Here is a 56,611-nt window from a genome sequence, read left to right as displayed (position 1 = left end):
CTATGGGTTGCCGGAACTTTATCGCGAGGCGATTGCCCAAGCCCAACTGGTGGGCTGTCCCGGCTGTTATCCCACTGCCTCGTTGTTGGCGGTTGCCCCTCTGCTGCGGCAGGGGTTGGTGGAGCTGGACAGCCTCATTTTCGATGCCAAATCCGGCGTTTCGGGGGCAGGTCGTACCCCCAAGGTGGGATCCCTGTTTGCCGAAGTGGACGGCTCTCTGGCAGCTTATGGAGTGGCCCAGCACCGCCATACGCCCGAGATCGAGCAAGCTTGCACCGACCTGACCCACACCCCCATCACCGTGCAATTTACGCCCCATCTGGTGCCCATGGTGCGGGGGATCCACGTCACCTTGTATGCCACTCTGCGGGATCCCGGCTTTGTGGGGGAAGATTTGCTCACCATTTACAATGCTTTCTATCGCCAATCTCCTTGGGTGAAGGTGCTGCCGCGGGGGGTTTACCCGCAAACCAAATGGGTCTCCGGCACCAACACCTGCATGATCGGGGTGGAGGTGGACAGCCGCACCAACCGCGTTATTGTCCTGTCGGTGATCGACAACCTGATGAAAGGGCAAGCCGGGCAGGCAGTGCAGTGTCTCAACTTGATGATGGGATGGCCGGAAACGTTGGGTTTGCCTCGGCTGGCGTTTTACCCCTAGCTATAATGCCCGTGATCCCCTTGAAGCGGATTCTGTCCATGTCTGAACCCCTGAATCCCCCTTTCCATTCCGAGCCCCAAAATGCCTCGCCCAGCGCAAAGGTTGCCTCAGATGCCGTCAATGGCGCTGCTGAGGGCCTGAACTGGGAGGAGCTGTGGCGGCAGCTGGAAGCGGGCTGGCAGGATCTACCCCGTCGCTCCGAAGAGACGGTGCAACAGACCCTGGCTCGCCTGCAACTGGAGTGGGGCGGGCTGTGCCGAGAGGCGCGGGATCGGCTGCAAAGCGCTCTGGAACAGTCGAGAACGGCGGGATCCCCAGAGCCCATCCACCGAGAGCTGCAAGCGCTCTTGCCCCTGCTTAACCCCTGCCAATGGGAAGTGGTCATTGGCTCTTTGCGGCAGGCTGCGGATCGCGCCTGGGTGGCCAGCTTGCTGTATCACGGCTTGCAGGAAGCGGCCTATCCAGAGGCGGAAAGCCACGGGATCCCTTCTTGGGCTCGGACGCTGACCTCTGACCAACGCTCTGCTCTGGAGGCGATGAGTGCCCGTGCCTATGGCAACAGCCGCCTGCCTTTGGTGATGGACAAAAGCGGCCAGATTCAAGTAAAGGCCTCAGCCGCCTTGTTGGCCGCCTTGATCGCCATCGAGATCGGCAGTGTGGGTTCGGCAGGTGCCTTGTCCTTGCTGGGCACACCGGAGCTGCGCAAGCTCTTGAATGCCGAGGGCAAGCTGCGGCGAACCGGCTTAAAACAGGGACGAACTGCCCTCACAGAAGAAGAATGGCAAACGCTGCGCCGTTGGCTGGATCCCAAGGGATCTCCTCCCGACTGGTATCTCAATCTCACTCAAGTGGGGATCCAGACCACCCAAGTGGGGGACTATGCGGCACGGCGGCTGCGGGAGTTTTTCCAGAGTGAGTGGATTAAGCTCGTGATCCCCCCCTTGTATCACCTGGTCATCGATGCAGTGCGGCTACTGACGGGAGAAGTGTTTCTCAGCGTGGGCACCACCCTGGAATCGGCTTTGGAATCGGCAGAGGCAGAGCGGCGACTGGAGTTGGTGCTGCAAGCCTTGCCCCAAGCGCGGAATATTCCCAGCCCCGACCGGATCCAAGCTGCCATCCCCGCTGTGGTGGAAGCTGCCGAGAAACTCCTCAGACCTCTGCTGGCCCGCCAGTTGATGACCGTGGCGGACATCTTCGATCCGCCCATTCGCAACGAGAGCCTAAATGAATTGGGGCGGCAGCTCAACCTCTGGAACCCCTTCCAGTTTTTGCTCACCTGGAGCACGGCCGGCTGGCTGGAGGCCCTTCTGGATCAGATCAGCGAGTTGCAGCAGACCTACCCAGAAATGCCCCTGTGGGAGAGCTATCGCCAGGGCCTTGAAACGGCAGTGCAAGCTCCACGGGTGATGGATCAGGCGGAGGCTCTGCGTCTAACGGCCAAGAGTCTGGATCCCAAGTTGGATCCCTTGGAAGATTGAGTAGATGATGCATAGGGAAGAAAATTTCCTACAGCATCCACAAAGTGAGGCTGGCAGGCTAGGTGGAATCTTTTCTACGCCAAAGACAAATCTGCACGGGTTGTAGAGGGTGGCCGGCGGACTGGTTTCCAACCTATTCCCAAGTTAGCCATCCAGGCGGCTAGGAAAACTCCATCCACTCCACCAACTGGTTACCCCCATAAGCAAGGGGAGTGTCGAACAAAAACATGCGGGTCAAGGACGTGACCGGTAAGATCCAAGCAGGGATCCCCAAATAAAGAAACGAAGTAGAAACCAACGTGCAACATCAAGTTTTGGGGTTAGGCATTGCGGGGCTGGCGGCAGCGCGGCTGTTGCGGGCCCAGGGCTATGAAGTGCTGGTTTGGGATGAGCAAGATTCCCCTCTTCTCAGACAGCGGCAGGCTGAGCTCAATCAGGAAGGGATCCCGGTTCGGCTGGGGCAGCCTTTTCAACTGGCCGAAGGGGTGAAGCAGGTGGTGGTCAGTCCGGGCATTGCCTGGGATCACCCGCTGCTGCAGGCGGTGCGTCAACAGGGAATCCCGGTGGTGGGGGAGGCGGAGCTGGCCTGGATCTATCTTGACCACCTACCCTGGGTGGGGATCACCGGCACCAACGGCAAAAGCACCACCACAGCTCTGGTGGCGGAGATGTTCAAGGCGGCGGGGTTGCAAGGGATCCCCTGCGGCAACATTGGCCTGCCCCTGTCGCAAGTGGCTCTGGCAACGCTCCAGGGAAAGCTCAAGCCGGATTGGATCGTGGCGGAGCTGAGCAGCTACCAGTTGGAGGCCAGTAGCCGCCTCATGAGCAGTACTCCTGGAGGCCCGCCGCGCATTGGGGTGTGGACCACCTTCACTCCCGATCACCTAGAACGGCATGGGACGCTGGAGCGCTATGCCAGCTTTAAGGCTCGCCTTTTGGATCGGGCCCAGTGGCGGGTGCTCAACGGCGAGGATCCCTACCTGTGCCGCCGCCGGCAGGACTGGGAAAATACCTATTGGACTTCCCTTGTTGCTACCCAAGGCTGTTGTGACCGGGATCCCACCGCAACCCTTGACCTGCGGGAAAACCGCCTCTACATCCAGGGGGAGATGGTGGCGGAGCTGGAGGACTTTGCAGAACGCTGCCCTGGCCAACACAATCTGCAAAACCTGCTCTTGGCGGCGGCAGCAGCGCGTCTGGCCGGGATCCCCAACGCTGCCATTCAAAAAGCCATCCGATCTTTTGCCGGCATGCCCCATCGACTGGAGCGGGTGGCGCAAATCCAGGTGGGAGCCACCCCCATCCGCTTTGTCAACGACAGCAAGGCCACCAACTACGAGGCCGGCTGGGTGGCACTCAACGCCCTCTCCCCACCCATTATTCTGATTGCCGGAGGAAGGGCTAAGCAGGGGGATCCCGGCGCCTGGTTGCGGTTGATTCGGGCCAAGGTGGCCCGCGTGGTGCTGATGGGGGAGTCTGCCCCAGCCCTGGCGGAGGCCCTCCAGGGGATCCACTATACTGACGTTGAGCTGGTGCCAACCCTAGATGTAGCGGTGGAAAGAGCCTTTGCAGCGGCTTGTTCCCTTTCCCGTCAAGCTCAGAGGTTGGGGAAGCCCGCTCAGCCCATCACCGTTTTGCTGTCTCCCGCCTGTGCCAGTTTTGACCAGTACTCCAGCTTTGAACACCGTGGCAACCATTTCCGAGCCTGCTGCCAAGCCCTTCAGGGATCCCTGGAATGCTGAGGCTCGCTGGCTGCGCTGGCTCACCTTGATCTGGCTGGTGCTGGGGCTGCTGATGCTGTTTTCTGCTTCCTACCCGGTGGCTCAGCGGATCACTGGCGATGGCCTCTACTTTTTCAAGCGGCAATTGCTCTGGGCCGGGTTGGGTCTGGGTTGCTTCTGGGCTCTGGTGCGGATCCCGCTGCGGCGCTGGTTCCCCTGGGCCGGGATCCTCTGCTTGCTGGGAGTTGGCTTGGTGTGGGCCACCCAGGTGCCGGGGTTGGGGGTTTCCCGCCTGGAGGCCAGCCGCTGGCTGGATTTGAAGGTGATCCCTGTTATCCAGCCTTCAGAATTGCTCAAGCCCCTGTTGGTGTTGCAGGGATCCTGGGTCTTTGGCCGCTGGTTTCACCATCCCCTCTGGTTCCGCATCCTCTGGGTGGTTATCTTCGCCTTTGCGCTCTTGGGGATCCTCGCCCAGCCCAACCTGGGCACCACGGCCATCTGCGGCCTTACCCTCTGGGTCATGGCTTGGACTGCCGGGATCCCAGCTTTCACCCTTTTGGCCACAGCGGGGCTGGGGATTCTGGCGGCTGTGGTGAGCATTCTCAGCAAAGATTACCAACGACGGCGCATCTTGGCCTTTTTGGATCCCTGGGGTAACGCCCAAGGGGATGGCTACCAGCTGGTGCAAAGCCTGTTGGCCATTGGCTCTGGCGGCCTGTGGGGCAAGGGATATGGCCTCTCCCAGCAAAAGCTGTTCTACCTGCCCATCCAATACACCGACTTTATCTTCTCGGTGTATGCAGAAGAGTTTGGCTTGGCCGGATCCCTGTTCTTTCTGGGGTTGCTGACTTTCTACACTCTGCTGGGCTGGCGGGTGATGGGGCGCTGTCGGGAGTTGACCATTCGCTTAGTAGCCTGCGGCTGCCTGATGTTTCTGGTGGGGCAGTCGCTGATGAACATCGGCGTGGTCACCGGGGTTCTGCCCACCACAGGTGTGCCCCTGCCTTTGTTCAGTCATGGCGGCAGCTCTATTCTGGCAGGGCTGATCACAGCAGGATTGTTGGTGCGGGCAGCCCGCGAAGCAGGGTAAAGTAAGGCTGCATGTTGCCAACCCAGCAAAGGGATCCTTTCAAGCAAGCAGCAAACCCAGAGGGCCAGGGATCCCTATTGGATTGGTTAGTCTCTGCTTTAGAGCGGCTTCTTATGCAGCAAAACCAAAGCTGAAGTTGAAACCGAGCCTAGATCCAGCCCATTTCATCCAAAACGAGGGTAAACACCGTCGCGCAACAGGCCACCAACAGCGACACATAAGCCGGCTGACCGTGGGCAATGCAAACACCGGCTGCCACCGAAGCGCCCGCAGCTGCGGAAAAGGTACGACCTGCCCAATTGCCTTTGGAGGGTTTGTCAGAAGGATTGAATTTGTTAAACATTTTTACAGCAGAAAGAGGATTCAAAGGGAATCAATTCCATAGGAAACGGCCTCAGGTTATCACCCCCCGACTCGATTCCAGAGGGATCCAAGGCCATTCTCAATATTTCTTCGCTTAGGCTTCAATCTTTCGTAAAATTGCGCTGAGATGCTCATAATCATCCCGCAACAGAGAGCTCAACTGCCGACCTGCCTGTAAAAGCCAGTTGCGATCCCGGTTCAGGATTCGGTAAGTCTGGCGGATCACGGCAGCCACCAGCTCATCGGTTGGGATCCCGTTGACCCGTAGCAGGGTGCGCAAAAACTCGAAAGAGCGGCAGAACTCCCTCACTTCCGTATCGGAGCAGAGATAAACCGGCTGGTGAATCTGGGGAGGGCGTGGCGGCAAGTACTGATAGACCCGTCCCCCGCTGACAAAGCCGACAATGGCCGCGCGAAAATCGGTGCGCAACATGGCAAAAATCTGGGGCTGTTGCTCCCGCAGCTCCTGAGGGGAGAGGCCCAAAGCCCTGGCGCGATGGACGGTGTCGATGGGGGCGATGGCGGCATAGCAAACCACGCCATAGATCAGGTTGCCGGTCTCTTCGTCTTGGGAGCGCGTCCAACTGCCGAGAGCAGGCATGGGCGGGAAGGTCAGGCGTTCCGGCTCGAAGCACTGGGCCACAAAGGTTGTGGTGTCGGCCTCCACCACTTCTCCAAAAGCAGAGGCAGGCTGGGGGGCTCTCATCGGGATCTCAGACTTCTCAAGGGTTGCTGCTGCAAAGGCCGACGGAGGGAGACAGAGGAGTCAGGAGAAAATGGAATTTTTCCAGGTTTTAAGACTTGTGAAGATAGGGGCATCCCCTTGCCCAACATTTTGCCCCTTTTGCAACGTTTTGTCCGATCCCCGGACGGCAAATCGGCAACTCAACGGCCTATGAGATCCTCATTGCTAAGAAAGTTAGCCGACTCTAGGGATCCCTGCGTAATATATTTTTTCACACGCTCCCGCGCAAATTCGCCATCCTAAATATTAGCCATTCTAAGTATTGAGCAGTTGGCGAGCGGAGGGAGAAACAATGAATGCTCAGCAACGCGGCCAAATCATCGCTTCTGAGTGGATGATCGACAGCCAAAACCCAGTACACTCCATTTCTCGGCTCAAGCGTCGGGCGACCTACTCCGATGTAACCCTCTGGTGGTTGGTGGTGCAGCTAAACCTGATGGAACAAAACTCTATTCATACCGATCACCGATAGGATGGACGGCACAAGAACAATCGGCTGCACGAAAATCCCAGCCCAGGAACATCCCGGATCCTAAATCCAATCTTAAAACTTAAAAAAAACAAAAGAAGAGCTGAAAGTTGAGTCGGGTTGCACCTCGAACACCAGCTCTTCTGGACAGAGTAAGGAATAGAGATAAAGAAGAACCGAGTCTCGACCCCCCTTTAATCCTCCAGAGGCAAAGCCGCCACCTGAGCCGATTGCACTGGCGAGGGGAAGAAAGGCCGCTGAACGATTTCAGTTGCCAACACACTGCGCAACTGGGCAGCTACCGCCACCGTTGTGACATCGTAGGTTTGGGTAGCCAGGCGCGGGTAGAAGCCAATGCCGAGAATCGGCAACAGCAGACAGAGGGCCACCGCCATTTCTCGCGGGCGCATATCCCCCAGGTAATCTTCCAAAACTAGGCCGGGATCCTGAGCCCCGTAGAACACCTGCCGCAGCATGGAGAGCAAGTAAATGGGCGTCAGAATGATGCCCACTGCCGCCAGCAGGGCAATTCCCGCTTTGAAGGTCGGCGCATAGGCATCGCTGGTGGTCAAGCCCAAGAACACCGTCAGCTCACCCACAAATCCGCTCATCCCCGGCAGCGCCAGAGAGGCCAGGGATCCCGCTGTAAACAGGGCAAAAGCCTTCGGCATCTGCTTGGCCAACCCTCCCAACTTGTCGAGGGCAAGGGTGTGGGTGCGCTCGTAGGTGATCCCCGTCAGGAAGAACAAAACTGCAGCGATCAGACCGTGGGAGATCATCTGCAGCACTGCCCCATTGATGCCCAGCTCCGTGAAGGCGGAGATCCCGATCAACACAAAGCCCATGTGGGCAATGGACGAATAGGCCAAGCGCCGCTTGAGATGGTTCTGACCAAAGGCCGCCAACGCCCCGTAAATGATGTTCACCACACCCAACACCGCCAGCACCGGGGCGAAGTACACGTGGGCTTCCGACAACATGCCCACATTCATGCGGATCAGGCCATAGCCCCCCATCTTGAGCAGAACCCCCGCCAAGATCATGGAAATGGGAGCAGAGGCTTCGCTGTGGGCATCCGGCAGCCAGGTGTGCAGCGGGAAAATCGGCAGCTTCACCCCAAAGGCGATCAGCAAAGCCGCATAGGCCAACAGCTCCAAGGCCACCGGGTAAGACTTAGCGCTCAGCTCTGCCATCTCCAGGCTAAAGCCCTCGCCATAGAAGGCCATTGCCAGGGATCCCACCAAGATAAAAATGGAGGCGGCGGCGGTGTAGAGGATGAACTTGGTGGCGGCGTACTGGCGCTTCGGCCCACCCCAGATGGAGATGAGCAGATAGACCGGCACCAGCTCGATCTCCCACATCAGGAAGAATAGAAGCATGTCCTGCGCCAGAAATACGCCCACCTGGGCGCCGTACATCAGCAGCAGCAGGAAGAAAAACAAACGCGGCTTGTGGGAGAGATTCCAAGCCGCCACAATCGACAGGGTCGTGATCAAACCCGACAGCAACACCAGCGGCAAGGACAGGCCGTCCACCGCCAGCGACCAGTGGAACCCAATTTGGGGCACCCAGGCGTAGCGCTCCGCCAGTTGCAGAGAAAAGTCCTGCAGGTCATAGTGCCGCGCAAAGACATAGGCCATCAGGCCCAAATCAAAAGCCCCCACAGCGAGGGCATACCAACGCACCCAACGGCTCTGGGGGATCAAGGGGATCCCGAAGGCTGCCAGCAGAGGCAAGAGCACCAGCACCGACAGCCAGGGAAACTCAAGAGAATTGCTCATGACCGGGAATAAATACTCATGCTCGATATCTCAATGATATGAAGCTGTGTAAACAAATGGGAAGCGATATTTACAAAAAAATCTGCGCCATCGCGCAGATCTCGAGAAAGTTTCTCTGATGCCGATCCTCGAGGAGCCTCGAGGGATCCAGCAGGACAGCACTCCGCCAGGTGGATGGGCCACCCGAGTTGGCCAGAGAACCTTGTGGGGATCCCCCGGCAAGCGACTCCCCCGCTACCGGGGAAGTGGCCAGGATCTACTCGTCTTCGGCAAAGACAAAACGGTGCAGCTCGTCCAGAGTGGGCTCTGGGCTTTCCAGGGCGAAAAGAACCGCGTCCTCAATCACGGCGCTGACCTCCGCGTGGATGGCTTGGAAGTCTGCCTCGGTCATTAGGTTGTGCTCCAGGGCATAGCGTTCCAGTTGCTTGATGGGATCCCGCTGCCGCCAGAACTCTTTTTCCTCAGGACTGCGCAGCTCGTCAGGGTCGGCCAGAGAATGGCCCCGGAAACGATAGGTGATGCACTCCAGCAAGGTGGGGCCTTCTCCGGCACGGGCGCGGGCGATGGCCTGTTGGGCGGCCTCTCGCACTGCTAGCACATCCATCCCATCCACCTGGTAGCCGGGCATGCCAAAAGCCGGGCCTTTGCGGTAAATATCGGTGTCGGAAGTGGCGCGTTCATGGGCCATGCCAATAGCCCAGAAGTTATTTTCCACCACATAGATGATGGGCAACTTCCAGAGGGCAGCCATGTTGAGGCACTCGTAAAACTGGCCGTTGTTGCAGGCTCCATCCCCGAAGAAGCAGGCGGTTACCTGGTCGGTGCCCCGATATTTGGCAGAAAAAGCAGCCCCCGTCGCCACTGGGATCCCTTCGGCCACGAAGGCATAGCCCCCCAAGAAATTGTGCTCCGCCGAGAAGAGGTGCATGGAACCACCCCGACCCTTGCTGCAGCCGGTGGCCTTGCCGAACAACTCTGCCATGACCGCCCGCGGCGGGATCCCGGTGCTGAGGGCATGCACATGATCGCGGTAGGTGCTGCACACGTAGTCGGTGGGCTTGAGCGCCTTGATCACCCCCGTAGAGACGGCCTCCTGGCCGTTGTACAGATGCACAAAGCCGAACATCTTGCCCTTGTAGTACATTTCGGCGCACTTGTCTTCAAACAGGCGGCCCAGCACCATGTCTTCATAAAGAAGACGAGCCTCTTCGGCAGAAATGCGAGCAGTTGTGGAGCGCGAAGTAAGTTCTTGAACCATGCTGCGGTGCAACGAATCAGAGGTATCTTAGGCGGTCAGCAGTGAGCTTTGCGGTTTGCCCATTATCTCATGCTCCAGTCTGTCTGCCACCTTACCTGGAAATCCCATCCTGCAGGGCCGAAAGCGGTTGTTTCGAGGCCAAGGGAGTTAAACTGAAAGGCTAGGGCAAGAGGCGTTTCCATTGCAGCAGCCGCATCAGGACTCCGTCCCGCAAACGCGAATCTTGAACACCAGAGGGGGGGTTTCTTCTGCTCTCGGCTTGGACGTCGATCTGCTGGAGCCGGGGGCAAGAGGTATTTGGCCAGCCAACGTGACGGGGTGCGCCCATGGGAGCCCGTTGGGTTAGCGGTTTTGCGGCGGTGTTGTTTGCGTTGGCGGTCACCCTGCTAGGGGGCTGGTATTTTACTGCAGCCATTGGGCTAATCATTTTTTTGGCCCAGTTGGAGTTTTTTCGCTTGGTGCAAGCCAAAGGCAATGCGCCGGCCATGCGCACCACCATGTTTTCCAGCCAGGTGCTGGTGATTTTGCAGCAGGTGAGGCCGGAGTGGACCAGCCCTGCCTTTATCGTGGCGGGATCGATCATCTGTTTTTATTTGCTCTTTAAGCCCAAGGTGGCCACCATTGCCGATATTGCCACCTCAATTTTGGGACTGTTTTACTGTGCTCTGCTGCCCAGTTTTTGGATTCGGGTCAGGGCCTTGTCTTTTGCGCAAGGGCTGGGCGAAGGGCTATGGATTACGCTGCTGGCCATTGGCTGCGTGATCGCCGCAGATGTAGGGGCCTACCTGTGTGGTCGGGCCTTTGGGCGCACCAAGCTCTCCATCCTCAGCCCGAAAAAGACGGTGGAAGGGGCGGTAGCCGGGATTGCCGCCAGCATGACCCTGGCCGTGGCCGGAGCCCACGCTCTGAGCTGGCCCTGGAGCTGGCTGAGCGGCAGCGTGCTGGGGTTTTTGATTGGGTTAACTAGCCTGCTGGGGGATCTCACCGAGTCCCTCATGAAACGAGATGCGGGAGTAAAAGACTCCGGGGATCTCATTCCCGGCCACGGCGGCATTTTGGATCGGGGCGATAGCTACGTCTTTACCGGGCCGCTGGTGTTTTACTTTATGGAATGTCTGGAATGGCTCAACGCCTATTTCAGCCAATAATCGGGTTTTGTTCCTCAGCCTTCCTTTGCTGCATCTCCAAGATGACTTGTCTGACGTTTTCCAGACAGCAAAATCCCTGCGGGTTGTTCACCTGACAGCCACAGCCCCTGGCTTTGATGTGGTCGGCAATCCCCTCGAGGATAGCCTGGGGCGTTTTGGATCCCTGGAGCTCTTGCCAAATGCGCCGGCGCGTCCATCCAAAACAGTAGCAGACAGGCACGTCCTCGCCACTTTCTTTCTCGCCACTTTCTTTTTGAAAGACGGGAACCTTGAGGTCGTCAACCCCAAAGCTTTGACCTTCCTCAGAAAAATAGACGACGGGGCAAAGGGGATCCCGACAAAACGCATAGCTGGCGTTAGCATTAAGTTGCTCCAAAGCCTGACAAGACAGAAGGCTCTTCAGCGTAATCAGTTGAATCGGGATCCCTTGCTCCCCGCTCTTTGGACACAAGGGCTGCCAAGCTTTAGCAGAAAATGGGAAAAAGGGTTCTCTTGTCATGGGTTATTAAGCTGTTGCTGTTGAAAGATAGCGCAAGAGGAACTTTTCTCCTGCTCAGAAAATTTTTGTTGACACTTTTCAATGAGTGTCGATAACTCCCCTCTGAGTTCCTGTAGATGGGCGATTGACTTGTCGATTTGTCTTAGTTTTTCAGTTAGCTTTACGTACACCTGCCAACAGGGCAGGGCTTGCCCGTTCTCCTGAAGCAGGAGCAATTCTTTGATCTCGGCCAGGGTAAGTCCCAAAGCCTTAGCGCGGGCAATGAAAGCTAGCCGCTCCAGCTCAGCTTCTCCGTAGAGGCGGTAGCCCCCCTCTGTCCTACGGGGCTTGGGGATGAGCCCCAGGCGCTCGTAGAAGTAGAGGGTTTGGGGGCTGATGCCCAACTTCTCGGCTACCTGACCCACCCGCAGCAGCTCAGACATGCCGGGTTCTCTACCCTCTCTCCAGAAGCTCTCTTAGCCTAAACCCTGTAGCTAACTACAAGGTCAAGAGAGATCCCCAGCAAAGCCCACCCCCCAAAAGAAAACCCGACGGCTGGGAGTAAGCTTGCTAACCTAGTTAGGGTAGTCCTTTGAGCAACCCAGCCCCCGCATGACTGCTGCACCTTCCCTCGCCAACCTGCCCAGCCAGTACAACCCCTTCGAGACCGAGCCGAAGTGGCAGCGCTTTTGGGAGGAGAAGGGCTTTTACGTGGCGGATCCCAAGGCGCCGGGAGAGGCCTTTAGCATGGTGCTGCCCCCGCCCAATGTGACGGGCAACCTGCACATGGGCCATGCTTTTGCCTTTACCCTGCCGGATGTGGTGACGCGCTACAAGCGCATGCGCGGCTACAACGTGCTCTGGCTGCCCGGCACAGACCATGCCAGCATCGCCGTGCACACCATCCTGGAAAACCAACTGCGCCAAGAGGGCAAGACCCGCTTCGATCTGGGCCGCGAGGCTTTTCTGGAGCGAGCTTGGGCTTGGAAGGAGCAGTCGCAGGGAGCTATCAAGAGCCAATTGCGGCGGCTGGGTCTCTCGCTGGACTGGACGCGGGATCGCTTTACCCTCGACGAGGGGCTGAGCCGGGCGGTAACCGAGGCGTTTGTGCGGCTATACGAGGCGGGGTTGATTTACCGGGGGGAATATCTGGTGAACTGGTGCCCGGCCACCCAGTCGGCGGTGTCAGACATTGAGCTAGACGACAAAGAGGTCAAGGGCCACCTGTGGCATTTTCGTTATCCCTTGGCCGAGGATCCCAGCCAGTATCTGGTGGTGGCCACCACTCGGCCCGAGACCATGCTGGGGGATACGGCGGTGGCGGTGAACCCCCAAGACGAGCGCTATTGCCATCTCATCGGCCAGTTCATTCGCCTGCCCATTAAAAATCGCCTCATCCCCATCATTGCGGATGAGTATGTGGATCCCTCCTTTGGCTCCGGGTGTGTGAAGATTACCCCGGCCCACGACCCCAACGACTTTGAAATCGGCAAACGGCACCAATTGCCCTTCATCAACATCCTCAATAAAGACGGCACCCTCAACGAAAACGGGGATCCTTTCACCGGCCTAGATCGCTTTGTGGCCCGAGAAAAGGTGGTGCAGTGGTTTGCCGAACATGGCCTGCTGGAGAAGGTGGAGGACTACACCCACACCGTTCCCCACAGCGACCGCGGCGGCGTGCCCATTGAGCCTTTGCTTTCCATTCAGTGGTTTTGCGATGTCTCGGGGATGGGGGCTCGCTGTTTGGAAGAGGAATACCAACGAAATAGCCCCCGCTTTATCCCTGAGCGCTGGACCAAAGTCTACACGGGCTGGCTGGAAAAGCTGCGCCCCTGGTGCATTTCTCGGCAGTTGTGGTGGGGCCATCAGATCCCAGCTTGGTATCCAGTCCTCAATGGCCAGCTTCTCGAGGATCCCCAAGCTTTTGTGGTGGCCCGCAACGGCGAGGAAGCGCTGCTCAAGGCCCGGGAAAAGTTTGGCCCAGAAGTCGAGCGGGTGGAACAGGATCCGGATGTGTTGGATACCTGGTTTAGCTCTGCCCTGTGGCCCTTTTCAACCCTGGGTTGGCCAGAAGAAACCGAGGACTTCAAGCGCTACTATCCCAACTCCCTGATGTCCACGGGGTTTGACATCATTTTCTTCTGGGTGGCCCGCATGACGATGATGGGATCCCAATTTACCGGCCAGATCCCCTTCAAAGATGTGTACATCAACGGCCTGGTGCGGGATGAGCACGGGGCGAAAATGTCCAAAACCAAGGGAAATGGCATCGATCCCCTGGAGCTGCTGGACAAATACGGCACCGACGCCCTGCGCTATGCCCTGGTCAAAGAGGTGGTGGGGGCAGGGCAGGATATCCGCCTGGCCTACGACCGCAAGACCGGCGAGAGCGCCAGCGTGGAGGCCGCCCGCAACTTTGCCAATAAGATCTGGAACGCCTCCCGCTTTGTGTTGATGAACTTGGAGGGGCAAACCCCTGCCCAACTGGGATCCCCTGCCCCCGAAGCGCTGGAGCTGGCCGATCGCTGGATCCTGTCGCGGCTGCACTCCACGGCCACCCAAGTTATCGCCGAGCTGGAAGCCTATGGCCTGGGCGAGGGGGCGCGCCTGCTCTACTCTCTCATTTGGGATGACTTTTGCGACTGGTACATCGAGCTGGTCAAGCCCCGGCTGCGGGGAGAAGACCTGGCTTCCAAACGCGCAGCGCAGCAGGTGCTGGCCACCGTTTTGGAAACCATTCTCAAGCTGCTGCACCCCTGGATGCCCCACATCACCGAGGAGATCTGGCAGCTGCTCACCCAGGCCAACCAAACCACCTCTATCTCCGTGCAGCCCTATCCCACCCCAGATCCCAGTTGGATCGACCCTCAACTGGAGCGGGAGTTTGGCTTGGTGATCCAAACCATTACCAGCCTGCGCAACCTGCGGGCAGAAACCGGCCTCAAGCCCCAGCAGGCCGTCACCGCCCTCCTGGTTACCGACGATCCCACCCAGCAGCAAATTCTCAGGGCTGCCCAAGCCTACATCCGGGATCTAGCTAAGGCTGAGGCTTTGGAGATTACGGGATCCCTGGCCACGGAGCCCAAACAGGTGGCGGCTGCAGTGGTGGGCACGGTGCAGGTGCTGATGCCCTTGGCGGGATTGGTGGATGTGGAAGCGCTGCGGGCCAAGCTGCAAAAAGACCTGGCCAAGCTGGAAAAAGAGGCCCAAGGGATCCGCGCCCGCTTGGAGAACCCCAATTTTCTCAACCGGGCCAACCCTGAAGTGGTGCAAGCCAGTCAGGAACAACTGGCAGAGCTGGAAGCCCAGATGAGGTTACTGGGATCCAGGCTGGAGAAGCTGGGCTGAGATGGCATCAGCGCAGGCAGAGCGGCGGGGTGATGAAGGCAATCTTCCCAGGATTTGGAAAAATCGGGGTGGCGAGCCCCTACTTCTGTGTTAGGATAGGGGACGAGATCGTTGTCGGTTGTAGTGCTCGTTTCTTCTAGTCTTGACGGATTTTCACGTTTTGTATTGGCAGACGGCTCTCCGAACATCTCACCCTTTGTTACTCTCTCTTTCGGAGATCGTCTATGTCGATTTATGTTGGCAACCTTTCCTTTAAGGTGACAGAAGCGGATTTGACCGCTGTTTTTGCTGAGTACGGTTCTGTCAAGCGGGTGCAAATCCCCACTGACCGCGAGACAGGCCGCATTCGGGGCTTCGGGTTTGTGGAAATGAGCTCTGAAGCAGAGGAGCAAGCCGCCATTGCTGCGCTGGATGGGGCGGAATGGATGGGGCGCGACCTCAAGGTGAACAAAGCTCGTCCCCGGGAAGAACGCCCCACCTCAGGTTTCCGCTCTGGTAACGCGAACAGTGGCGGCGAGCGGCGGCGGAGTTTTCAATCTCGCTATTGAAACGCCTGCTGAGGCTTCCCGGTGCTGGGCAAGGGATTCTCAGTTGAGCTTGTTTTGAAGCGCAGCACCAGGATCCAGCCGTCTCTCTAGGTTGCTTCAATTTTTGTTCAAGTGGTAGCTCAGGAGGAGTTGAGAGGGGATCCCAATCAACTCCTTTTGAATCTCTCACCGCCGACCTCTCTCTCAGAGGGAGAGGGGAGCTAAGGCAAACCGTATTTGAAACTGGAATAGCTACTGGGCTGGCGGTTTGTCTGGCCAGGGATCCGTTAGATCGGCGGTCAAGGGATCCCAGTCCCATCCCCAATCGCGGGCAATGGCCTGAGTAATCCCCAGTTGCCCGTGGCCAGGGTAGCGGGCCAGGGCTACCACCAGATCAACAAGCTGCTCACCGGCAGGGATTCGACCAAAGATGTGCAGCCCATCGCGAATCTGAGATTCTTTTAGCTCGCAGAGATAGCCATCCAGGCGATTCCAATCTTCTTCTTTTTCCAGGTTGAACTGTTGGTCTAGATGCTCTGCTCGAACCAGCTCCTGAATCTGGGCGCGAATCAGGGGACAACGACTGGGATCCAACTGTTGGGCCTGCACGTACTCATCCATCAGCCGTTCCAAATCCGCCAGGGGGCCGTACAGCTCGGCGCGGGTAAGGGGCGGGGTGAGGTGGTCGATAATCACTGCCTGGGCTCGCCGCTTGGCCTGGGATCCCTCTCCTGGGTCGTTGACGATGAAGGGGTAGAAGTGGGGCATTGGCCCCAGAGCAACCTCCGGGTAGCAGGTGGCGGAAAGAGCGGATCCCTTGCCGGGCAGCCATTCCAGGTTGCCGTGCTTGCCCACATGCACCACCGCTTGAGTGCCGAAGACCTGCCGCAACCACAGGTAAAAAGCCAGGTACTCGTGGGGGGGCACCAGATCCGGGGCATGGTAGTTCAAGGACGGATCCCGGTCGTAGCCCCGCGGGGGCTGGATGCCTACAAACACCTGCCCTAACTGCAGTCCCACCACGGGAATATCTCGAGAGGGCGGATCCCCCCACTGCCGGACGAGGTCGGTCTGGATGGGCTCAGGCAAGCGGGCAAACCACTCTCGATAAAGGGCAGCAGAAAGGCATTGCCGAGCCGGGCGCAGGGATCCCAAGGGGTCGTAGGTCTGGCCTTCGGTTAGCCAATGGATGAGTTCATCTCCAGTCTGGGGCAGGGGATCTACTGAGTAGCCAGCTCCCGCCAAAGCTTTGAGAATTTCCACACAACTGGCAGGGGTATCCAGACCCACCCCATTGGCCAGTCGCCCGTCCCGACTGGGGTAGTTGGCCAGGATCAAAGCCAGTCGCCGCTGGGAAGGGGGGGTGCGCCGCAGTTTCACCCAGTTGGCTGCCAGATCTGCTACAAACTCCACCCGATCCGGCACAGCCGCATAGGCCACCACCTCCGTTTGCAACCGGGGATCCCGCTGTTGAACCGCCTTGAAGGAAACGGCGCGGCTGATGATGCGCCCATCCACCTCCGGCAAAGCCACATTCATGGCCAGATCCCGCGCCCCCAATCCCCGCGTGGAGTTCTCCCAGCTCTGCCGGGATCCACCGCTGAGGATTACCTGCAAAACAGGCACATCCAACTCCTGCCACAGCCTCACGTCGGGCTGGTGGCTGTCCAACCGCGCCAGAGAAAAGCTGGTGGTGTTGAGCAACAGGTCAATCTGGCTGCCAAAGTGATCCCGAATGGCCTGGGGCAAGTCGGGATCTTGAAGGCTGTAGGTGTAAAGGCACAGAGGCTGCAGCCCCCGCTCCACCAAGGCTTTTGCCAATTGATCCACCGGCTCTATGTTCCCCGCCAGAACATGGGCTCGGTAGAGTAAAATCCCCACCTTGGGAGCTTGGGGATCCGCCAGCGGAGCTATGGGGGGTTGATAGATCCCTAGACGAGGCAGCACTTGAGGATCCGGCACCGAATATTGGCCCCCCAGAAACTCCCTAGCCAGAAACAGCAGACAGGCAGCCACATTCTCCGCTCCCCCCTCCAGCCAGTACCGCCACACCCGATCCGCCACCGCCAGGGGCACAGTGGAATGGCTCACCAAATCCCAGTCGGGGCGATCGTCCCCAGGAATGACGATCAGGGTGGATCCCTCCTCGGCGGCCACCTGCTTGGCTACCTCCAGGCCATAGCTCCAGTAGGCCCTTCCCCCCAACAGGCGAAGGAGCACCACCTGCGCCCGCCGCAGCACCCTCTCGGCATAGTCATCCAGGCTTAGGGGCTGTTGCAACTGCAACAAATTGGCCGCCCGCACCGCCGGAAAATCGCCGGGCAACAGGCGCAGGGCTGCGCTCAAGGCCGTGAGATCCGTATCGGCTGCCGAAAGGATAACGATGGGAGCGGGATCCTGCTCCAAGAAAATGACGCCGGATTGGGAAGGATCCCATCCCCCTGGCAAAGCAGCTATTCGGTGCATGGCCGCTCTCCCAAGAGAAGGAAGCTCAGGCTTAGCGACTGTACTTGAAGCACAGAAGCACCCCAGCTCCCAGCGCTCAACTGGTCAGGAAGGACTCCCGTAGTGGTTCCCGCTACCCAAGCATTGCCCTGTCCAAAGTGCTCCGCACCGCTGGCGCGAAAGTGCTCCGCACCGCTGGCGCGATCGACAGCAATAGAGTCAGCCACCTCATTCGCAGGAGTTCCGAACTGGCGAGCCCACTCGATTGAATGCGAACCGTAGGCTCTCAGAAGAATTGAACTGGCAAAAAAAGTTAAAGCACTTGCGAAAACTACCCTGCCCACCCTTTTTTTCATATCCTTCAAGTCCCCCCTTGCCGACTAGGGCAGCACCGCCTAGAGCCTAGCATGGGGCAGCTTTCTGCTGGCTACTGGGGTGTTGAGCTGCCGCAGAGGGATCCCGCCCTGGCAAAGCCTCAGCCTAACGAGCGTATTTGAGTACCAAGACATCTTTCATGCCCGCAAGGACTCCGTCCCGCTACCGCGAACAGCTTGCCGCCACTGACCACATTTAACAATTGCATCCCCCGGCAAATGCCTAAAACAGGGATCCCTTGGGCCAGCACGGCCTGAGCCAGGGCCACCTCAAATCGATCCCGCTCCGCGTTCACATAGCGCACCTGGGGATGTTGCGGATCCTCTCCAAAGGACTCCGTCCCGCTACCGCGAAAGGTGCTGGGGCAGAGGTCGCCGCCACCGGTCAACACCAGGCCATCCACCCAAGACAGCAAAACCTGGGGCTCGCTTTCGCCTGGGGGAAAAAGAACGGGGATTCCTCCGGCAGCACGAATGGCATCCACATAGCGGCCTGGCGCTACAAAGTCTCCCTCGTCATTGCGGTTGCGGGTGGTAACGCCGATGAGCGGTCGATTTGAAAAAGGGGATGTCCGATTCATCCTTCTACGATAGCCTCATTTCCCAATGTTGATGGTGCTATGCCTACGGCAGAGGAACCGCACCACTGTCCTGAGCAGAAAAATCCAAAGTTTTCCCCCGGGATAGGAGTTAAATCTCGTTGTTGCGCAACGCTAACGCAAAGGGATCCCAGAAATCGCCGAAGCCATTAACCTTTCCCAAGGAAGTAGCGGCGGCTGATCCCTTGGGCCAGCAAGACGAACAACACCAGGGATCCCTGAATCACACCGGCCAAAGAAGACTCCAATTGCAAAGAGAGAGGCAGTTGCAAGCTGCCGATGTTAAGACTGCTGAAGAAAAAGGCAATCGGCAAAATCAGCAGGGGGTTAAAGCCTGCCAGCATCACCACCAACAAGGCCAGAAAGCCCAAATTGCTGGAGATATTGGGGATGAGGCGATGGAACAGAGCCAACACCTGCAAGGCGCCCGCCAGCCCTGCTAAGCCCCCACAGCAGGCAAATGCCATGAGCAACCTACGGGTAGCCGGGATCCCCAACCGGAAAGCAGCTACAGGGTTTTTCCCCACCGCCCGCAACTGCAGGCCGAAGCGAGTGTTGCCCACCACCAGCACCGTCAGGGCCAAAGCCAACAGGGCCAGCAGCAACGCCACCGGACTGGCCTCTGACCGCCCCCAGGTGGGCAACCACAGACGGGGATCCAACACTTCCGTCCCGCTCATGGAAGCCACCCCCGGCCTTTTCCAAGGGCCGAAGATCAGGTAGAGCACCCAACCTTGGGCAACAAAATTCAGCCCCAGCCCAGCGAAGATCTCGTTGACCCGCCCCCACACATTCAGGATCCCAGCCAACAGGCCCCAGCCCGCCCCCCCCAGGATCCCGGCCAAAAGCGCCAAGGTAATGGCCAGTGGCGGCGGCAACCATCCCGCTTCCAGACGCACCAGAAACGTGGCCGCAATTGCCCCGACCACCATTTGCCCTTCGATGCCCAAGTTGTAGAGACCGGCAACAAACGTAAACACCAGCCCACAGCAGCAGAGGACAAGGGGAGCCAGCGTTGCCAAAACCCGGCCAAACTGAGCTTCAGTGCCGAAGGCCCCCTGCCACATGCTGGCCGCCACCTGGAGAGGTGAAGCCCCCGCCAGCAGGATCACCCCCGCCACAAATAGCAGCGCTGCCAGCCAAGCCAATCCCTGGATTACCCAGGTACGCTCTAGAGACACCCACGACCGGCCCGATTCCGCTATTCCCGCCATGCTTTAACACTTCCTAGGATTCTTAAACTTAAGATTTTTAAACTCAAAGAGGCTCCCCGCTGCCCTACTCCGAAAGGGGATCCAAACGGCGCACCAGTTGCCAGCCCTCCACCACCGCTAGAGGTTGTAACCCCAAATCCCGGATCTCCACCTGTTCTGCCTGCACCGGAGATACCCAAAGGTAGTCTCCATGCTCCCCTCGTCGCAGAGCCTGATCATCCACCCATCTCCCCGGATGGGGGGTATAAAAAGCGATGGCCTGGGCCTGACAGACATCCGGCAAGCCGCTGCGGCCAATATCCACCACCGTCTCCCCAGCCTCTGTCGAGGACTCCGTCCGAATAGCGCGAACGGACGGGGGCAGCATTTGGTTCCAATCCATTTGGGCAAAAGCAGGGCTGAAGTTGCCGAAATCAGGCCGCAAGACGATGGTGATCATAGCGAGGATCCCGGCCAACAAGAGGGTTCCCACCCACAGCTCGCCGGCACAGCGCAACACCCGCCGCCAACTCCAGATCCCCGGCAGCAAGAGGTACAAAACACCCATCACCACCAGCGGCCAAGCATGAGGCTGTAGGAGCTCCAGACCGTCTACACCTAGCCGGACGGCCACCCCCAAACCCAACAGTAGCAGCCCCACCGCTGCCAGGCCCCAAGAGATCACCTGAGCCAGACGGGGCTTTAAGTGCAAGGACTCCGTCCCGCTAACGCGATCCGCACCGCTGACGCGACCCCGCATAGCCAACGCTTGATCCAAGGCTACCCCGGCCAAGAGAGCCAGCCAAGGGTAAAGCTGCACGGTGTAGTAGGGGGTTTTGGTGGGATAAAGCTGCAACAACAACAGCAGCAGCAGGGGGAAAGACCAGATTAGCAGCGTGGATCCCGGCTGCTGGCGCACCAGGAGAAAGCCACCCACCAAAGCCAAAACCGTCCACGGGAAGCCATGAACGGGAATGTGCCAAAGGTAGTACCAGCCGGTGGCATCCGCATGGAAGGGCTCTTGCCCCAGATCCCACACCTTCCCCACCAGGGTGGTCAGCACCTGTGGGCCATACACCTGCATGGCTGGACCTAGCCAGAGGCCAAAAATCCCCAAGCCCAGCCCAAGCGCCAGCCAAAATGGGGCGGATCCCATCCAGCGGCGCCGTTGCTGCACGAGATAGGGGAGCAAAGCCGCCCCCGGCAGCAGGATCATGGCACTTTTCATCAGCAGGCCCAGCCCGAAGGCCACTCCGGTTAGCCAAAACCAAACCCTGTGGCCGCGGATACCGTTGACCAGCCCCAGGATCCCCAGCAGCTCCAGAAAGGTCAAGGGCACATCCTGCCCCACCAGCCGCCCCTGCTGCACCCAGAGGTAGCACAGGGGCAAAACCGCCATCCCCAAAAAGGCCGCCCGCATCGGCAAAAAAAACCACCCAATCCAACCCACCAGGGGAATGGAGAGCAAAGCAGCGAGGATCCCTGGCAGCCGCGCTGCCCACTCGTTTACCCCGTACAGGGCAAAACTGAGGGCCACGCTCCAGGTGAGCAGAGGGGGTTTCTCGAAAAAAGGCTCCCCCAAAAAAGTGGGCCCCAGCCAATGCCCTCCCCGCAGCAGCTCGCGGGCCATTTGGGCATAAAAGCTCTCGTCGCAGCCAGCCAAACTGGGATCCGCCCCCGAAAGCACAAACAGGGGCACCGCCAGGCCCATGACTAGTAGGCTTAGGCCCCAAAAGGGCACTAGGTGTGGGTCGCGGCGAAACTGAACGAAGGAGCTGGATCCCGGCAGGGATCTGCGGCTAGGAGAACTGCCCAGACGGTTGGGGTTGCCGAAAGGACGCATGGGACTCCGTCCCGCTAACGCGATGGGACAAGTCAGCAAGGGGCGGCTCTAACCAGACTAGACAAGGACTCCGTCCCGCTTACGCGATCGGCAGAATTTTTTAGGGAAGCTCCAGAGATCCAGAGGAGCTCTAAGGACTCCGTCCCGCTTACGCGAACAGCCTGGCCCAGTCCTCCCGGCCACGACTGAGGAAAAAGGACTCCGTCCCGCTGACGCGATAGGCTGCCAAGCGGACTTGGGTTTTGCGGATCCCACGCAGGGTGGTTTCCTGTTGCTCGCTTAAGGACTCCGTCCCGCTGACGCGAACGGGGTCTTGATCCAGGCGTAACAAGGCTTGCACAATGGCTTCCGTTGTTTCAGAGCCCAGAGCACAGCTCGACTGGGCCAACATTCCCAGATCAAAGCCAAAGGTTTCAGAAAGGACTCCGTCCCGCTTACGCGATAGGAAAAAGAGGCCAGCTTTGTAGGCAATCAGGCTGTAATAGCGAAAGTAGCCAACAATCTGCAAGACCAGAGCCGACTGGCGGTGTTGTAGGGCTGCCTCGGCCAACAAGCGGTACTGCTTGAGCAGGTTGTAGCCGCTGCGGATGTCTCGCGCGTTGATGACGGCCCGCAGATAGGTATTGAAAAACTTGATCACCCACCCCGCTACCGTGAGTTGTTGGGCTTCCAGGGCGCGGATCCCCAGCTCCCGGCTGTGAATGGCCACCAGGGTGCTCGCCTGGCGCATGCCGTTTAGCCCTAAGGACTCCGTCCCGCTTACGCGATCGGCAAATAAGGCTTGATACTGCCGCAGGATCTAAGGACTCCGTCCCGCTTACGCGATCAGCTCCAGCCAGGATCCTTCTGCCTCGATCCGGCCCAGCAGGCCCCTATCCACCGAAGCAAAGTCCGGATCCCGCCGCAGAGCCGGGGTAAAGAGAAACCAGGCAGGGGGCAGTTGTGCTTTGTGAGCGGCATAGAAGACCCATAGAGACTTCAGGCTATCCAAGGCTTCCAAGAGAATGCTTCCCTCCTGTTGGCGGAGAGCGCTGGTGGCGATGCTTTTGATTTCATCCAGAGCCGAGAGGCAGCGCTGATGAGCTGGCGAGCATTCGCCCATTGGAGAGTGCTGCTCTGTTGCTATGCCTACGGCACCCTGTATTCCTGCGCATCGCTGTTGCTGCACAACGTTGTCGTGACGAGGCCGCAGTTGCAGTGAACAACGGGAGAAATAGCCCCTCTTGGATCCGGAGTCCGATCCTGATCTCCTGGAAGCAAGGGATCCCAGGATGGCCTGCCGCACTTGCTGCTCAATGCGATGGATAATCGAAGCCGGCTGCAAAAAGTGAGACACGAAGCGAAAGTAGGGGATCAGCATCAAAAACGAAGCTGTGCCCAGCAGCAGATTCAGCCCGACGAGCAACCCTGGAGGGTGTTGCTCCGCAACGCCAACACGAACGTAAAGGCCCAGGGCTGCCGAACTCCACAAACTGACCACATTGGCCAAAATCAGGAAAAAGAAGAGGTAGAAATTGACTTTCTCGCGCAAAAACAGCTCCGTGACCTTTGGCGTGAAGCGATCCGCGCTCAACTGCACCACAATGGTCACCACCGAGAGGGTAAAGCCCAGCACCCCCGACAACACCTGAGCCAAGGTGGTTACAAATTCCTGCAAAGCTTCTGTATCCTGCGCGGATCCCGCCCGAACCAGGTTCAACCCGCTCTGGATCCAGCGATGCCCGCTCCAGGCCCAAAGCAAACCTGCCCCCACCACTGCAGCACTCCAGGGCAGAAAGCGGGGGCGACGCCCAACAAAGCCTGGATCTGTGTGTCTGATACATTTACGCTGAACACTGCTGAACATCACTGTTCAACTATGCAGCGATAGCATTCTGTTTGTTTCCAACCAGAATGGCGGTATCCCGCAAAGCTTTGAGTAGAATACCCAAAGCGCAGTTTCCGTGTCGTCTTACTACCAATTTTCTGCTTTGCTTTGGCTACCATGTTGGCAGACTCGAAAGTAAACAGAAAGATCAACTGGTAGTAATCCGTACTGAACATATTATACATTATTTTCAGTATAGTTGAGCTTATTATTGACTAGAGTCATGCTCCTTCACAATGGCCCTTCTCAGAGAGGGGGTGCCTCAATACTCGCTTAGAAGAGCTTCCACAAACTCGTAGCTGGAAAAAGGCCGCAGATCTTCTAGCCCCTCTCCGGCGCCGATAAAGCGGATGGGCAGGTTCATCTGCTGCGTAATGGCCAGGGCAATCCCCCCCTTGGCGGTGCTATCCAGCTTAGTCAGGATCACACCGCTCAACTTGGCAGCCTCGGCAAACACCTCGGCTTGGCGCAACCCGTTTTGCCCTTGGGTGGCATCCAGCACCAGAAGGCTTTCTACTTTGGCTTCGGGAGCTTTTTTGTCAACGATGCGGCGGATCTTGGCTAGCTCGTCCATCAGGTTTTTCTTGTTTTGCAGACGGCCTGCCGTGTCCACCAACAGCAGCTCTGTGCCCCTGGCCTTGGCGGCTGTGATGGCGTCAAAAACCACCGCTGCCGGATCGGCATTGGGAGAGGGATTGGCGATTACCTCTACCCCTGCTCGCTCTGCCCAAACCTTGAGCTGCTCCACAGCAGCAGCCCGGAAAGTATCAGCAGCAGCAATCAGACAGCGGTATCCAGACTCGCGGGCAACATGGGCAATTTTGCCAATGGTGGTGGTCTTGCCCGCCCCATTCACCCCGACAATCAACCAAATGTTGAGCGTGTCCCGTTGCGGCGCAAAGGTGGGATCCCCCACCGTCAACATCTGCCGCATCTGCTGCTTGAGGTATTTGACGGCCTCCTCTGGGGGCACCACCTCCTCTCGCATGCGCTTTTGTAGGGCTTGGATGATCCGCTCGGTGGCGTCGATCCCCACATCGGCCTGCAGCAACAGGGCCTCAATTTCTTCCACAGCCTTCTGATCCAGAGGGCCGCGGCCTACCAGGGCTTTCAACTGGTTGATCAGGTTAAGGCGGGTTTTGCCCAAGCCTCGCCGCAGCTTTTGCAGCCAGGAGATTTCCTCAACGGAAATCTCTTCCGGTTTGCGCCCTTGAGCCGCCAAGATCTCGGCTGACCAGCGGAAGCCCTCATCGAAGACCAGCTCTTCCGGCCCCGTCTCTGGAGAAGGAGCAACTGCTGCAGTCGCCGCCTGGGGTTTGGGCTCGTCCACAGCGCTGGCTTGCAGGGCTTGGAGACGCTCAGCAGCACGGGGAGCCAGATCGAAAAATGAGGGAGCTGCCGCCGGCTGCACAGGGGGCGATTCTGGAGATGCTGGTTCTTGTGTTGGAGTGGAGGACTGAACGGGTTCACGGGGTTCTGCTTGGGCAAGTGGGCCGGAGTCCTCAGTCGAGGCCGGTGGCTGTGGCTGGACGGATTCTGCAGGGATCCCTTCCGCTGGCGCAGGTGGGACAGAGTCCTGGGTTGCCGGTGGGGCTTGGGCAGCAGCACGGGCCTTCAGGTTGGCATAGGCGGCTTTGGCAAAAGCCAAATAGTCTTCCGGGGAGATCTCCGCCGGTTCCGGGGCCGGTGGCGAAGGCTCTGCTTCACCAGAAGAGTCGGTAGAGTCGGTATAGCGGCGGCGAAACCAATCGAAGGCCATAATCCCATCTCCAGCCTGGCTGATCTTTATCCAGTTTGACAGAGCAGCTCTCCTGCTAGAGCGCAGCCCTGGGGAGCTCATCCCTGCTCAATGGGGATCCCCGTTAGCGGGACGAGGTCCTTTCCAACCCTTCCACCCGCACAAACCCAATCACCTGCAACTGGTCAGGCTCTATCTCTAGGCTGAGCACCCGCATCAGGATCCCAATCTCTTCCAGCTCTTGCAGGTCAAGCACCTCATTGAGCCCGCCCAAAAACGCTGCTGAGATCTCATCGGGAACCCGCACAGAACCGATCACAAACTCCGGATTCTCCAGCTTTAGGCTGCGCCCTTCTTCCACGCGGATCCCGGTGTTAAACACCACCTCCACCGCTCGCGTTAGCGGGACGGAGTCCTTTTGCTCAGTACCGCCGTCTTTCTCCACCAAGAGGGCAGAGAGCTGAATGCGGCTGGGATCCGAAAACTCGACTCGAGGCTGACGCAGATCAAAACGGCGAGCTTCCCTTCCAGCTCCCCCAAAGGGCAGATCGGCCCGGATATCCTGAAACTGGCGGAGCACCTCTGGCTTGTTGAGGGCGGCATTCAAGTCCTCTTCCCGCACCAACACCCGTACCGCCGCTTGCAGAGGTCGCGTCAGGCGCAAGGGAGCCCCCTGGAAAAAAGAGGGGTCAATTGCCACCGGATCGGTTTCCAGCTCCAGAAGCTCGATGCGGGGAAAGGGCGCTCGATAGAGCCCGCGACCGGCGATCAGCAGGCGATCCGCTTGGCCATTCAGCAGTCGGTAATTGGGCTGGCTTTGAATACGCACCTCCAAAACCTCTGCCCGATCCAACTGATCCAGCAAAAGCTGCCGCGCCGTCTGATCCGCCAGATAGCCCGCTCCTCCTCCCAAGCTCGCCAACAGCCCCAAGAGAACCGCCAGGATCTCCATGCTCACTGCCCTGCTGTGCCCTAACCTAGGTTAGCAAGGGGATCCCTGGCCCCCCTTGGGGATCTGGGCTAGCGCATCACCTTGAGGGGGCTGGCCTCAATGGGGCGATTGCCCATAAAGGTTTTGGCAATTTTCAGGCCATCAGCCATTATCGGCCGATTGAGCGTGGGATCATGGATGAATTTGGCCCCAGAGGCAACCGTTGGGCGTCCCTCGCCCCAGGTGTCCACGACTTTGAGAGTTGCAGCAGTAACTGGACGTCCGTCGGCATAGTAATCCACCACTTTCAGGGTTGAAGCCCCAACCGGACGGTGGTCAATCTCAATTTCGCTGAACTTGACAGGGCTGGGAAACACGGGCGGGCCGGATTTCTCCCCCAGCAGTACCGGCATCTGAGCAGCTACAGAGGCCCCGTCAGCAGGCAGAGGAGCCAGGTTTAGAGCGTTACCCGTTTGCGTTAGCGGGAGGGCGTCCTTTCCCATAGAAGAAGCCTCTTGCTCTGGAAGCGTGCCGGAATGACCATTTGGAACGGCCATAAGAAACTCCTGAGTTGGTAGAGATAATAGAGATAATGAACAAAACAGGACGGGAAAGGGCAGGAAGCTAGATCCCAGTGGAGCGCTGCAGAAGAGGGATATCCTTGGCAAGGCTAAAGGTTGGCCTCCCCAAGTTCAAATGAGTGAGACTGAATCTCGAATCTAAAAATATTCTAAACCTATTCTAAACCAAAGTTTGGCATGAGATCCGCCGGCTGTGACCCAACGGTTCCTGAGACGATGCCGGCCAGTCGCGTTAGCGTTGCGCAGCTATGACGTCCTCTTCGCTTCAGCCACTCCCTGGCAAAATCCAAAGCGGACGGTACACTAGTGAGTTAGCAAAGTCTATGGCAGGGATCCCCTATTCCTCCTATTGGCGCTGGGCAAGGTGGCCGGCACTGGCTCTGTGGGCGTTGCTGCTTTGGTTTGCTCCTGCAGCTCGAGCTTCTACCCTGGACGCGCCCCCATTTGACCTGAATATCGATCTGGCGGCCTAAGCTCACCTCTTGGGCATCGTTCAACTGGCTCACCTGCAGCCACTGAAGGCCATGAATCAGCAAACGGCCCAGATCTTGGGCATGGGCAGGGGATCCCATCCCAAATGCCGCAAGAATGCTGAGTAGGGCAATGGCGACCGGTCTCACCGCGCGAGAACTCCACCCCTTGGAGAGGAGAGGATCCTGTCCTGCTGGCGCGAGCAGCCTGAGGGTGTGGCGAGGTTTCAACATCAGGAATTGGCTCCATCAAGTACCCTCAAGTTAGCGATCCCGAAGCAAGATTGTCCTGCCACCCAAGCGAAACCGCTTTGCTATCAAGGGCAACCGCCGAGAGAGTTTCCCCTGGCTTGGGGGAATGGAATAGGATAGGGCTCTATATTCAGGCAGACGTTTAAGGGCGGTCATGACGGGATCCCCTACATGGAACCCTGAAATCTCCCCATCTCCAGACTCCTGGGCCACGGGCAGCGTTTACTTTCGGTCGGATGCACAAGGGATTCATCTGCACTTGCCCAGCACCTTACCTTGGGAAGAGCTTTGGGAAAACCTGGTTTGGCAGTTGCGCAGCCGCAAACCCTACTGGGCCGGAGTCGCTCCCCTCACCCTCTGGAGCCAACAGCGAGAGTTGGATGTGTCTACCTTACAAGTTCTTGCTACCCTATTGTCCCAGCATGGACTGCAACTGTGGCGCGTTCAAACTCGATCCCGCTCGACAGCGATTGCAGCAGCGACGTTGGGGTATTCTGTGGAGCAATCTTCCCTTTTGGAGGCAGTTCCCCCTGCTCCCCCAGACACCACACCTCTGTACCTACGTTCGACAGTGCGCTCTGGCATGTCCGTGCGTCACAGAGGATCCGTATTCCTGTTGGGGGATCTCAACCCCGGCGGCGAGATCATTGCTGGAGGAGATATTTGGGTTTGGGGACGCTTGCGGGGCCTGGTTCACGCGGGGGCCAACGGCGACAAGGGAGCTGTAATTTTGGCTTTGCAGTTGGAGCCCACTCAGTTGCGCATTGCCGATCAAGTGGCCCGTCCGCCAGAAGGTGGATCCCTGCCCAACACCCCTGAAGTGGTTTACCTACAGGAAGATGTCATCTGCATCGCCAGCCTTCAGGATTTTCTGCGGAGAGGAGTATGAGCCGAGTCATCGTCATGACCTCTGGTAAAGGTGGAGTCGGCAAAACCACCGTGACGGCCAACCTGGGCACTGCCTTGGCGCGCTTGGGTCGCTCGGTGGTGGTGGTGGATGCAGACTTTGGCCTGCGCAACCTGGACTTGCTGCTGGGGCTGGAGAATCGGGTGGTGTACACGGCCCTAGAGGTGATTGCCGGGGAGTGCCGCCTCGAGCAGGCTTTGGTGAAAGACAAGCGCACCCCCCATCTCTCGCTGTTGCCGGCAGCCCAAACCCGCAACAAAACGGCGGTGAATCCGGATCAGATGCGCCAGTTGATCGAGAAGCTGGCCAGCAGCCATGACTACGTGCTGATCGATTGTCCGGCAGGGATCGAACAAGGGTTTCGCAATGCCATTGCCGGGGCCAACGAGGCCATCATCATCACCACCCCAGAAGTGGCAGCGGTGCGGGATGCAGATCGCGTGGTGGGCTTGTTGGAAGCCGCCCAGATTTCATCGACTCAGCTGATTGTCAACCGCCTGCGCCCGGACATGGTGGCAGCCGGCCAGATGATGTCGGTGGAAGATGTGGTGGAGGTGCTGGCCATCCCGTTGGTGGGTATTATTCCAGAAGACCGCGAGGTGATCGTCTCCACCAACAAAGGGGAGCCCCTGGTTCTCTCCGCCAATCCAACTCTGGCTGCTCAGGCCATCCAGCGCATTGCCAGACGGCTAGAAGGGGAAGCGGTGGAGTTTCCCAAGCTGGCCAGCTTGAGCGAGTCTTTTTGGGAGCGGGCCAAACGGTTTTTAAACCAAAAGGTGCTCTGACAACTGTTTTGTCGTTTTTCCCCACTTTATCCAGATTGGAATGGCAATTTTGACCTGTTCACAACTTTCACAACTGAGTAACAAGGCCGGCAAAACCTATGCTCCTCGATTTTTTGGATCAGCTTTTTTCTCGGCACTCCGGCAACAGCCGCCAGCAAGCCAAGCAACGGTTGAAGCTGATCTTGGCCCATGACCGCGCTGACCTCACCCCGGCGGCGCTGGAATCAATGCGCCTGGAGATTTTGGGGGTGGTGTCCCGCTATGTGGAGCTAGATTCAGAGGGAATGCAGTTTCATTTGGCTACGGAAGGGGGAACGACTGCTCTTATTGCCAATCTGCCCATCCGTCGCGTTAAGCCCTTAGAGACGGGTCTCAGCCACCCGGAAGGCGAGAAAGCCTAGAAGGGGAGATTTTTGGCAGCATGTCGATTTGCTTTCAATTCCCAACAGAGCTGCCCAACGCCAGAGTGGTCGTCAAGCCCGCTCTGTGATACGTTGAGGTAAGTCGTGTGTACTGTAGAAAGAGTGGAGCTGGGTGTAGCTTTTGCAACTTTATGGAGCCAGCACACAGAGGTTAACTAAATGTTAACTCTGCATGTTCGGTTAACTCTGCATGTTCGAGCTCATGAACTGCTGACGTGATGGGCAGAGCCACCTTGACGATTGGAGACTTTCCAGCAGTCTGTATTGGCGTTAGCGTTGCGGAGTAATAACGACGTTAACGATGGAAACAAAACGATGGAAACAATGAGAGGGTTGGCGTTCAGTAGCTGGAAAGGTAAGGGCTCCGTCCCGCTATTGCGTTCGGTTAAGCCTTAATATGCAAGATTCATTTGAGCTGACGATCCTGTTTACGCTAGCCCTGGTGGCTGGGATCGCTGCTCAGGTGCTGGCCAATTTTGTCAAAGTGCCCAGCATTGTATTCCTGCTGCTGTTTGGCCTGTTGCTGGGGCCAGATGGTTTGGGCTGGGTTCATCCCCAAGTCATGGGATCCGGGCTGGAAGCGCTGGTGTCGTTGGCGGTGGCCCTGATCTTGTTTGAGGGGGGACTGAACCTGCGGCTGCAACGTCTCAATCAGGTATCCGATAGCCTGCGCAACTTGGTTTTGTTGGGATCCCTGCTGACCTTGGTGGGGGGAGCGGCAGCAGCTCACTATCTGGGGGAGTTTCCCTGGCGGCTGGCTTTTTTGTTTGGATCCCTGGTGGTGGTAACAGGGCCGACGGTGATCAACCCCATCTTGAAGCGGGTACGGGTCGATCCGGCAGTCAGCACGCTCCTGGAGGGAGAAGGGGTGCTCATCGATCCCATCGGGGCCATTCTGGCAGTGGTGGTGCTGCAGGTGGTGCTCTCCGGCCATCCCAGTTTTCTCATGGCCCTGGAACAGTTGTCCAGCCGTCTGGCCATCGGGTCGGCGGTGGGAGCGCTGGGGGGCTGGCTGATGGGATCCTTCCTGCTTTGGTCGCGGCAGTTTTTAACCGAGGAGCTGCGCAACTCGGTGGTGCTGGCGGGGGCCCTGGGGGTGTTTGCCTTGGCCCAGTCGCTGCGATCGGAGGCGGGGCTGATGGCGGTGGTGATGGCGGGCCTGGTGGTGCGGCAGAAGGCGGCCATTGCCGAGCGGGGTGTGCGGCAGTTTCACGGCCAGTTGGTGGTGTTGGCCATCTCGGTGATCTTTATTTTGCTTACCGCCACGCTCTCCCTCAAGGCGGTGTTTGCCCTGGGCTGGGGATCCCTGGCCACAGTGCTGTGCTTGATGCTGGTCATCCGCCCCTTGAGCGTGTGGCTGTGTACCTGGCGCAGCGACCTGAATTGGCGGCAGAAGCTGTTTGTGGCTTGGCTGGCTCCTCGGGGCATTGTGGCGGCTTCGGTGGCCTCCTTGTTTGCCATTCTGCTGACAGAACGGGGCATTACTGGGGGGGATGCCCTCAAGGCGCTGGTGTTTTTGACCATCTCAGTGACGGTGACGGTACAGGGGCTGACCGCGGCTTGGGTGGCCCGTTGGCTGGGTCTGGATCAGGGCAGTTCCACCATAATCATCGGCGATCATCCCCTCACCAACCAATTGGCCCAGTTGATGCGCTCGCTCAACCAGACGGTCGAGGTGATCCCGTTGGTTTCTGGGTCTTCCAAAAATGGGCACGGCAGCTACAAAGCTCCCCACCCAACAGACGGTAAGGACTCCATCCCGCCATCCCGTAAGTCCTCCACATCCCTGTCAGGAACGCCGAAGCGTCGTCCAGCAGATGGCTTGCCCCCACAACTTCATTCCTCTGACGGCAACGGCACCCACAAGTCTGCCCCAAGCCAGGAAGTCGGCAAGCCAGAAGCCATCCCCGGATCCCTGCAGGAAGCTGTACTGAACGAGTCTGCTTTGTTGAAGGCCGATATCGACCATGCGGAAACTCTGTTGATCCTGACTCTGGATCCGCAGGTAAACTGGGCCATTGCCGAGTTGATGGTGAAACTCTCGGTTTCGGCCACCATCTGGACGGTGTTGCTGCCGGATATGCCCATCTCAGAAGGGATCCGCACCTTGCAGCCTTCCTTCCCCCAACTGCAGCGCTGGGCCGGCTATCTGGAGGCCAACCGGGCTGAGCTGCGCTCGATCACCCTACCCACGTTGGCAGACCTGGGCCTGCCTCTCCCTTTATCGCTACGTGACGCTTCTGCGAATGCGGCCTCAACCCTGCCGGAGGCAGTGCGGAGCAATAAAGCTGATGTCTTGACGGCTCAAGAGTCGTTCCCGACAGCGGTGCGGAGCGCTTTTTCAGCACCAGCGCTGCCCAATCCCTTCCTGGCCCAGATGGGACTGGAGGATCCCACCCTTGAACGGCTGCGGGATCAGTTTGCCTATCGAATCAAAGCCGATCTATGCCTGCCCTTGTTGTTGGTGCGCCCGCAGCGGCTGAGGAGCGGCTCATCTCGACCGGGTCGGCTCTTCTACCTGCCTGAGCCAGACATTTGGCGACGCGGGGATCGCATCTACTACCTGGAGCGCGTTTCCAGCCCTGTGGATGCCGGTGCTCTCTCCGCCAAAGAGTCTGATTCCCAAGAATGGGATCCGTCGGCAGCCGTTCGCGTTCGCGACAGCGGTGCGGAGCACAACAGTGGGATAGAGTCTTTGGTGCTGCCCCAGTATGTTGAGGGCGTCAAGCTCCACTTTGATCTCTAGCCAGCCAGCGGCCACTGGGGATGAGGGAACACCCCTGCACCTGCTCAGGCCGACCCAGATAAACCCAAGCAAAGGTGCCGCTATCCAGTTGCACCCACTGCCGTTCGTACACCCGCGGGTGGTCTTCCAGCTCGTCCAATCGGGGCAATAGACTCAAGGGGATGCGGTAGCACTCGCCGTAGAGCCGGTTTCGGCCACGAACTGCCATCGGGTAGGGGCCGAGACTGTAAAGATCAATGTGGTTGAGGCTGTCTGTCCCCAAAAATTCTGCCCCCTGCAGCAAGCTGTGGTATTGGCTGCCCCGCAGCAGGGATCCGTAGACAAAAACCACTGTGGTCGGTTGCATAGCGTTGCGGAGTAATACAGCTGCTTCACAGTGCCTTGAAAATTAGGGAGATTGCGTCCATTTTTGGCCAATGCGCGGCTCCGACCCGGCCAGTAGGCGCTCGATGTTGCGCCGATGAGCACCGATCACATACACCCCGCCCGCCAACGCAAACAACAAATAGGGCAAAGGTTGAGCTGTTGCCCACATCACCACCGGAGCCGCCACTGCCGCCAGCAGGGAGCTGAAGGAAACGATGCGGGTGAGGGCGAGCCCCAGCAGCCAGACGCCGAAAGTTGTCAGGGCTACCGGCCAAGCCATAGCCAACAAGATCCCCAGGCTGGTGGCCACCGATTTGCCCCCCCTGAAGCCCAGCCAGCAGGAACGGCTATGGCCGATCACTGCGAACAATGCCGCCAAAACCACCCACCACGCGGATCCCAAGGCCGATCCCAGAGCCACTGCTGCTGCCCCCTTGGCAGCATCCACCAGCAACACCAGCAGGGCGGGCCCCTTGCCCAACGTCCGCAACACATTGGTCGCTCCGGTAGAGCCGGATCCCTGTTGGCGAATATCGATGCCTCCCCACCAACGGCCTACCCAGTAGCCGGTCGGGATGGATCCCAGGAGATAGCCCCCCAGCACCGCAAGAAGAGCCGTAAGCAATGCAGGCATAGCAGGATCTGGAACGCTCTTCCCTCACTTTGCCACAGGGTCTGGGCTGCAACTGGGATCTTGCCCCGTCCAGGAGCTTTTGGCTGTTTGCGGCCTCGTCTGCAACACCGTTACGTTCGCGCCAGCGGTGCGGAGCACTTTCCCCCTGCCGTGGGCCCCGAAGAGGCGGGACAGAGTTCTCTCCACCCAATATCGAGAGTTGCTAAATATCGAGAGTCGCTAAATATCGAGAGCCGCCAGATCCAAATGGGCACTGTGGGCCTCAATAAACTCCCGTCGGGGGCCAACGGCATCTCCCATCAAGATGGTGAAAATGCGATCCGCCTCCACCGCATCTTCGATGGTGATTTGTTTGAGGGTGCGCGTTGCCGGGTTCATGGTGGTCTCCCAGAGTTGTTCGGGCATCATTTCCCCCAGACCCTTGAACCGTTGGATGGTGTACTTGGTGTTGGCAGGCAGCCCCCGCAGGATTTGGTCTTTCTCGGCGTCGCTGTAGCAGTAGCGAACATTGTTGCGACCCCACTCGATTTTGTAGAGCGGCGGACAGGCGATATAGACATAGCCCTGTTCCAGAAGCGCCTTTTGATAGCGGTAGAAAAAGGTCAGCAACAGGGTGCGAATGTGGCTGCCGTCCACGTCAGCATCGGTCATGAGGATGATGCGGTGGTAGCGCAGTTGGCTGGGATCAAATTCATCCCCTTTCACCCCCAAACCCAGCGCTGTGATCATGGCCTGAATTTCGGCGTTTTTGTAGATCTTGGCGGGATCTGCCTTTTCAATGTTGAGAATCTTGCCGCGCAGGGGCAACACCGCCTGAAACTGCCGATCCCGACCTTGTTTGGCGCTGCCGCCTGCAGAGTCGCCTTCCACCAAATACACCTCAGACTCCGCCGGGTCGCGGCAACTGCAATCGGCCAACTTCCCCGGCAGCGTGGAAGATTCCAGGGCAGATTTGCGCCGCACCAATTCTCTGGCCCGCCGGGCTGCCTCGGCAGCATTGAAGGACTGGATGGCCTTATCGACGATCCCCCTGGCCACGTTGGGGTTGAATTCCAAGTACTCCGTGAGCACCTCGGAGACGAGGGTTTGCACAATGCCCCGCACCTCGGTGTTGCCCAACTTGGTTTTGGTTTGCCCCTCAAACTCGGGGTTGGGTACCTTGACCGAGACGATGGCCGTCAACCCCTCGCGCACATTTTCTCCGGCCAGGTTGCTGTCGGAATCTTTCAGCTTGTTGAGTTTGCGGGCTTGGCTGTTGATGGTGAGGGTGAGAGAGGTTTTCAGGCCCTCTAGGTGGGTGCCTCCTTCGTTGGTGCGGATGTTGTTGGCAAAGCCAATCAAAGTGTCGGTGTACACATCCGAGCACCACTGCAGGGCCACTTCCACCTCCACACCATCCCGCTCCCCTCGGATGTAGATGATGTCGGAGTGGATGGGCGTTTTTTCGTGGTTGATGAAGGCCACATATTCCTTGATGCCGCCTGCATATTGATAGGTTTCGCAGTGAGGCGGATCCCGCCGCAGATCGCTGAAGGTGATTTTCAAGCCGGCATTGAGGTAGGCCAACTCGCGAAAGCGGGCCGCCAATACGGCATAGTCAAACTCTCGCTCGGGAAAGATCAGCCCATCCGGCTTGAAGCGCACCTCTGTACCCCGCCGGTTGGATCCCTTGGGTTGGGGTTCAGATTTCAGGGATCCCACCACCGCCCCGCGCTCGAAACGTTGAAAGTAAACCTTGCCCTCTCGCCAAACCGTCACCTCCACCCATTCGGAGAGGGCATTCACCACCGACACGCCCACCCCGTGCAGCCCACCGGAGACTTTGTAGCCGCCACCGCCAAACTTGCCCCCCGCGTGCAGCACCGTCAGCACCGTAACCAGAGCCGACTGCCCGGTTTTGGGGTGGATGTCCACCGGAATGCCGCGGCCATTGTCCAAAACGGATACCGAGCCGTCGGGATGCAGGCTGATCTGAATATCATTGCAATAGCCGGCCAGGGCCTCATCCACAGAGTTGTCCACCACCTCGTACACCAAATGGTGCAACCCCTTCGGCCCGGTGGAGCCAATATACATGCCAGGCCGCTTGCGCACAGCCTCCAAGCCTTCCAAAACTTGGATCTGCTCTGCACCGTAGTTTTCCGTCATTCCCAACTCCAATCCCGAGGAAGGCTCCCGGCCAAGATCAACAGAAACCCAGAAAAATTGACCTTAAAGGCCAGGAATCAGCTTATCATCAAAAAACTGTCCCCATGATAGCACAAAAGGCTAGAACGGCCACACAGACGCTTCTGAGGGCCAAGTTCAGGATGGGATGCAGGTACGGAAGTCAGGCCGTCTTGCCGAACTCTAACCCAGAAAGCTCTCCACCAGCCCCGGCGGCGGCTGCACGTGCAGTGCGCCTTTTTCCAAGTCCACGACAGGCACCAGGGCTTTCACAAAGGGGATCAACACCTGCCGGTGATCAGGGGTTGTTATCTCCAGCACATCCTGGCCGGCTGCCAAAATCCCCGAAACCTGTCCCAGCAGCTCCCCCTGGCGATAGACGGTCAAGCCGATGAGATCGCGGTAGTGGTACTCTTCCGGCTGCAAGGGCAAGCGGTGGGAAGCCGGTACCAGCAGCCTAGCCCCCACCCAGGTCTCAGCCACCGTTCGATTGGGGATCCCTTCCAGTCGCACCAAATAAAGACCCTTAGCCGGGAAAAACTGCCCCTCAATCAGGGAATGCAGCAGGGGCTCGGGATCCGTATCCCGCTGCAGCCAGCGCGGTCCGGGCTCTGTGAGGCGTTCTGGGAAATCCGACCAGCACCTAACCCGCAGCCAGCCCCGCAAGCCGTGGGCCGCCACCACCTGTCCCACCAGCAGCCAATCGGGATCCCGGGCCATCATGGTCGGTCAAACTCAGTCGAGCCGCGGAAAGTCCACTTCGGTTGGGAAAGAAGCCGGGGTACGCAGCTTCTGAGAGGCCGCCGCGCGAGATCCTTCCCCACCCTTGGCCACGTCCACCATGGAGAGCAGCCCTTGCAGGGTGCCAGGGATCGAATTGGGATCCATGAAGATCACCTTCGCGCTGGGACTGCTGCCCACCTTGAGGCCCATGTCGATATAGTTTTGCGCCATCAGGTATTGCAACGCATTGGCTGCCTCTGGATTCTCTTGCAAAGTGGCGGCGATGGTCTTGATGGCTTCAGCCGTGCCCTCAGCCAACAGCAGCCGCTCCCGTTTCTCCGCTTCTGCCCGCAATAGCTGCGCCTTGGCGGCCCCAGCCGCTTGGTTGATGCTGGCCTGCTGCTCCCCTTCTGATTTCAGAATGGCGGCCCGCTTCTCCCGCTCGGCAGCCATTTGTTTTTCCATCGAGTCTTGCACGGTTTTGGAGGGTTGAATGTCCCTGACTTCCACGCGGGTGATCTTGATCCCCCAGGGATCTGTGGCCTCGTCCAGCTCTGTCAAAAGGCGAGCGTTGATCTCGGCGCGGGAGGAAAAGGTTTGATCCAAATCCATACGGCCAATTTCGGCGCGCAAGGCCGTCAGCACCAGGTTAATCAAAGCCCGCTGCACATCCTCGACCGCATAGCGGGCCTTGATCATGTCGGTGATGCGCCAGTAGACCACCGCATCGGCCATCAAAGAGACGTTGTCGCTGGTGATGCACTGCTGAGGAGGCACATCCAACACCTTCTCGCGGATGGTTTCCTGGAACACAATCCTATCGATAGGGGGAAGAATAAAGTGCAATCCTGGGGTCAGCTTGCGATGAAACCTGCCCAAACGCTCCACCAATGCCTCATACCCCTGGCTGATGATTTTGACCGAGTTGAACAGGTAGCCGACAAAGATCAGGGCAATGGCCGCTAAGATACCTGGCATAGGGCTTTTCTCCTAAGGGGGAGTTCAGTCCCCATTCTAGACGGTTGCTAGACGGTTGTTGGGACTGCTCCCTTCACTTGGATCACGCCTCAACAGAAATGTGGTGGACTCAGCAGGATAAGCAGTCCTCGGAACATATAGAGTTTCTTAAGATTTTTCAGGCCGCAGCCAACGACCTGAGATCACCCGGCAAAAAGCTCGTGAGGGGATCCCGTCCATGAAACTGAGCAGCAGGAATCTAGAAGTTGCTTTGAACAAAATCTATGACGTGATCGTGGCCGGAGGGGGAGCAGGGGGGTTGTCGGCGGCAATCTATCTGGCTCGTTATGGATTGAGTTGCCTGGTGGTGGAGAAGGGCAGAGGCCGCTCTTTTTGGATGCAGGATTTGCGCAATTATCTGGGATTGCCTCCGACCACTCCCGGACGAGAGCTGTTGCGACAGGGAACAGAGCACGCCCTCAGTTTAGGGGTAGATTACCTGCGCGGCTTCGTGGAAGATGCCACCGATGAGGGAGACCTTTTTGCAGTCAAGGTCAAGGTGGGAAAAGTTAACAGCCTCTACCCCATTTTTCGGAGCAAATATCTGATTGCAGCAACCGGCATTATGGACGAGCTGCCTCAGTTGTCGGATATGCAGAATGTTTACGACTACGCCGGCTATTCACTGCATGTCTGTATGATCTGCGACGGCTATGAAATGCGGGATCAAAAGTCAGTGTTGATCGTCAATTCGGAAGATCGGATCAATACAGCTTTTGTCCTCAACTGGTTTACACCCTATATCTCGGTGTTGACCCACGGCCTCTGCTCGGTCGGCCCCGACATGCGCAAAAAACTGGCGGATCATGGCTACCCCCTCTACGAATCTCCTATTCGCCGCTTTCTTGGAGAAAACCATCAATTGCAGGGTGTGGAGTTGGAAGATGGCACTTACATCGAAGCAACTACCGGCTTGGTGGCGATGGGCGCCAGATACCACAATGCCTATTTGAAAGGGATCCCCGGCTTGAAATGGCAAGGGGAAAACCTGTTGACCGACGAGTGGTGTCGCACTGCCCATCCGCGGCTGTTTGCGCTGGGCGATTTGAAGCAGGGCCTGAACCAGGTGGCGATTGCGGTTGCCGATGGCACCCTAGCTGCCACAGCCATTTGGCGGGACATCCGACGGGCCTCACCTGCACGTAAATGGGAAGAGCGCCTGCTCTCGCCACCTGGGATCCCAGGGCCTTCCGGATCCTCACTAAATTGATGGGCTCTATCGAGCTTGGGTGGCTTCTGTCCTATGATTGGTTGCGAAGGATTAAGCCATTCCATGCACTCTCTGAAAGTGTTGAAAGCGTTGATATTTTGCCTAGCCTTCCTACTGGTTGGACTGATCTACTACTGCACGGTAGAGGCCCAGCCTCTTTTTGAGCTGAACCTGACGGCCACCTCGGAATACAACCTCATTCTCCCCATCGAAAGCATTCGGGTGGTGCGCGGTGCCAATCCCCAAGATTTGCTCATTTATCTATCAGCTCCTTCGGCAGCCTGGATCCATCAAGAAGAGGTGAACGGGCATTATGTGATCGACATCCCCTACGGAGTCATTACCCATACAACAACCGTCGAGGTCGCTTCGGATCTGCCCTATCGGCTGAGCTGGGGCAACCAAAATGAGCAGACGGGGCGACTGTTGATTACCCCTGCTCCCCCTCGTGTGGAGGTGTTTCTGCAGCATAGCTGGATCCCGGATCCCGACTTTCTCGATCCGGCGGAAAACAGCCAACCTTTGCAACTGCCCTTGGAAGAAATGCTGGGGCCTTTACTGGAAGTGCCGCCTCGTTCTGCCTTTCTGACCATTGATGATGGCCCCTGGCCCCAATCCACCCCCCGACTTTTACAGGTTTTGGATGATCTTCAAATCCCGGCCACTTTCTTTGTTATCGGCACCCACGTTTCCCGATTTCCTGAATTGGCTCAATTGATCCAGGCCCATCACCACACCCTAGCCAATCACACTTTTACCCACGATTATCAACGTCTCTACGGAAGCAACGAGCTGTTTTATGCTGAGGTGGATCAGACGACCCAACTGCTCAAAACGCTGAACTTGGATCCCCAACTGGTTGTTCGCCCACCGGGAGGTTTTCGCCTAGATTCTGCTTTGCGTCGCTCTCTGGAGCAGGCAGGATATCGAGTTCTTTACTGGAACATGAGCCCGGAAGATGCTTACGCGGGCCAAAGCGCAGCCCAACTTTTGGAGCGTGTTCGAGCTCAGTTGCCGGCGATCCAGGCTTCCGATCAGCCCCTGGTTTTGCTGCTCCACGATCGCTGGCCCCACACCGCAGAGGCCCTGCCGGATATCGTCGCTGCCATTCAAGAGGCGGGCTATCGCTTTTTGCCTTGGCCGGCCTTCAGGGATCCCGTTTGAAGGGCTGGCAACAGGTTTTCTGGCTTGAGGACTCCGACCCGCCTTTGCCGGCTGGGGATGTTCAAAGAAGGGCTGCATCTCGCTCAGCTCAGCAGCGTTGCCCAGAGATAACGGAGGCCTGTGCCTTGACAAGCTTTTCCCCAAGTAGCACATTGAAAGTTTACAGGACTTGGCTGCGGGCCGAGGAAGATGAGCGAGAGGACATTATTCGATAAGGTGTGGGATGCCCATACGGTGCGGATTTTGCCCTCTGGGCAGACGCAGTTGTTCATCGGCCTGCACTTAATTCACGAGGTGACCAGTCCGCAGGCTTTTGCCATGCTGCGGGAGCGTCATCTGCCGGTTCTGTTTCCCGAGCGGACGGTGGCCACCGTGGATCACATCATTCCCACCGACAACCGGGCACGGCCTTTTGCGGATCCCTTGGCAGAGGAGATGATCCAGGAATTGGAGCGCAATTGCCGGCAATACGGCATCCGCTTCTACAACAGCGGCTCCGGTCGGCAGGGGATCGTGCATGTGATTGCCCCGGAGCAGGGGTTAACTCTGCCGGGGATGACCATTGCCTGTGGGGACAGCCACACCTCTACCCACGGGGCCTTTGGGGCCATTGCTTTTGGGATCGGCACCAGCCAGGTGCGAGACGTATTGGCCACCCAAACTTTGGCTTTGTCCAAGCTCAAGGTGCGCCGCATTGAGATCCACGGCAAGTTGGGGCCGGGAGTTTACGCTAAGGATGTAATTCTGCATATCATCCGCAAGCTGGGGGTCAAAGGCGGGGTGGGCTACGCCTACGAGTATGGGGGCAGCGCCATTGAAGCCATGAGCATGGAAGAGCGCATGACCCTCTGCAACATGTCCATCGAGGGAGGGGCCCGCTGCGGCTACGTCAACCCCGATGGGGTGACCTTTGAGTATTTGCGGGGGCGAGAGTTTGCCCCACAGGGATCGGATTGGGAAGAGGCGGTAGCCTGGTGGAGAAGCCTGGCCAGCGACGGCGATGCCCGCTACGACGATGTGGTGGTCTTCCAGGCCGCAGATATTGCGCCGACGGTTACTTGGGGGATCACCCCCGGCCAAGGTATTGGGGTGGATGAGCGGATCCCTGCCCCCGAGGATCTGCCGGAAAGCGAGCGGGAACTGGCCAAAGAGGCCTATGCCTACATGGACTTGCAGCCAGGGGATCCCATTGTAGGGACACCGGTGGATGTCTGCTTCATCGGCAGTTGCACCAATGGCCGCTTGAGCGACCTGCGGGAGGCAGCCAAGATTGCCAAGGGGCGGCGGGTGGCCCCAGGGGTGAAGGCGTTTGTGGTGCCCGGCTCAGAACGGGTAAAGCAGGAAGCAGAACAGGAGGGCTTGCGGGAGATCTTCGAGGCGGCAGGGTTTGAGTGGCGGGATCCCGGTTGCTCCATGTGTTTGGCGATGAACCCGGATCGGTTGGTGGGGCGCCAGATCAGCGCCTCTTCTTCCAACCGCAACTTCAAGGGCCGCCAGGGATCCCCCAGCGGGCGCACCCTGCTCATGAGCCCGGCCATGGTGGCAGCGGCGGCAGTCAGTGGCAAGGTGGTGGATGTGCGGACACTGCTTTAACCAACCGTCTCTCAGGCATAGCGGGGACTGGATTTGAACCAGTGACCTTCGGGTTATGAGCCCGACGAGCTACCAGGCTGCTCTACCCCGCGGCGCTTTTCTAGCCTAGCTTGTTCTCGGGCCAACCGGCAAGCCTACGCCTAAGTTTCGCCCTTTTGTGTGGGTATTGTCTTCGGGGATCCCCGTCGCACCTGGATGAGCTGGGCGGTGATGCTGATGGCAATCTCGGCGGGGGTTTCGGCGTGGATCTCCAGACCGATGGGGGCAAAGAGCCGAGTAAACTACCCGGCCCTGACTGCTTCGCAGTACAGGGCGGGCTTTCGGTAGCCCTGCAGTTGGCAAGCCAACCACGGGCCTCTAGGCTGGTTTACGACAGCCCCAAGCTTGGCAATCATGTTGGCCCCATTCCAGTCCGCATCCCCTTCCCATCCACAGTGCCCACACTTGAACTGCTTCCCACTGCGATAGGATTGCGCAGGGTCGGGATGGATGTGCAAACACTTGTGACAGGTCTGCGACGTGTAGGCAGGCGGAACAAGAATCAGAGCAACCCCCGCACGCAGAGCCTTGTACTCCAAAAATTGACGGAGTTGATAAAACGCCCAACTGTTGGCCTTGCGCCGTTCGGCTTTGCTGCGTGGCTGTTGATTGACCCTTTCCCGAATCCCTGTCAAGTCTTCCAGAGCAAGAGCGCTGTTTGTGGCTTTTGCCCTAGAGACAATAGCTTTGGAGATGCGATGATTGACCCACGTTTTTGCTACGCAACGCTGACGCGACTGAAAGCGTCTCTCCTTGCCAGACAGCCGTTGCAACAGTTCTCTGCATCTGCGCCGCGAACTGCGTGTGCCCTTACTGGCTTTGCGTTGGAGTGCCGCCCTCAACCGGGAGTAGTGGTCTCGGACTCTGTTCAACTGCTGTCCATTCCAGTTCTTCCCCTCTGAGGTATGAGCGATATCTATCCTTCCCAAATCCACCCCGATCACCTTGTCGGTATCTTGTTGCTTGGGTGGTTTTTTCTCTACGCAAATCTGGATGTAGTAGGAGCCGTCTCTGCGCTTGACCAGAGTGGCCGATTTGGGATTGGAGCCCGCCAACTGTTCTCTCTGGTAACGGCCAATCGCCAGCTCAAAGCGCTCTCGACCCTCCACTGTGGTCAGCGACACCGTCCAGTCTTTCTCGCGGAACGAAAAGATACGAGCGTCATAGGTCGCGAAGCCCCCCTTGTTCGCGTTAGCGTCGCGTAGCGACAACGCTTTGACGGGGCGGTTTTTCTGTCGGGCAACCTTGCGGGCACCGGCCAGCCGTCTGCAGACCTGCTGGTCGCGTAAGCGGGACGTAGTCCTTGCCAAGTTACTGGACAAGCCGAACCGGGCACGGATTTCGCGGTAGCACAGAGATTGAAGTTTAACGGTGTTGGTGACTTTCTCGGGCGTGTTTTGGTTGACCCAGTTCAACGCCTGCACAAAGGCATCCAAGGTCGCGTCCAACTTTGCGGCCTGCGACTGGGACACCTTGAGCTTACAGGAGACGGTCAGGACTTGGGTCATGGTTCTATCGTAACTTCCGCATTCCTCCCGACACTGACCCTACGGGTACAGTGCGGGGCTCCTGCGATTTCTAGCTGAGGTAGGGGAACCCCTGGGGATCGAGGGGGGTGATCAGCCAAGCCCTTGGCCCTTGGGTCAGAGCCTGGAGGATCTGGGCCGCCAATGTTTGGGCAAGGGATCCCTGCCATCGCTGTAGCCAAATGTGCATCCGTCCCCCGCAAACGCCCAGGGGAGGGCTGTTGAGGTCAAGGGAAACTTGCATCCCAGCCGGCGAGGACTCCCCATCGCCAACGGGAACAGCGGTCTGCAAAAGGGTTTGCGCTCGGGCAATGACTTCCGCTTCGGCAGCTCCACCGCCAATGGTGCCCAACAGGGTGCCATCAGATCCCACGGCCAGTTTTGCCCCCGCCTGGCGAGGCACAGATCCCTGGGTGCGGACCACCGTGGCCACCACCAGCGGCCCGCGGGAGAGCATGTCTGCCAACTGTCGGTAAAAGGTCTCGTCCACCTCAGCCTCGGTTATGCCTACGGCACCCTAGCGGGAACGGTCAGGGACTCAATGATCAAGAAAGCCCCTCTAGGATGGCCTGATGGAAGGCAACCCGGAAAGCCTGGAACCCGTTCTCCCGCCGACCGTGGTAGACGGCGTTGGTGAGCAGCGCCACCACCAGTTCCCGCTCTGGATCGATCCACAGAGAGGTTCCGGTGAAGCCGGTGTGGCCGAAGGCGCTGGGGCTGAACGGGGAGCTGCTGGCCAAGGGATCCGGGGAGTGCAAGGCAAACCCCAAACCCCGGCGCTCGTGACAGCGGTGGGCATCCCCTTGCTGAGGCAACTGCTCGCGGGTCATTTCCCTCACCGTCTGCGGCTGCAACAGGGATCCCGTCAAAAAACTCTCCCCGAAAGCGGCTACTTCCTCTGCCGTGGCGAATAGTCCGGCATGGCCGGCGATCCCGCCCAGGCGGGCGGCATTTTCGTCGTGAACCTGCCCCTGTAGGCGGCGCTTTCGCCAAGGACACAGCTCGGTGGGGGCACAAGAGCCAGAGACAGAGGATGGGTCAAAGGGATCCCCTGGATAAAACTGAGTTTGGCTCAGGCCCAGAGGCTGCAAGATCCGGGCGTACAAGATCTGATCCAGACGGGTTCCGCTCAGACGTTCCAAAGCCAGCCCCAGCAGGATCAATCCAAGATCGCTGTAGACTGTGCGGGATCCTGGTCTGTAGGCCAAAAAGGTGTGCAAAGCCATGTGCCGGGCAGATTCGGCATCGGGCTGTCGAAAAAGGGGTCGCCAGGCGGGCAAACCGGCGGTGTGGGCCAGCAACTGTCGCACCGTCACCTGTTCTGCTGCAATAAGCTGGCCCAAGGACTCCGGCTCCGCAGCTATCCATTCCCCTGGTTGCAGAGGATCTTCATAGGGGGCAATGGGGCGGGATCCCTGAAACTCCGGCAACAGGAGACTGACCGGTTGATCCAGCAGCAACGCTCCGGCTTCCACCAGGGCCATGCAGGCGGTGGCGGTGTACAGCTTGGTCAGCGAGGCCAGGTCAAAACGGGTGGCCGAGGTTGTCGGTTGGCGCCGGGTCTCAGGGTCGAGATAACCTGCCGCCCTTGAGTAAATACACCTTCCCTTGTGGCGGATGGCCACTTGGGCAGCGGGGAAAAGGTGCGGAATGGCGGAGTTGAGCAGCCCCTCCAGCAAGGCTGGATCCCAACCCATCTGCTTCTCCTCCTGGCTTGGGGATCCCCAGTCCAACAAACAACTTGTAACGGTGTTTACAAAAGCCTACCGCTTCCCCAGCTAGGATGCCACCACGGCAGGCTACATCATCAAGGGATCCCAGGTGCGGCTGGAGTTGTTGCAAGCTTTTTTGAACGTGGTGGAAACGGGCAGCTTTTTGGCCGCTGCTCGCCTCAGCGGTCTGACCCAATCGGCCATTAGCCGCCAGATCCAGGCCCTGGAAGAAGCAGTGGGCGCTCCGCTGTTGCATCGCAAAAGCCCGGTGGCCCTAACTGTGGCCGGGGAACGGCTTTTGCCCCATGCCCGTCGCATCTGTCAAGAATGGCAGCGGGCTCAGGAAAGCATTCGAGAATGGCTGCAGGGCCAGCAAACTGAGCTCTGCATTGCTGGGATCCATTCCCTGATCGCCCATCAACTGCCGCCGGTGCTGCAACAGTTTTGCCGGGAGTACCCAGAGGTGCAGTTGCGGGTTACCGCTCTGGGCAGCGACCGCGCCTTGAAGGTGCTCAGGGATGGGCTGGTGGACGTGGCCCTGGTAATGGAGAATCCCCTGATGACCCGGGGGGCAGAACTGGTGGTGGAGCCACTGTACTCGGAGCCAATTCAAGTATTGATGCCCGCCACCCATCCCCTCAGCCGCTACGAGCGGATCCCCTGGAAGGTGCTGGCGGAGTATCCCCAGGCCGTGTTCAAGGATGGCTATGCTATGCGCTCCTTGGTGGGATCCCATCTGGCCCGGCAGGGGCTTCCCCTGAAAGCAGCCCTGGAACTGAACACCTTGGATGCCTTTCGGGGGGTGGTGCGACAGGGGCAGTTGATTGCCCTCCTGCCGGAGTCGGCCCTGGTGGACTGCTGCGCCGATCCGGATTTGCAGGTGCGACCCACCGAGCCCCCCCTATTGAGGCGACAGGTGGTTATGGTCACCACCAGCGATCGCTATCGGATCCCTCCCATTCGCCGGTTTTTGCAGTTGGCCGCCCAGCTTATCAGGCAGTCTGGTAATGCTGAGCCTGCTTCCGGCGCAGATCCCCATTGGCCCTCTGCTGGGCTGTTGTCGGTTTTGTAGAGACCTTTTGTAGAAATTTCTGGTCAAATACCCATATCGGTAGTTTCAAGTGTTCCGCCCTTATCTCCCCCTATCCTGAGTAGCCCAGCGCTCCCGACCGCCGATGCTATGAGCCAAGAGTTTCGCGAGCTGTTGAAAAAAATCGGCAGCGGCACCCACACCCACCAGGATCTCAGCCGGGCAGAGGCCGCCAGCGCTGCTCGAATGCTCCTGCGGGGGGAGGCCACTCCCGCCCAGATCGGGGCTTTTTTAATTGCCCACCGCATCAAGCGCCCCACTGCCGAGGAGCTGGCCGGTATGTTGGATGCCTATGCAGAGTACGGCCCTCTTCTGCCCCGGCAGGATCTGCCTCATCCCTTGATCATCTTTGGCCATCCCTACGATGGCCGCTCGCGGACGGCACCGCTGGGGGTGCTGGTGGCTTTGCTGCTGGCAGCGGCAGGGTCAGCCGTTTTGCTGCATGGCTCTGGCTTCTGTCCCACCAAGTATGGGCTGCCTTTGGAAACGGTGTGGCGGAGCTTGGGGGTAGATTGGCGGGGGCTATCCCTGGAGCGGGTGGGGCAACTGCTGGAACAAACCGGGCTGGGATTTTTGTATTTGCCCACCTGTTTTCCTCAGGCTCAGGCTCTGATGGACTACCGGGATCAAATCGGCAAGCGCCCCCCCTTGGCCACCTTGGAACTGGTCTGGACACCCTACCAAGGCCCCTTTCACCTGGTGGCCGGGTACGTGCATCCTCCCACCGAGGCCACGATGCTGGAGCTGTTTGCCCTGCGGGAGATTCGGCAATTCACCACCGTCAAAGGTCTGGAAGGCAGTTGCGACCTGCCACGGGAGCGAGCGGCCATTCTCAACCAGGGCGGCAAACGGCTGCTCTTGAAGGCCAGAGATTGCCACTTGGCAGGCCCGGAGATTCCTCTCTCCGGAGAGAAAGAGCTGCTCCGGCAGATGCAGCAGGTGCTCAGCGGGGATCCCTGTGAACTCACCCCAGCCGTTCTCTGGAATGGGGGTAGCTATCTGTGGCTCCTCGGCCACGCCCCATCCTTGCCAGAAGGGATCCAACAGGCGGAAGACCTGCTTCGCTCTGGACGGGTGATGGAGAAGCTGAAACAACTGATCCGGGTGATCGACCTGATACATTTACGCTGAACACTGCTGAACATCACTGTTCAACTATGCAGCGATAGCATTCTGTTTGTTTCCAAACAGAATGGCGGTATCCCGCAAAGCTTTGAGTAGAATACCCAAAGCGCAGTTTCCGTGTCGTCTTACTACCAATTTTCTGCTTTGCTTTGGCTACCATGTTGGCAGACTCGAAAGTAAACAGAAAGATCAACTGGTAGTAATCCGTACTGAACATATTATACATTATTTTCAGTATAGTTGAGCTTATTATTGACTAGAGTCATGCTCTCCTAGGGCTGGGATCCCCTGTTTTGATGGCTGGAGTCAAGCTCTCCAGCCCAGGAAAGAAAGCCCCCCGGCCAGCTCCAGGGGGCAAGAAGGGAAAGGTTGGATCCTTCAGGGCAACAACTCTTCGATGGCCTCCTCCTTGGTGTTGGTGCGGCGGGAGAGGGTGCGGCGGTCGAAAGTCATGTGGATCTCCCGGTTTTGCTCGCCATCGGCAGCCACCGCAAAGATGGGGAAGTCGATGTTGCCGTCTGGGAAGGCCATGTGGAAGCGGAAGGTGCCATCGGGGTTGAGCTGGATCTTGCGCCCGCCAATGGTAACGGTGGCATCCGGCTCTGTGGCCCCATAGACAATCAGCTCGGCATCGGCCACCAACCAGAACTTGCGAGAGCGCTGCGGCAGCACTTCGGAAGCCCCCGAGAACAGGCCCAGGCCGGATCCTGAAGCCATCCAGGGAGCAGCGGGCACCTCCGCCATGGCCATCCCCATCATGCCCACACCCGAGGGGATGATAAACGAGCTGATGGCCTGCTCGGGCACCAATTGGCGGCTGCCCATCTGGTGGCTGCCAAACAGGGATCCCGCCACCCGCATCGCCTCAAAGCCACCCACCATTTCCAGGAAGGGATCGACCGTGGCACCCTGCTGCGGCTCATCGCCCTTGTAGGCCACCACACCCATGCCGGTGGCGCTGCGCTTGTAAGGCTCGCTGAGCTGGTAAAGGGTGCGGCCCTGCAGAGCCATGTCGAAGGGCACTGTCAGGAAGTGCTCTTCAAACCAGTCGGAGGGAAAGACTGGCGGCACCATCACCGCCGCCGAGCGGGCCAACATCAGCCAGCGGCCATCTGCCGTCCGGTAGCCAATTTCCACAATGTAGGAACGATCGCTCACCGGGATCGGCAAATACCACTCCCGCGCCAACTCATCACAGGGGTACTCCTGCATGCTGTGGGCCGGCTGGTAGCTGAAATCGATATCCGTCACATCGTAGAGGCGCAGCGCCAACTGTTGGCCGCCCTCGCGGCGCTTGCTTTCTTTAGCCTCGTTGGGCACATCCCAATAGGCGTAGGCCCACTGGGGATCCCGCGGCAGCAAAACGATGCGGCTTTCCCCATAGCCCTCCGGCAGATCCCCCAGCCCTTTGTCCACATCGGCCAGATCCGTCTTGCCGGCAACCTCTTGACCCCTAAACTTCGTTTGGGTGACCGATTCTTGCCCCTTGGGCTCCGGCATGGCATCGACAGGGCGGCCAGCTTTGACTTGGGCCTCTCGAATGGCCTCAATCAGCTGGTCTTTGGTCATGCGGCTGTACTTGGGGATCTGATAGCGGGCAGCTTCTTCCCGCAACTGCCGGATGGTCATTTCTTCCAACGGGATCCGCTCTTGTGGCATGGTCGGGGTCTCCTGTCTTCGACAAATCGGGCTTCGTGCAATGCTCCAGCTTTTGTCCTATGGGCCGATCCCAGCTTGTGGTTCTGAGGACAACCTTGAACCTGCTGATGTATCGGCTTGCCTCGGGCTCTCCAGCCGCTGATGACCACAGGTGGGGATCAACGGGGATCATCAAGAATGATGAACCCATGTTTGCGTATTTTTGCCTGTCGGTCAAGACCCTGGGGATCGCTGGGGATCAATCTCTTGTTCTCCGACCCACCTTTAGGGAGAGGCCAGGAGCCCCAGCTGCTCTCAAGCCAAGGGGAAGACTGCGCGGGATCCCCTGCCGAACCGGCCCTGCCTGGGTAGCATGGGGGAGGATGAGCGGTTGCCGAGCGGGCCGCAGGTTTTGAGGCCAAGAGGTGTGGGCATGAGGTGGTGGAAGTATAGGATTCAAGGCATACGGATCCAAGTGAGCTGGGCAGCACTGGGGATCCTGCTGGCGGGGCCGGTCTTGCCGGTGGAAGCTGTGGATGCCCAAACGCTGTTTCCTCCCCTTTACCGCTTGCAAGGGGGATCCCCTACCCTGCCCGCTTCTGAAGCAACGCCCTGGCGTCCAGTAACCCAGGATTCTGTTCCGCTCCCACAAACAGATCAAGCCGATCCAAAAGTCCAGCCGGCCCAACCCGGCCATGGAGAAGTGGCAGAAGGCCCGGTTTTCGATCTGGATCTGTTGCGGCAGTTCGGCACCAGCCCTGGCGGCAGTGGCTCTGGATCCCGGCAGGGGGAAGTGATCGGGCCGGGCAGCGGCCAGAGTGGGGTGCGCGGAGCCAGTCCTGGCTCAGGGGTGGGCACAGGCCAAGGGCCAGGGGGCGGAACGGGTCTGGAGGCGGGATCCCAGCGGCGGGAACCGCAAGTGACAGGGTTGATTGTGGATGCACGAGGCTTGGATTTCTTGCCTAGCCAGTCAATGCGCTTGTTTGATCCCGATGGCAATCAAGTCTATACCCCCGTTACTCTTGGCCAAGACCTCAACGCGGCCTTTGTGGGCAGCGAGGGCACAGCTGCCTATGCCACCTCGGAAGAGCAGGCCCGCTCACTGGTAAACCGCATCGGGGAACGGCCTCACCGCATTCGTGCCATCCGCACCCTGGGCTACGACCTGGTGATTTCCGCCGAAGATGCTTTTAGTCTGCGCCAGATGAATGCGACAGATGGCTTTCTGGATCGCTTTGCTGTGGTGGTCATCTGGGATGGCAGCCAAGCCAGTCTCCCCTGAGGCCCAGGGATCCCAGCATGGCCATCCAAGTGCAGGACAGAGGAATGCTAGCCTAGCAAAAGTGCTCTGTCTGCACCACCCGCACCACCTCCAGCGGGGTTGATATCTTCCTGGGGATCCCAGCCTTATGCAACGGTTTGCCAACCAACCTCTGCGGGAACATCCCCACCTGGCGGTGTTTTCCTCCAGCAAGGTGGGCAATTTTGTGGTTACCATCCCGCTGTTGCGGGGCCTCAAGGAAAAATACCCCGGCTGTGTGCTGGATTTTTTTGGCAGCGAGATTACCCGCGACTTTGAGCTCCACTGCCCCTACATCGACTTCAGCTTTCCTCTCTACAGCCGTCGTCCCGATTACCTCGAGGCCCTGACCGCTGCTGTGCGAGAACGGGTGACCCAGGCCGGCCCCTACGACTTGGCCATCAATTGCGACGAGTTTAGCGAGCTCAACCTGGTGGCGGTAACGGCCCTGCGCCCCCAGTACATTGCCGGGGCCGGCTTGACTCTGGATTTTCGCCGCAAGTTGGACCCCGGCTCCGACCCGGTACAGCGCATGCTCCAGGATGACGACTGGAACGGCCTGGAGTTTCTGCAGCGCTACAAAGATATCCTCACCAGCAACTACATCGCCGAAATCTTCTGTCGCCTGGCGTACGTGGAGACGGATTTTTTCCGCCTGGAGCTGCCCAGCCGGGATCCCGGTTTTCCGGTGCCAGAGGTCTTGGTGCACATCACCACTACCCGCCGCGCCAAGATGTGGCCTCTGGAGTACTGGCGGCAGGTGATCCAGTGGTGCCAAGGCCAGGGCCTGCAGGTGGGGCTAATCGGCAGCGCGCCGGAGCTGCAGCGATCCCTCTACCACGGCGGCAGCAGCGAAGACGAACTGCTGGCGCAAACGGGAATGGTTGACCTGCGGGGCAAAACCAGCCTCATGGAGCTGGCAGGAGCCTTGAAGCGGGCGCGGGTGTGTATCTCCGTGGATGCGGGGCCGATGCACATCGCGGCGGCAGTGGGCTGTCCCACCATTGCCCTGTTTGGCAACGATGCCGATGGGGATGGGGCCAGCCCGGTGCGACTGTGGGCTCCTCGTCTGCCCCACGTCTATCTCACCCAAACCGCCTACAAGTGCCGGGTCTGCGCAGAGAACAAGTTCAAAAACGAAACCTGCCTGGTGGAGGGTCATCCCTGTATGGCCCATCTCAAGCCGGAAACGGTCATCGGCTACTTGAAAGAGATTCTCAAGCAAACCTAGAGGTTCCACGCCCTCACCCCCAGCCCCTTTCCAAAAGAGAGAGGGGAGCTATGGAGCGACGGGGTGAGTTGTTTCATGGCTACTTGAAATGGCCATGTCTTGGGATCCCCATCTTTTTCCCCCTGGGAATCAGGGGGGCCGGTGGGCAGCAAGGAGTGCCCAGGGGCGCAGTTCGGATCCCTGGAAGTCCGTTTAAGCTGAGAGTTCAAGGCTGAAAACTTAGTGCCTAAACCATTTGGGTGTGAGCTGTGACTTTGGAGATGTGGTATCGCCACCAGCTGAGCCGCTTTGCAGAGTGGGGAAAAATAAGGCTCTGGCAAGGAGTTGCCCTGAAGCTGCTGGCCACCGCTTGCTTTGCCTGTTTAGGCGCGATCATCCGGCTCAACACTCCCGCCCTTCACCCCTTTCAGATTGTGTTTTTGCGCAACCTATTCGGGTTTCTCGCCCTGTCGCCGCTGGTGTTGCGGGCTGGGATCCAGTCTCTGCACACCGCCAAGATGGAGTTTTACCTCCTGCGCTCGGCGATCAGCACGGTGGGGATGTTGCTCTCCTTTTGGGCAGCCAGCCTGTTGCCTCTGGCAGAAGCTACGGCGCTGAGCTTTGTTCAACTTTTGTTTGCCGGCACGATGGCGGTATGGGTGTTGGGCGAGCAGATGCGCTCGTCCCGCTGGCTGGGATTGGGCCTGGGGTTTGCCGGGGCTTTGGTGATGTTGAGGCCAGGCTTCCGAGAGTTTTCTCTGGGAACAGGGCTGGCCTTGGGGGCGGCAGCACTCTTTGCCTGGGTGACCATCGTGCTCAAGATCCTCTCCCGCACCGAGTCCAGCCTCACGATTACGGCCTACATGGGCCTGCTGCAGACCCCCCTTTCCTTTCTGGCTGCCGTCTGGGTTTGGACCTGGCCTTCTCCTGAGCAGTGGCTGTGGATGGTGGCCATGGGGCTACTGGGCAGCATTGGCCAGGTGGCCCTCGCCCAGGCCTACAAGCTGGCTGAGGTGACGATGCTGCTGCCTCTGGATTTCTCCCGTCTGCTCTGGGCCAGCCTAATCGGGTTTTGGGTGTTTGCCGAGATCCCGGATGGGTGGACTTGGATGGGCGGAGCCTTGATCTTGGTGGGCGCCACCTCTGGAGCCTACGGCGAAGCCCGCCTGCCCACAATGCCGACCCAGGCCCGTACCGGCGGAGTTGGATAGCAGACAGATATCCTGATACATTCACGCTGAACTCTCCTGAACATGGTTCAGGAAAGAAGCGATCGCATCCTGCCTATCTCTGAGCAGGAAGGCAGTATCCCGCAAAGCCCTGAGGAATACCCCCCGAGCGCTTTCCCCCTTCACTTCCCGGCAACCGTTGCGGTGGACTCAAGGATCAGGGGGAAACTTGGTCTACTATATCCCTCTCAATGACTTTTGCCAAACCGCCTAAAGCTCAGTAAATTCAGCAAAGTTCAGGGTTTTGGGGGTTAGAGGCATGCTCTGCCAGGACTTACAGCCGAGGGAGAACAGGGCTGGAGCTGGTCAGGTCTGTGGTGGTAAGGGCCACCAACAGGGCTTCTGGACTGACGGGGAAGGGCAGGTGGTGGATGTCGGATCCTGGCTGGCAGGCCACTTGGGCAGCATGCAGCAGGTCGGCGGATCCCAAGTGACCTAGCTTGAGATCCCGCAAGTTGAGGGGCAGCCCCACCTGGCGGTAGAACTCCAGCAACTGGGTACGTGCTGCCAGCGCCAACTGGCTTCCCTGCAGGATCTCTTCTAGGCGGAGCTGGGCCAAAATGCCGAAAGCCACCTTCTCGCCGTGCAGGGTGGCCCGGTGCCCCGACAAGTGGGTTAGCCCGTTGTGGACAGCGTGGGCGGCCACGGTGCGACACTTAGCCCCACCCATGCCGCCGACGATCCCCGCCAGGCAGATGCAGGCATCCACCACCTGCTTCCAAGCGGTTCCGCCCGGCTCCCTCAAGGCCGCCGCCGATTGCTGGAGAAGCAAATCCCGCAAGACACGGGCTTGCTGCACTGCCCCAATCACCAGGGCATCTTCCGATGCGCCGCTGCTGACAGAAGACTCGTACCACTTGGCCAAGGCATCTCCGATCCCAGCCACTAGGGTGCGCGCTGGAGCTTGCAGAATCAGCTCATAGTCCAGGATCAGGGCAGCAGGGGCGCGATCCAGGCTCACATCCTGCTGAAAAGCGCCGCTGTCGGAGTAGATATTGGATAGGGCGCTCCAGGCGGCACAGGTGGCCGCAGAGGTGGGCACGGTAACCACCGGGATCCCCAATCTGTGGGCCACTAGCTTGGCCGTATCCAGTGCCTTGCCACCCCCCACTCCTAAGATGCCGGTTGTGGACTCCGCCATGGCTAGCGCCTGCAAACGCGCCAGCTCCGACTCGCTGCAATCTACCCCGTAGGTAGTCCAGTGGACTTGGACGGCAGGCTCCCGCGCGAAATTGCGCTCCAGGGGGGCCTCAACTACAGCCAAGGAGCGTTCCCCCCCGATCACCAGCACGCGGGATCCCAGTACCGCAAGGGGCACAGCTTCCAGAATGCCGCTGCCGCGGTACAGCCGACCTGGGGCCAGAATGGCAAGATCCAATTGGTAAGGAGAGGCGCTTAGCATTGCAAGAAAGGGCGAGAAAAAGGACTCCGTCCCGCTATCGCGGTAGCTCAGTTTCGTAATACAGATAACGATCCTAGCCGCAAAAAGGGCTGCGCACCGCTGGCGCGAATGCAGATGGCTCACCTAAGGTCTGGCTATAGTTAAGCTGTTCATCCCCTCAACTCTGCAGCCTCTAAGGTCTCTGGCCCCCTGACACGTTCGCAGAAGTGTCGCGTAGCGACAACAGTTCTCAGCAAGGGATCCCACCATGAACCCCACAACTCAACATCAGCTCATGCTTAAAATTGTGGCCGGCTCTGCTTGGGCCGATGGGCATTTGAAACCCCAGGAATTGGCCTACTTGGGATCCCTGCTGCGCCGCTATGGTTTGGAGCACGATACCGAGCTGCGAGAACTGATCCAAGAGCCTATCCCAATGGAGCAAACCGAGCGCTGGATGGCCGATTATCTAGCCCAGGCCAGCGAAACCGAGCGCATGCAACTTTTGGGAGCAATCGGCAACCTGATGATGGCCGACAACACGGTCTCTCCAGAAGAGCACACCCTCTTGGATGACTACTACACCCTCATGGCCGGGATCCCGGCTCGTCCAGAAGCTGCACCCAACCTGGTGAAGGGCGTTGGGCAATTTTTCCGGCGCGTGGCCAAGGCTGTGGGGGGCAGGTGAGCGGGAAATCTGCGCTCTGGGCTTCAAGGATCCATGCTTTTGGAGAGCTCCTTCCCTTGCTGCTCCGCACCGCTGGCGCAAGAGTGTATCAGTCTGTACAGTTGTTCCCCAATGGTCTGGATCCCACTGACAATGCGCTCCTCGGGTTGATACTCGGGTTGATAGCTGAAGGCCAGGCGCAGAGCATGGTCTCCTTGGCCGTCGGCAAAGCAGTGGGTGCCCGGCAGGAAGGTGACCCCCAGGGCGCGAGTAGCCTGCAACAAGGTGCTGGCGCTTAGGGAAGGGGGCAGCTCACACCAGACGAAAAATCCACCCCCAGGGGCCTCCACCTTGACTTCGGGCGGAAAATATTGAGCGATGGCCTCCAGCATCACCTGGCACTTTTCTCGGTAGCGACGGGTGAGGAGTTGAATGTGGCTTTGCAGACGGCCCTCCCCGCAATAGCGGGCCACCACCCGGCCCAAAAAGGGCCCCAGGGATCCCTCGCTGCGAAACATCTCCAAGCGGCGGATGATCTCAGGGTGACCACAGGCCCAACCCACCCGCACCCCCGGCACCACAATCTTGGAGAAGGTGCCCACATGAAGAACCCAGCCTTCCCGATCCAGCGCAGCCAAACTGGGCAAGGGATCCCCGGCAAAGCGCAGGTCGTAGTAGGCCTCGTCCTCCACCACCACCACACCGTACTCAGCCGCCAACTGCACCAATTTCTGCCGCCGTGGCCCAGAGAGGGTGCAGCCTTTGGGGTTTTGGAAGGTGGGAATGGTATAGACAAATCGGGGGCGGATCCCTTGGCGAGCCAGATCGCGCAGCACCTCTTCCAGGCGATCCACCACCATGCCTTCCCCATCCACCGGGATCGAGATCAGACGCGCTCCTGCCGCCGCAAAACGGCTGACAGCCCCCATGAAGGTGGGCCCTTCCACAATGACTACATCCCCCGGCTCCACGAAGACCTGAGGCAACAGGCCGAGGATCTGCCCAGAGCCATAGCCGATCAGTAGGTTTTCCGGCTGGGCCTCTACCCCTCTATCCCGCATTAACTGCAGCACCACGTTGATCAGCCCGGCAAACGTGCCGCCGTAATTGAGGGCATTGTCCCCATCTTCCGCCAACACCTCCGCCGTGGCCCGCGCCAAGTCGGCCTTGGGAAACAGGCGCGGATCCGCCAGCCCAAAGGTAAAACTGGTAACCACTGGCACCGCCCCTGGGATCTCCGCCCCGAAAGGAGAAGGGATCACAGCCTGAGCCCGTTGGGCAAAAAGGGTTTGCAACAAGGGCCGCGAAGTGCTACGCGGTGCCGATGCGGACGAGGTCTGGGTCATGGCAAGCAAGAGAAAGAATACCTTAGGCCAATGCCTGCCACGATAACAAGAAAGAACTGCCCAGGAGTAGGGATCCCAAAACCCGCCGCCAGCTCCGGTAGGGGATCTCAGCCAAGACGCCGCCGGCGCTCAGGCATAGGAAGGGGAGCACCACCAAACCCCAGCGAGCACTTTGCTGCAGGGTGTTCACTTGGGGATCCCAAAACCATGTCGCCAGCGCCCCCATCCAGAGGACATGGCCCAAACCGGCCAAGCTGAGCAGGGCTTGCTGCCGTTCTGCCCAGGGCCAGCCCAACCGCACCAAGCTCAACCCCAAGGGCAGCATCAAAGTAGCCAAAACGGCCAAGCCACTTTGGGAGCTGAGAGGATGGGGAATCACCTCAGCAGAGGTAGCTGGCCAATCAATCCGTCCCAACCAGGAAAAACCCATCACCAGCAGCAGCAAAAGCAGTCCTGATGCCCCGCACTGCTGACGCGAACGCAACGGTTGCCGTGGCCACTGCTGGCTCGTCCACAGCCCCGCCCAGAGCAGAGCCAAGGGCCAAACCTTATAAGACAGGGCACAAGCTAAGGCCAGACCCCACCAGCGCAAGGTGGATCCCGGCCCAACACCACAACTGCAAAGCAAAACCAGGCTGCCCAAAATCTCGCTGCCTGGCTCCAACCCTTGGGTCAACACCCAGGGGCTGAGTCCCCATAGACCGGCACTCCAGAAGTTGCCCCAGCTCCAGCACAACAGCAGAATGGCCAAGCAGGCCATAGCTGAGAAGATGTGCAGGATCCCTTCAGCCGAGATCCCGGTTCCCTGAGCCAGCCAGGGCAGTAGCCTGTCGGCAAAAGCGCTCCGCACCACTGACGCGAACGAGTGGTAGAGAGGCAGTTCCGGTTGGACAAAAGTCAGGGATCCCTCAGAACTGCTCACCGGCAAAACGCGCCACCACTGCAGAGGAGCCGGTTGCCCCCAAGAGCGGAGTCGCTGCCCCAAAAGAAGGCCCATCCCTCCCCATAGCAGCCAGTGGCCCATGAAACCAAAACCAACCAAACGCCGACGGCGATGGTTGTCCCTGTTGGAGGAGCTCAGGCGGGGAAATGAGCCGCGGGGCAGCCGCTTGCCCGGGCGGGGTGTGGCGGGGGGAAACTTCATGGGTAAACCCTAGGTCGTGTTGATCTTATGTTAGGATAGAGAGAATGATTTATAGAGGAAAGAGGATGAAGTTGGTTTTTTTAGATGAAAACAAATGGCAGAAGA

Annotated in this window: 48 protein-coding genes, 1 tRNA gene and 2 pseudogenes (1 of these 51 cut by a window edge); 22 read left to right on the top strand and 29 right to left on the bottom strand. The window is 58.8% G+C overall.

The window, feature by feature from the left end; genetic code table 11:
• The 4 genes from argC to ACVWXZ_RS04845 form a co-directional block, all read left to right on the top strand.
• Positions 1-661: the 3' portion of an N-acetyl-gamma-glutamyl-phosphate reductase gene (gene argC / locus ACVWXZ_RS04860; protein ID WP_011431956.1), read on the top strand. The gene continues 446 nt to the left of window position 1, outside the view; 661 of the gene's 1,107 nt are visible here — the last part of the coding sequence; its start codon lies beyond the left edge, outside the window; it ends in the stop codon at positions 659-661.
• A gap of 38 nt (positions 662-699) precedes the next feature.
• A complete protein-coding gene (locus ACVWXZ_RS04855) occupies positions 700-2,142 on the top strand; it encodes a hypothetical protein (protein ID WP_457482227.1) in 1,443 nt (480 codons plus the stop codon).
• A gap of 299 nt (positions 2,143-2,441) precedes the next feature.
• The gene (murD, locus tag ACVWXZ_RS04850) at positions 2,442-3,884 is read left to right on the top strand and encodes a UDP-N-acetylmuramoyl-L-alanine--D-glutamate ligase (RefSeq protein ID WP_457482226.1); all 1,443 of its coding nucleotides are present in this window, start codon (positions 2,442-2,444) and stop codon (positions 3,882-3,884) included.
• Entirely contained in the window at positions 3,829-4,953 is a 1,125-nt protein-coding gene (locus ACVWXZ_RS04845; RefSeq protein ID WP_457482225.1) for an FtsW/RodA/SpoVE family cell cycle protein, read from the top strand. The genes murD and ACVWXZ_RS04845 overlap by 56 nt, the downstream gene beginning before the upstream one ends.
• Before the next feature lie 457 nt (positions 4,954-5,410).
• Here the strand turns inward: ACVWXZ_RS04845 and ACVWXZ_RS04840 are convergent, their stop codons facing one another.
• Entirely contained in the window at positions 5,411-6,022 is a 612-nt protein-coding gene (locus ACVWXZ_RS04840; RefSeq protein WP_011431963.1) for a hypothetical protein, read from the bottom strand.
• A gap of 331 nt (positions 6,023-6,353) precedes the next feature.
• On the opposite strand from ACVWXZ_RS04840, the gene ACVWXZ_RS04835 reads away from it, so the two are divergent.
• Complete coding sequence (locus ACVWXZ_RS04835) at positions 6,354-6,533, top strand: hypothetical protein (RefSeq protein WP_011431964.1); 180 nt, start codon at positions 6,354-6,356, stop codon at positions 6,531-6,533.
• A 191-nt stretch (positions 6,534-6,724) separates the two neighbouring features.
• Here the strand turns inward: ACVWXZ_RS04835 and ACVWXZ_RS04830 are convergent, their stop codons facing one another.
• Together ACVWXZ_RS04830 and pdhA are read right to left on the bottom strand one after the other, a co-directional pair.
• On the bottom strand, positions 6,725-8,311 hold the full coding sequence (locus ACVWXZ_RS04830) for an NAD(P)H-quinone oxidoreductase subunit 4 (protein ID WP_457482224.1): 1,587 nt from the start codon (positions 8,309-8,311) through the stop codon (positions 6,725-6,727).
• Positions 8,312-8,567: 256 nt separating this feature from the next.
• Positions 8,568-9,569, bottom strand: coding sequence for a pyruvate dehydrogenase (acetyl-transferring) E1 component subunit alpha (pdhA, locus tag ACVWXZ_RS04825; RefSeq protein ID WP_011431966.1), 1,002 nt, complete (start codon positions 9,567-9,569; stop codon positions 8,568-8,570).
• A gap of 326 nt (positions 9,570-9,895) precedes the next feature.
• Between pdhA and ACVWXZ_RS04820 the strand changes: the two genes are divergently transcribed.
• The gene (locus ACVWXZ_RS04820) at positions 9,896-10,717 is read left to right on the top strand and encodes a phosphatidate cytidylyltransferase (protein ID WP_457403230.1); all 822 of its coding nucleotides are present in this window, start codon (positions 9,896-9,898) and stop codon (positions 10,715-10,717) included.
• On the opposite strand, the gene ACVWXZ_RS04815 is transcribed toward ACVWXZ_RS04820, so the two are convergent.
• Both ACVWXZ_RS04815 and ACVWXZ_RS04810 read right to left on the bottom strand, forming a co-directional pair.
• Positions 10,707-11,216: a putative iron-sulfur cluster-binding metallochaperone gene (locus ACVWXZ_RS04815; RefSeq protein WP_457385621.1), complete on the bottom strand. Its 510-nt coding sequence runs from the start codon at positions 11,214-11,216 to the stop codon at positions 10,707-10,709. The genes ACVWXZ_RS04820 and ACVWXZ_RS04815 overlap by 11 nt on opposite strands.
• Positions 11,213-11,638, bottom strand: coding sequence for a heavy metal-responsive transcriptional regulator (locus tag ACVWXZ_RS04810; protein ID WP_414401614.1), 426 nt, complete (start codon positions 11,636-11,638; stop codon positions 11,213-11,215). Before ACVWXZ_RS04810 ends, ACVWXZ_RS04815 begins: the two co-directional genes overlap by 4 nt.
• Before the next feature lie 169 nt (positions 11,639-11,807).
• Here ACVWXZ_RS04810 and ACVWXZ_RS04805 point away from each other — a divergent pair, with 169 nt between their 5' ends.
• Both ACVWXZ_RS04805 and ACVWXZ_RS04800 read left to right on the top strand, forming a co-directional pair.
• Complete coding sequence (locus ACVWXZ_RS04805; protein WP_457482223.1) at positions 11,808-14,546, top strand: valine--tRNA ligase; 2,739 nt, start codon at positions 11,808-11,810, stop codon at positions 14,544-14,546.
• Between the two features lie 224 nt (positions 14,547-14,770).
• Positions 14,771-15,094: an RNA recognition motif domain-containing protein gene (locus ACVWXZ_RS04800; protein WP_011431969.1), complete on the top strand. Its 324-nt coding sequence runs from the start codon at positions 14,771-14,773 to the stop codon at positions 15,092-15,094.
• A 231-nt stretch (positions 15,095-15,325) separates the two neighbouring features.
• Here ACVWXZ_RS04800 and cobN read toward each other — a convergent pair whose 3' ends face one another.
• From cobN to ACVWXZ_RS04750, 10 genes and pseudogenes are all read right to left on the bottom strand, one after another.
• Positions 15,326-17,539, bottom strand: coding sequence for a cobaltochelatase subunit CobN (gene cobN / locus ACVWXZ_RS04795; protein ID WP_457482222.1), 2,214 nt, complete (start codon positions 17,537-17,539; stop codon positions 15,326-15,328).
• Positions 17,540-17,993: 454 nt separating this feature from the next.
• Positions 17,994-18,473: a gamma-glutamyl-gamma-aminobutyrate hydrolase family protein gene (locus ACVWXZ_RS04790; protein ID WP_414417175.1), complete on the bottom strand. Its 480-nt coding sequence runs from the start codon at positions 18,471-18,473 to the stop codon at positions 17,994-17,996.
• Positions 18,474-18,640: 167 nt separating this feature from the next.
• Positions 18,641-19,705, bottom strand: a complete 1,065-nt coding sequence (locus ACVWXZ_RS04785; RefSeq protein WP_011431976.1) for an ABC transporter permease — start codon at positions 19,703-19,705, stop codon at positions 18,641-18,643.
• 64 nt (positions 19,706-19,769) lie between these two features.
• On the bottom strand, positions 19,770-21,527 hold the full coding sequence (locus tag ACVWXZ_RS04780) for an ArnT family glycosyltransferase (protein WP_457482221.1): 1,758 nt from the start codon (positions 21,525-21,527) through the stop codon (positions 19,770-19,772).
• A 148-nt stretch (positions 21,528-21,675) separates the two neighbouring features.
• Positions 21,676-22,257 (bottom strand): hypothetical protein, encoded by a 582-nt coding sequence (locus ACVWXZ_RS04775; protein ID WP_457403223.1) that lies wholly within the window; start codon positions 22,255-22,257, stop codon positions 21,676-21,678.
• A gap of 87 nt (positions 22,258-22,344) precedes the next feature.
• Entirely contained in the window at positions 22,345-23,373 is a 1,029-nt protein-coding gene (locus tag ACVWXZ_RS04770) for a DUF2254 family protein (RefSeq protein WP_457403222.1), read from the bottom strand.
• Positions 23,374-23,383: 10 nt separating this feature from the next.
• Positions 23,384-23,567 (bottom strand): annotated as a pseudogene (locus tag ACVWXZ_RS04765) (hypothetical protein); the annotation flags it as partial.
• Positions 23,568-23,656: 89 nt separating this feature from the next.
• Entirely contained in the window at positions 23,657-25,153 is a 1,497-nt protein-coding gene (gene ftsY / locus ACVWXZ_RS04760; RefSeq protein ID WP_457403221.1) for a signal recognition particle-docking protein FtsY, read from the bottom strand.
• A 103-nt stretch (positions 25,154-25,256) separates the two neighbouring features.
• A complete protein-coding gene (locus ACVWXZ_RS04755; RefSeq protein WP_457403219.1) occupies positions 25,257-26,084 on the bottom strand; it encodes an LmeA family phospholipid-binding protein in 828 nt (275 codons plus the stop codon).
• Between the two features lie 68 nt (positions 26,085-26,152).
• Positions 26,153-26,620, bottom strand: coding sequence for a hypothetical protein (locus ACVWXZ_RS04750; protein ID WP_457482220.1), 468 nt, complete (start codon positions 26,618-26,620; stop codon positions 26,153-26,155).
• Between the two features lie 347 nt (positions 26,621-26,967).
• Here ACVWXZ_RS04750 and ACVWXZ_RS04745 point away from each other — a divergent pair, with 347 nt between their 5' ends.
• The 5 genes from ACVWXZ_RS04745 to ACVWXZ_RS04725 all read left to right on the top strand — a co-directional run bounded on the left by ACVWXZ_RS04745 (position 26,968) and on the right by ACVWXZ_RS04725 (position 32,226).
• Complete coding sequence (locus ACVWXZ_RS04745; RefSeq protein WP_457482219.1) at positions 26,968-27,117, top strand: hypothetical protein; 150 nt, start codon at positions 26,968-26,970, stop codon at positions 27,115-27,117.
• Positions 27,118-27,520: 403 nt separating this feature from the next.
• Positions 27,521-28,255 carry a septum site-determining protein MinC gene (gene minC, locus ACVWXZ_RS04740; protein ID WP_457482218.1) on the top strand — a complete coding sequence of 245 codons (735 nt, stop codon included), beginning with the start codon at positions 27,521-27,523 and terminating at the stop codon, positions 28,253-28,255.
• Positions 28,252-29,058: a septum site-determining protein MinD gene (gene minD / locus ACVWXZ_RS04735; RefSeq protein WP_414356180.1), complete on the top strand. Its 807-nt coding sequence runs from the start codon at positions 28,252-28,254 to the stop codon at positions 29,056-29,058. The genes minC and minD overlap by 4 nt, the downstream gene beginning before the upstream one ends.
• A gap of 98 nt (positions 29,059-29,156) precedes the next feature.
• Complete coding sequence (gene minE, locus ACVWXZ_RS04730) at positions 29,157-29,459, top strand: cell division topological specificity factor MinE (protein ID WP_414412932.1); 303 nt, start codon at positions 29,157-29,159, stop codon at positions 29,457-29,459.
• A gap of 418 nt (positions 29,460-29,877) precedes the next feature.
• A complete protein-coding gene (locus ACVWXZ_RS04725; protein ID WP_457403214.1) occupies positions 29,878-32,226 on the top strand; it encodes a cation:proton antiporter domain-containing protein in 2,349 nt (782 codons plus the stop codon).
• Here ACVWXZ_RS04725 and ACVWXZ_RS04720 read toward each other — a convergent pair.
• The 5 genes from ACVWXZ_RS04720 to ACVWXZ_RS04700 all read right to left on the bottom strand — a co-directional run bounded on the left by ACVWXZ_RS04720 (position 32,204) and on the right by ACVWXZ_RS04700 (position 37,093).
• Complete coding sequence (locus tag ACVWXZ_RS04720) at positions 32,204-32,572, bottom strand: gamma-glutamylcyclotransferase family protein (protein ID WP_457482217.1); 369 nt, start codon at positions 32,570-32,572, stop codon at positions 32,204-32,206. The genes ACVWXZ_RS04725 and ACVWXZ_RS04720 overlap by 23 nt on opposite strands.
• A gap of 42 nt (positions 32,573-32,614) precedes the next feature.
• Positions 32,615-33,226 (bottom strand): glycerol-3-phosphate 1-O-acyltransferase PlsY, encoded by a 612-nt coding sequence (plsY, locus tag ACVWXZ_RS04715; protein ID WP_041436109.1) that lies wholly within the window; start codon positions 33,224-33,226, stop codon positions 32,615-32,617.
• A 219-nt stretch (positions 33,227-33,445) separates the two neighbouring features.
• On the bottom strand, positions 33,446-35,374 hold the full coding sequence (gyrB, locus tag ACVWXZ_RS04710) for a DNA topoisomerase (ATP-hydrolyzing) subunit B (RefSeq protein ID WP_457403213.1): 1,929 nt from the start codon (positions 35,372-35,374) through the stop codon (positions 33,446-33,448).
• A 201-nt stretch (positions 35,375-35,575) separates the two neighbouring features.
• Positions 35,576-36,115, bottom strand: a complete 540-nt coding sequence (rimM, locus tag ACVWXZ_RS04705; RefSeq protein ID WP_457398395.1) for a ribosome maturation factor RimM — start codon at positions 36,113-36,115, stop codon at positions 35,576-35,578.
• A 12-nt stretch (positions 36,116-36,127) separates the two neighbouring features.
• Positions 36,128-37,093 carry an SPFH domain-containing protein gene (locus tag ACVWXZ_RS04700; protein WP_414409308.1) on the bottom strand — a complete coding sequence of 322 codons (966 nt, stop codon included), beginning with the start codon at positions 37,091-37,093 and terminating at the stop codon, positions 36,128-36,130.
• Between the two features lie 217 nt (positions 37,094-37,310).
• Here ACVWXZ_RS04700 and ACVWXZ_RS04695 point away from each other — a divergent pair, with 217 nt between their 5' ends.
• From ACVWXZ_RS04695 to leuC, 3 genes are all read left to right on the top strand, one after another.
• On the top strand, positions 37,311-38,342 hold the full coding sequence (locus ACVWXZ_RS04695; RefSeq protein ID WP_457403212.1) for an NAD(P)/FAD-dependent oxidoreductase: 1,032 nt from the start codon (positions 37,311-37,313) through the stop codon (positions 38,340-38,342).
• 63 nt (positions 38,343-38,405) lie between these two features.
• Positions 38,406-39,506, top strand: coding sequence for a polysaccharide deacetylase family protein (locus tag ACVWXZ_RS04690; RefSeq protein ID WP_457482216.1), 1,101 nt, complete (start codon positions 38,406-38,408; stop codon positions 39,504-39,506).
• A 189-nt stretch (positions 39,507-39,695) separates the two neighbouring features.
• Positions 39,696-41,099, top strand: coding sequence for a 3-isopropylmalate dehydratase large subunit (gene leuC, locus ACVWXZ_RS04685; RefSeq protein WP_414343883.1), 1,404 nt, complete (start codon positions 39,696-39,698; stop codon positions 41,097-41,099).
• A gap of 18 nt (positions 41,100-41,117) precedes the next feature.
• Here leuC and ACVWXZ_RS04680 read toward each other — a convergent pair.
• The 5 genes and pseudogenes from ACVWXZ_RS04680 to ACVWXZ_RS04660 all read right to left on the bottom strand — a co-directional run bounded on the left by ACVWXZ_RS04680 (position 41,118) and on the right by ACVWXZ_RS04660 (position 44,361).
• A tRNA-Met gene (locus ACVWXZ_RS04680) sits at positions 41,118-41,191 on the bottom strand.
• A gap of 48 nt (positions 41,192-41,239) precedes the next feature.
• Positions 41,240-41,374, bottom strand: a pseudogene (locus ACVWXZ_RS04675) (XdhC family protein); the annotation flags it as partial.
• A 6-nt stretch (positions 41,375-41,380) separates the two neighbouring features.
• Positions 41,381-42,646, bottom strand: coding sequence for an RNA-guided endonuclease InsQ/TnpB family protein (locus ACVWXZ_RS04670; protein WP_457403209.1), 1,266 nt, complete (start codon positions 42,644-42,646; stop codon positions 41,381-41,383).
• Positions 42,647-42,716: 70 nt separating this feature from the next.
• On the bottom strand, positions 42,717-43,154 hold the full coding sequence (locus ACVWXZ_RS04665) for an XdhC family protein (protein ID WP_457403208.1): 438 nt from the start codon (positions 43,152-43,154) through the stop codon (positions 42,717-42,719).
• A 55-nt stretch (positions 43,155-43,209) separates the two neighbouring features.
• Positions 43,210-44,361: a serine hydrolase domain-containing protein gene (locus ACVWXZ_RS04660; RefSeq protein ID WP_457482215.1), complete on the bottom strand. Its 1,152-nt coding sequence runs from the start codon at positions 44,359-44,361 to the stop codon at positions 43,210-43,212.
• A 124-nt stretch (positions 44,362-44,485) separates the two neighbouring features.
• Here ACVWXZ_RS04660 and ACVWXZ_RS04655 point away from each other — a divergent pair, with 124 nt between their 5' ends.
• Both ACVWXZ_RS04655 and ACVWXZ_RS04650 read left to right on the top strand, forming a co-directional pair.
• Positions 44,486-45,448: a LysR family transcriptional regulator gene (locus ACVWXZ_RS04655; protein ID WP_414343887.1), complete on the top strand. Its 963-nt coding sequence runs from the start codon at positions 44,486-44,488 to the stop codon at positions 45,446-45,448.
• Between the two features lie 108 nt (positions 45,449-45,556).
• Positions 45,557-46,597 (top strand): anthranilate phosphoribosyltransferase family protein, encoded by a 1,041-nt coding sequence (locus ACVWXZ_RS04650; RefSeq protein WP_457482214.1) that lies wholly within the window; start codon positions 45,557-45,559, stop codon positions 46,595-46,597.
• A 372-nt stretch (positions 46,598-46,969) separates the two neighbouring features.
• Here ACVWXZ_RS04650 and ACVWXZ_RS04645 read toward each other — a convergent pair whose 3' ends face one another.
• Entirely contained in the window at positions 46,970-48,250 is a 1,281-nt protein-coding gene (locus tag ACVWXZ_RS04645; RefSeq protein WP_414407086.1) for a DUF4912 domain-containing protein, read from the bottom strand.
• A gap of 454 nt (positions 48,251-48,704) precedes the next feature.
• Between ACVWXZ_RS04645 and ACVWXZ_RS04640 the strand changes: the two genes are divergently transcribed.
• From ACVWXZ_RS04640 to ACVWXZ_RS04630, 3 genes are all read left to right on the top strand, one after another.
• Positions 48,705-49,511, top strand: a complete 807-nt coding sequence (locus ACVWXZ_RS04640) for a hypothetical protein (protein WP_148202674.1) — start codon at positions 48,705-48,707, stop codon at positions 49,509-49,511.
• 127 nt (positions 49,512-49,638) lie between these two features.
• Entirely contained in the window at positions 49,639-50,760 is a 1,122-nt protein-coding gene (locus ACVWXZ_RS04635; RefSeq protein WP_457385692.1) for a glycosyltransferase family 9 protein, read from the top strand.
• A 248-nt stretch (positions 50,761-51,008) separates the two neighbouring features.
• A complete protein-coding gene (locus ACVWXZ_RS04630) occupies positions 51,009-51,950 on the top strand; it encodes a DMT family transporter (RefSeq protein ID WP_238376852.1) in 942 nt (313 codons plus the stop codon).
• A gap of 292 nt (positions 51,951-52,242) precedes the next feature.
• On the opposite strand, the gene ACVWXZ_RS04625 is transcribed toward ACVWXZ_RS04630, so the two are convergent.
• Positions 52,243-53,370 carry an iron-containing alcohol dehydrogenase family protein gene (locus ACVWXZ_RS04625; RefSeq protein ID WP_457482213.1) on the bottom strand — a complete coding sequence of 376 codons (1,128 nt, stop codon included), beginning with the start codon at positions 53,368-53,370 and terminating at the stop codon, positions 52,243-52,245.
• Between the two features lie 247 nt (positions 53,371-53,617).
• On the opposite strand from ACVWXZ_RS04625, the gene ACVWXZ_RS04620 reads away from it, so the two are divergent.
• The gene (locus ACVWXZ_RS04620; protein ID WP_457482212.1) at positions 53,618-54,037 is read left to right on the top strand and encodes a tellurite resistance TerB family protein; all 420 of its coding nucleotides are present in this window, start codon (positions 53,618-53,620) and stop codon (positions 54,035-54,037) included.
• Positions 54,038-54,060: 23 nt separating this feature from the next.
• On the opposite strand, the gene ACVWXZ_RS04615 is transcribed toward ACVWXZ_RS04620, so the two are convergent.
• On the bottom strand, positions 54,061-55,362 hold the full coding sequence (locus ACVWXZ_RS04615) for an aminotransferase-like domain-containing protein (protein WP_457482211.1): 1,302 nt from the start codon (positions 55,360-55,362) through the stop codon (positions 54,061-54,063).
• Between the two features lie 22 nt (positions 55,363-55,384).
• On the bottom strand, positions 55,385-56,506 hold the full coding sequence (locus tag ACVWXZ_RS04610) for a hypothetical protein (RefSeq protein WP_457482210.1): 1,122 nt from the start codon (positions 56,504-56,506) through the stop codon (positions 55,385-55,387).
• Between the last annotated feature and the right edge of the window lie 105 nt (positions 56,507-56,611).

Source organism: Thermostichus sp. MS-CIW-38, from assembly GCF_054058415.1.
Note: the sequence above shows the minus strand (reverse complement) of the source record. Positions and strands in the feature narration are given on the sequence as shown.

Coding starts and splice junctions, on each gene's coding strand:
- ACVWXZ_RS04815 (WP_457385621.1), bottom strand. CDS start 11,216: ATGACAAGAGAACCCTTTTTCCCATTTTCTGCTAAAGCTTGGCAGCCC.
- ACVWXZ_RS04610 (WP_457482210.1), bottom strand. CDS start 56,506: ATGAAGTTTCCCCCCGCCACACCCCGCCCGGGCAAGCGGCTGCCCCGC.
- ACVWXZ_RS04755 (WP_457403219.1), bottom strand. CDS start 26,084: ATGGAGATCCTGGCGGTTCTCTTGGGGCTGTTGGCGAGCTTGGGAGGA.
- ACVWXZ_RS04745 (WP_457482219.1), top strand. CDS start 26,968: ATGGCAGGGATCCCCTATTCCTCCTATTGGCGCTGGGCAAGGTGGCCG.
- rimM (WP_457398395.1), bottom strand. CDS start 36,115: ATGATGGCCCGGGATCCCGATTGGCTGCTGGTGGGACAGGTGGTGGCG.
- ACVWXZ_RS04695 (WP_457403212.1), top strand. CDS start 37,311: ATGAAACTGAGCAGCAGGAATCTAGAAGTTGCTTTGAACAAAATCTAT.
- ACVWXZ_RS04835 (WP_011431964.1), top strand. CDS start 6,354: ATGAATGCTCAGCAACGCGGCCAAATCATCGCTTCTGAGTGGATGATC.
- ACVWXZ_RS04775 (WP_457403223.1), bottom strand. CDS start 22,257: ATGCGCCAGGCGAGCACCCTGGTGGCCATTCACAGCCGGGAGCTGGGG.
- ACVWXZ_RS04645 (WP_414407086.1), bottom strand. CDS start 48,250: ATGCCACAAGAGCGGATCCCGTTGGAAGAAATGACCATCCGGCAGTTG.
- ACVWXZ_RS04810 (WP_414401614.1), bottom strand. CDS start 11,638: ATGTCTGAGCTGCTGCGGGTGGGTCAGGTAGCCGAGAAGTTGGGCATC.
- minD (WP_414356180.1), top strand. CDS start 28,252: ATGAGCCGAGTCATCGTCATGACCTCTGGTAAAGGTGGAGTCGGCAAA.
- gyrB (WP_457403213.1), bottom strand. CDS start 35,374: ATGACGGAAAACTACGGTGCAGAGCAGATCCAAGTTTTGGAAGGCTTG.
- leuC (WP_414343883.1), top strand. CDS start 39,696: ATGAGCGAGAGGACATTATTCGATAAGGTGTGGGATGCCCATACGGTG.
- pdhA (WP_011431966.1), bottom strand. CDS start 9,569: ATGGTTCAAGAACTTACTTCGCGCTCCACAACTGCTCGCATTTCTGCC.
- ACVWXZ_RS04820 (WP_457403230.1), top strand. CDS start 9,896: ATGGGAGCCCGTTGGGTTAGCGGTTTTGCGGCGGTGTTGTTTGCGTTG.
- ACVWXZ_RS04720 (WP_457482217.1), bottom strand. CDS start 32,572: ATGCAACCGACCACAGTGGTTTTTGTCTACGGATCCCTGCTGCGGGGC.
- ACVWXZ_RS04855 (WP_457482227.1), top strand. CDS start 700: ATGTCTGAACCCCTGAATCCCCCTTTCCATTCCGAGCCCCAAAATGCC.
- ACVWXZ_RS04770 (WP_457403222.1), bottom strand. CDS start 23,373: ATGTTCAGCAGTGTTCAGCGTAAATGTATCAGACACACAGATCCAGGC.
- ACVWXZ_RS04725 (WP_457403214.1), top strand. CDS start 29,878: ATGCAAGATTCATTTGAGCTGACGATCCTGTTTACGCTAGCCCTGGTG.
- ACVWXZ_RS04780 (WP_457482221.1), bottom strand. CDS start 21,527: ATGCGTCCTTTCGGCAACCCCAACCGTCTGGGCAGTTCTCCTAGCCGC.
- ACVWXZ_RS04750 (WP_457482220.1), bottom strand. CDS start 26,620: ATGGCCGTTCCAAATGGTCATTCCGGCACGCTTCCAGAGCAAGAGGCT.
- ACVWXZ_RS04635 (WP_457385692.1), top strand. CDS start 49,639: ATGCAACGGTTTGCCAACCAACCTCTGCGGGAACATCCCCACCTGGCG.
- ACVWXZ_RS04800 (WP_011431969.1), top strand. CDS start 14,771: ATGTCGATTTATGTTGGCAACCTTTCCTTTAAGGTGACAGAAGCGGAT.
- cobN (WP_457482222.1), bottom strand. CDS start 17,539: ATGCACCGAATAGCTGCTTTGCCAGGGGGATGGGATCCTTCCCAATCC.
- ACVWXZ_RS04830 (WP_457482224.1), bottom strand. CDS start 8,311: ATGAGCAATTCTCTTGAGTTTCCCTGGCTGTCGGTGCTGGTGCTCTTG.
- ACVWXZ_RS04700 (WP_414409308.1), bottom strand. CDS start 37,093: ATGCCAGGTATCTTAGCGGCCATTGCCCTGATCTTTGTCGGCTACCTG.
- ACVWXZ_RS04690 (WP_457482216.1), top strand. CDS start 38,406: ATGCACTCTCTGAAAGTGTTGAAAGCGTTGATATTTTGCCTAGCCTTC.
- minE (WP_414412932.1), top strand. CDS start 29,157: ATGCTCCTCGATTTTTTGGATCAGCTTTTTTCTCGGCACTCCGGCAAC.
- ACVWXZ_RS04625 (WP_457482213.1), bottom strand. CDS start 53,370: ATGCTAAGCGCCTCTCCTTACCAATTGGATCTTGCCATTCTGGCCCCA.
- ftsY (WP_457403221.1), bottom strand. CDS start 25,153: ATGGCCTTCGATTGGTTTCGCCGCCGCTATACCGACTCTACCGACTCT.
- minC (WP_457482218.1), top strand. CDS start 27,521: ATGACGGGATCCCCTACATGGAACCCTGAAATCTCCCCATCTCCAGAC.
- ACVWXZ_RS04660 (WP_457482215.1), bottom strand. CDS start 44,361: ATGGGTTGGGATCCAGCCTTGCTGGAGGGGCTGCTCAACTCCGCCATT.
- ACVWXZ_RS04790 (WP_414417175.1), bottom strand. CDS start 18,473: ATGAATCGGACATCCCCTTTTTCAAATCGACCGCTCATCGGCGTTACC.
- ACVWXZ_RS04840 (WP_011431963.1), bottom strand. CDS start 6,022: ATGAGAGCCCCCCAGCCTGCCTCTGCTTTTGGAGAAGTGGTGGAGGCC.
- ACVWXZ_RS04650 (WP_457482214.1), top strand. CDS start 45,557: ATGAGCCAAGAGTTTCGCGAGCTGTTGAAAAAAATCGGCAGCGGCACC.
- ACVWXZ_RS04620 (WP_457482212.1), top strand. CDS start 53,618: ATGAACCCCACAACTCAACATCAGCTCATGCTTAAAATTGTGGCCGGC.
- ACVWXZ_RS04805 (WP_457482223.1), top strand. CDS start 11,808: ATGACTGCTGCACCTTCCCTCGCCAACCTGCCCAGCCAGTACAACCCC.
- ACVWXZ_RS04785 (WP_011431976.1), bottom strand. CDS start 19,705: ATGGCGGGAATAGCGGAATCGGGCCGGTCGTGGGTGTCTCTAGAGCGT.
- ACVWXZ_RS04615 (WP_457482211.1), bottom strand. CDS start 55,362: ATGACCCAGACCTCGTCCGCATCGGCACCGCGTAGCACTTCGCGGCCC.
- plsY (WP_041436109.1), bottom strand. CDS start 33,226: ATGCCTGCATTGCTTACGGCTCTTCTTGCGGTGCTGGGGGGCTATCTC.
- ACVWXZ_RS04670 (WP_457403209.1), bottom strand. CDS start 42,646: ATGACCCAAGTCCTGACCGTCTCCTGTAAGCTCAAGGTGTCCCAGTCG.